Raw genomic sequence first — 55861 nt, 5'->3', positions numbered from 1 at the left:
GTGGTTTCCTCGATGTACCGCGCCCGCTGGTCTGCGAATCCAAGTCGCGCCAGCGCCGGTTCTGCGGGGCCGGCATCAGCAAGAGCGCCACGCTGGTCAAGCAGCTGTCCGGCAGCCCCTGCGAGGAAGGCCGCGACTGGGGCTGGGATGCCCGCGGGGTATGGGTGGACAACGGGTGCCGCGCCGAATTCCATGTGAATTGAGCGCCCGTTACAATGACGGGATGAACGCATCCCCCGACATCGATTACGCCCGCTACGACCACATCCGTCCGATCCTGTGGACCGGTGATTCCCTGCAGCTGCTCGACCAGCGCAAGCTGCCGTTCGTGGTCGAACACGTGGAATGCCGTGACAGCGACGCGGTGGCCGAGGCCATCCATGCGCTGACCGTGCGCGGCGCGCCGGCCATCGGCATCGCCGCGGCCTGGGGCGTGGTGCTGGCCGCACAGCAGGTGCAGGCCGATGATGGTGCGCAGGCGCTGGCCAAGCTGGAACCGGCGCTGCAACGCCTGAACGCGTCACGCCCGACCGCCGTCAACCTGGCCTGGGCGCTGGCACGCATGCGCCGCGCCGTGGCGCCCGCCGGTGCCGACTGGGCGCAGGTGCTGGCCCGCGAAGCGCAGGCCATCGCCGACGAAGACCTGGCCGCCAACCGCCACATGGGCGCGCTGGGCGCCGGCCTGATCGATGCCGGCAGCGGCGTGCTGACCCACTGCAACACCGGTTCGCTGGCCACGGCCGGCTTCGGTACCGCACTGGGCGTGATCCGCGCGGGCATGGCCCAGCACCGCATCGGCCGGGTGTTCGCCGGCGAGACCCGGCCGTGGCTGCAGGGCGCGCGCCTGACCGTGTGGGAGCTGCAGCAGGACGGCATCGACGCCACCCTGATCGCCGATTCGGCCGCTTCCCACCTGATGAAGACCGGGGCGGTGCAGTGGGTGATCGTCGGCGCCGACCGCATCTGCGCCAACGGCGACACCGCCAACAAGATCGGCACCTACCAGCTGGCCATCGCCGCCCGCCACCACGGGGTGAAGTTCATGGTGGTGGCACCGTCGTCCACGGTGGATATGGACACCGCCGACGGTGCGCAGATCGAGATCGAGCAGCGCGACCCGGGCGAGCTGTACGGCGTGGGCGGTACCCGCACCGTGGCCGAAGGCATTGCCGCCTGGAACCCGGTATTCGACGTCACCCCGGGCGAGCTGATCGACGCCATCGTGACCGAGAAGGGCGTGATCCTGAATCCCACCGTGGCCAACATGCAGGCTGCGTTCGGTTGACCGTGGGCCGGCCAACGGCCAACGGCCAACGGCCGGCGGTTGCGGTAGCGCCGACCGTTGGTCGGCCCCAGGCGGTGCCGATCGGCCCTCACATCGGCGGTCTTGCGCAATTGTCCCGAAGCCGCACCTAAGTCCCTGATTCCTGCAGATAAAAACACCGTAAACGGCGGCGGAAAGGGCCCCGTTGTGGTAGACTCCGTCAGTTAATCGAGATTCCGACGCCGCCGCCCCGCAAGGGCCGGCGCGACGGACTGGACCGCTACCAGACAACGGAACCCGAATGGCAGAAAACGCCAAGGAAATCATCCAGGTCAACCTGGAAGACGAGATGCGCAAGAGCTACCTCGATTACGCCATGAGCGTGATCGTGGGGCGCGCCCTCCCGGATGCGCGCGATGGCCTCAAGCCGGTGCATCGCCGCGTGCTGTACGCGATGAACGAGCTGAACGCGCACAGCAACAAGCCTTACTACAAGTCGGCGCGTATCGTCGGTGACGTCATCGGCAAGTACCACCCGCATGGCGACCAGTCGGTGTACGACACCCTGGTGCGCATGGCGCAGCCGTTCTCGCTGCGCTACATGCTGGTGGACGGCCAGGGTAACTTCGGTTCGGTCGACGGCGACTCCGCCGCGGCGATGCGTTACACCGAAGCGCGCATGTCGCGGCTCACCCATGAGCTGATGGCCGACATCGACAAGGAAACCGTCGATTTCCAGCCCAACTACGACGAAAAGGAACTGGAGCCGACGGTCATGCCGACCCGGTTCCCGAACCTGCTGGTCAACGGTTCGGCCGGTATCGCGGTGGGCATGGCGACCAACATCCCGCCGCACAACCTGACCGAGGCGATCAACGCCTGCATCGCGCTGATCGAGAACCCCGAGATCGACGTTGACGGCCTGATGGAGTACATCCCGGGCCCGGATTTCCCCACCGCCGGCATCATCAACGGTACCGCCGGCATCGTCGCCGGTTACCGCACCGGTCGTGGCCGGGTGCGCATCCGCGCCAAGGCCGATATCGAAGTGGCCGACAACGGCCGCGAATCGATCATCGTCACCGAGATCCCGTACCAGGTGAACAAGGCCCGGTTGATCGAAAAGATCGCCGAGCTGGTCAAGGAAAAGAAGCTCGAAGGCATCAGCGAGCTGCGCGATGAGTCCGACAAGGACGGCATGCGCATCTACATCGAAATCAAGCGCGGCGAGTCGGCGGAAGTTGTGTTGAACAACCTCTACCAGCAGACCCAGATGGAATCGGTGTTCGGCATCAACATGGTGGCGCTGGTCGATGGCCGCCCGCAGTTGATGAACCTCAAGCAGATGCTCGAGGCCTTCGTGCGCCACCGCCGCGAAGTGGTCACCCGCCGCACCGTGTTCGAGCTGCGCAAGGCGCGCGCCCGTGCCCACGTGCTGGAAGGCCTGACCGTTGCGCTGGCCAACATCGACGAGATGATCGAACTGATCAAGACCTCGCCCAATCCCAACGAAGCCCGCGAGCGCATGCTCGCGCGCCTGTGGGAACCGGGCCTGGTCGGTTCGATGCTGGGTGCGGCCGGTGCGGAAACCTCGCGTCCGGAAGACCTGCCGAAGGGCGTGGGCCTGATCGAGGGTGGCTACCAGCTGACCGAGATCCAGGCCACCCAGATCCTGGAAATGCGCCTGCACCGCCTGACCGGGCTGGAGCAGGACCGCCTGACCGAAGAGTACAAGCAGCTGCTGGAAACCATCGCCGGGTTGATCCACATCCTGGAAGATCCGGACCGCCTGCTGCAGGTCATCCGCGAAGAGCTGGTCAACGTGCGCACCGAGTTCGGCGACGAACGCCGCACCGAGATCCGCCACAGCGAAGAAGACCTGGACATCCTGGACCTGATCGCGCCGGAAGACGTGGTGGTCACCGTGTCGCACGCCGGTTACGTCAAGCGCCAGCCGGTCAGTGCCTACCGTGCCCAGCGTCGCGGCGGCCGTGGTCGCAGCGCGGCGTCGACCAAGGAAGAGGATTTCATCGAGCAGCTGTGGCTGGTCAACACCCATGACACCCTGCTGACCTTCACCAGCTCGGGCAAGGTGTTCTGGCTGCCGGTACACCAGCTGCCCGAAGCCGGTTCGAATGCGCGTGGGCGCCCGATCATCAACTGGATTCCGCTGGAATCCGGTGAGCGGGTGCAGGCCGTGCTGCCGGTACGCGAGTACGCCGAAGGCCAGTTCGTGTTCTTCGCCACCCGCAACGGCACCGTCAAGAAGACCCCGCTCAGCGAGTTCGCGTTCCGCCTGGCGCGCGGCAAGATCGCGATCAACCTCGACGAGGGTGACGCGCTGGTCGGCGTCGGCCTGACCGATGGCGACCGCGACATCCTGCTGTTCGCCTCCAACGGCAAGACCGTGCGCTTCGGCGAGGACCGGGTCCGCTCGATGGGCCGTACCGCCACCGGCGTGCGCGGCATCAAGATGGCCAAGGGCGAGGAAGTGGTCAGCCTGATCGTGGCCGAACGTGCCGGCGGCAGCGAGGACGAGAGCGAAGACGACGTGCAGGTGGAAGAGACCACGGTCGAGAACGGCGATGCCGTGATCGAGGGTGGCGACGACGACAGCATGCTGTACATCCTGACCGCCACCGAGAACGGCTACGGCAAGCGCACCCCGCTGCCGGATTACCCGCGCAAGGGTCGTGGCACCCAGGGCGTGATCGGCATCCAGACCACCGAGCGCAACGGCAAGCTGGTCAGCGCGGTGCTGATGGGCTCGCGCGACGAGGTCCTGCTGATCTCCGACGGTGGCACCCTGGTGCGTACCCGCGGCTCGGAAATCTCGCGCGTGGGCCGCAACACCCAGGGCGTGACCCTGATCCGCCTGTCCAAGGACGAGAAGCTGCAGGCGGTGGAGCGGATGGATGCGTCCATCGACGATGTCGAGGACGACGTGGAGACTGCCGCAACGCCGGTCGACACCGCCCCGGCACCGGTCGCAGGCGACGAAAACCCGCAGGGTTGATCCACCCGCAACGCACTACGAAGAACGCCGGCCAACGCCGGCGTTCTTCGTTTCCGGAACCTGGAGCCCGCCGGCGCGCTCAATGCCCGGTAGCGCCGGCCGTTGGCCGGCCCAGGCGGCCCATCCGAAAGCCCGAAGAAAATCCCACCCCATTCACACCCGAACAGGCATAAGCTTCAAAAAAACCGGCCAGCAGGGGAGGCCGGCAGCATCCAGGGTTCCGCCGTACCGGGGAGAACACCGATGTCCGCTGTGCCGACCTCAGAGCCGCCCGTGGTGCTGCCGCCGCGCCACCCCCTGATCACCGTGCTCGCGCTGGTCCTGCTGCTCCTCGGACTTGTACTGGGCGGCCTGGGCGCTTGGCTCGCGCAATTGGGCGGGTCCTGGTACTACGTCGTGGCCGGGGCAGGACTGCTTGCCGCAGGCGTGCTGCTGTGGGGCAATCGCCGCGCCGGCGCATGGGCCTACCTCCTGGTGTTCGTCGGTACGCTGCTCTGGACATGGTGGGAATCGGGCAGTGACTACTGGCGTTGGGTACCGCGCCTGGGCCTGGTCACCGCGCTGGGCTTCCTGCTGGCACTGCTGCTGCCAACCCTGCGCACGCCGGTGCCGCGTCGCATCTCCCGCACCCTGGCCGGGGTGCTGGGACTGGTGTTCGCGGTGGCATTCACCCTGGCCTTCGTCCCGCACGGGGCAGTGGCCGGTGCGCAGGCGTTCCCGGTCGATGCCGCCGGTACCGGACTCGCCCCGACCCGCGAGGCCAGCCCGCAACCGGCCGACCAGCCCGCCCCGGGCGACTGGACCGCCTGGGGCCGCAGCAACGCGGGCACGCGCTATTCACCGCTGCAGCAGATCACCCCGGCCAACGTTGGCGACCTTGAGCTGGCCTGGCAGTTCCGCACCGGCGACCTGCCGAAGAAGCGCTGGGGCGCTGAGACCACCCCGCTCAAGGTGGGCGACAGCCTGTACCTGTGCACCGCGCGCAACCAGCTCATCGCGCTGGACGCGGCCACCGGCAAGGAGCGCTGGCGCTTCAATCCCAAGGTGAAAGACGCATCCATTCCCTACACGGCCGCATGTCGCGGGGTGGCCTACTACGAAGTGCCCGGCGTGCCGCAGGTGGATCCGGTGCTGGCCGACGTCGCCGCCGACCTGGCGCTGCCCGAACCCCCACCCAGCATGGGCAACCGGCCGCTCGCCGCGGGCAACCGCGCGCTGTGCGCGGCGCGCATCATCGAGGGTACGCTGGATGGGCGCCTGATCGCCGTCGACGCCGCCACCGGCCGTCCGTGCCCGGGCTTCGGCAACAATGGTCAGGTCGACATCACCCTGGGCATGGGCGAGGTGCCACCGGGCTATGTATCCATTACCTCGCCGCCGGCGATCGTGCGCGGGGTGATCGTCACCGGCCACCAGGTGCTGGACGGACAGCGCCGCGATGCCCCGTCCGGGGTCATCCAGGCCTACGACGCACAGACCGGCAAGCTGCGTTGGGCGTGGGACATGGATGCACCCGACCGCAGTGGGCTGCCACCGCAGGGCCAGACGTATACGCGCGGCACCCCCAACATGTGGACCACTGCGACCGGCGATGAGCAGCTGGGACTGGTGTACCTGCCGATGGGCAATTCGGCGGGCGATTACTGGAGCGGTTCGCGCACTGAAAACCAGAACCGCTATGCGACCTCGCTGGTGGCGCTGGACGTGGCCACCGGCAAACCGGTGTGGAACTTCCAGGCCGTGCGCAAGGATGTCTGGGATTACGACCTCGGCTCACAGGCCACGCTGATCGATTACCCGACCGCCGCCGGCAAGGTGCCGGCGATCCTGCTGCCGACCAAACAGGGCGACCTGTACGTGCTGGACCGGCGCACCGGTGAACTGCTGACGCCGGCGGAAGAGCGCGCGGTGCCCGGCGGCGGAGTTGAGCCCGAACAACGCGCGCCGACCCAGCGTTTTTCGCTGTACCACACGCTGCGCAAGCCCGACCTGACCGAGCGCGACATGTGGGGCATCACGCCGATTGACCAGCTGGTCTGCCGCATCCAGTTCCGCAAGGCCAGTTACCAGGGCTTCTACACGCCGCCCACTGCAGACCGCCATTCCATCGAATACCCGGGTTACAACGGCGGTTCGGACTGGGGCAGCGTCGCGGTGGATCCGCGCCACGGCGTGATCGTGGCCAACTACAACGACATGCCCAACTACAACCGGCTGGTGCCGCGCGCCGAAGCGGACCGCAAGGGCTGGGTGCCACGCGAGCAGGTGCGTGCCGACCGCGGCGGCGCCGAAGGGGCAGGGGACCCGCAGACCGGCACCCCGTATGCCATCGACGTCAACGCCGGCTGGCGCCTGCCGTTCACCAGACTGCTGTGCAAGCAGCCGCCGTATGGGGGCATCCGTGCCATCGACCTGCGCACGGGCCAGCTGCTCTGGGACCGCCCGTTCGGCAGCGCGCGCGGCAACGGCCCGTTCGGCATCCGCTCCGGCCTGCCGATCGAGATCGGTACCCCGAACAACGGCGGCGCCGCGCTCACCGCCAGCGGCCTGATCTTCATCGCCGCCGCCACCGACGACCTGCTGCGCGCCATCGACCTGAAGACCGGCAAGGAGCTGTGGCACGCCAAGCTCCCTGCCGGTGGCCAGGCCAACCCCATGGTCTACGAATACGACGGCCGCCAGTACGTGGTGATCATGGCCGGCGGCCACCATTTCATGGAAACCCGGGCCGGCGATTACGTGATGGCATACGCGCTGCCAAAGGGAAGCAAAAACGGCCAGAGCCAGCGGTAGAGCCGACTGTTAGTCGGCTGCCTCACTTGCGTGGGTCATCATGCTTGACCACATCCACTGGCTGGCGCAGTTGCGGACCCGCACTCTGGGCTATTGCGTGCAGCGCTTCAAGGCGCGCAGCAGCTACCTGATGAATCGATGTCGGAAGCGTAGCGGCGCCGTCTGGCAGCCGGGCTACTACGACCATGCGATCCGGAGCGACGAATCACTGCGCGAACAGGCGATGTACATTCTTGCCAATCCAGTGCGTGCGAATCTTGCGGAACGGATAGGCGACTATCCACACGCATGGTGCAGATGGGAGCTGTAGAGGGAAGGAGCAAAGCCGACGGTAGAGCCGACGGTAGAGCCGACGGTAGAGCCGACTGTTAGTCGGCTGCTCTTCGCGAAACAAAAAAACACCCGACCAGCAAATCAACCCCCAAAAGCAAAAGCAGCCGACTAACAGTCGGCTCTACCGCAGGGGCAGAAGCAGCCGACCAACAGTCGCCCCCAACCCATGATGGATCCGGCGGCGCACGCGACCATCACACCACCCGCACCATCCTGCGCATCAGATGCTCCACCACGCCTTGCGGGTCCGCTGTCCGCCCCACGTGCGTGCTCGACATCTGCACCACTGAACTGCGCTTGGCAGTGAGGAAATGGAACCGCGCGCGCGCCGGCAGCTGCGCGATGGGGCCTGCGGTGGCATCCCCCCGGCAGATCGCCACGATCGCATCCAGCCAGGGCTGCAGCGCCTCCAGGTCCAGCGACGGCGCGAACGCCTGCATCCGCGCCGGGTCAATCTCAATCGCCGCCTGAAGATGCTTCGCCCCCGGGCAGGACACGATCACCCCGACGTTGATGAACTCTTCGCGTTCCACCCGCGGTACCACGCGGATGACCGCATAGTCATACGTGTGCAGCGTGGGCACGGACGGCCTCCTGTACAAAAGCGTCACGTGCCTGCAGCCGGCACTTCAGATAATCGATGTACGCCTGGCGGTAGGCCGCCGGGCTGTCGAAAGCCGGTTCGTCCACCAGCCAGCTGTCCGGCACCAGCGCGACGATGCGTTCAATCTCCGCGTCCGGCAGCCGCGCCGCCAGCTCACCATCCACCTCGGCGATGTTCGTGGCGAACGACAGCAGCACATGGTCGCGGATCAGCAGGAACGGCTTCACGCAGGCATCGCCCGCCGTGGCCCAATCGTGGTGGAAGTACATCGCTGCACCGTGGTCGATCAGGTACAGCTTGCGGTGCCACACCATCAGGTTCGGGTTGCGTGCGGTGCGGTCGACATTGCTGGTGAAGGCGTCGAACCACACGATCCGCGAGGCGAGGTCGGCATCCACCGGCATCGCCGCCACGTCGTAGTTGATCGCGCCGGGCAGGTAATCGCTGCCCAGGTTGAGGCCTTCGCTGGCGCGGATCAGGTCCTGGATTTCCGGATCGGGCTCGGTGCGCGCGAACTCGCGGTCAAGCTCGACGAACACGATTTCCGGAATCGGCAGGCCCAGCGTGCGTGCCAGCTCGCCAGCTACCAGCTCGGCGATCAGCGCCTTCGGCCCCTGGCCGGCGCCACGGAACTTGAGCACGACCATGCCGTCGTCGTCGGTCTCGACCACGGCCGGCAGGGAGCCGCCCTCGCGGAGCGGTGTGATGTAACGGAGCGCGTGGACGGTACGCAAGGGACATCCATTGACGGAGTGAGCAGCGCCATCTTACCGTGGCGCCGCCCCCTCCCGCATGCAAGGACGACACCTGATGTACACCGACGAACTGCGCATCCCTGATGGCGTCCTGAGCGATCCAGAGGCCTTCGAGATCATGCGCCTGTGGGCCGCCCACGAAGAGCTCCACGTGACCCTCAATTCCGATCTCAGTGGCGGCGCCGCCGATTTCGGCGAGTTGCTCTCGGACCTGTTCGAGCATGCCGCGCGGATGTTCGCCGAGCGCGATGGGCAATCCGTCGAGCACTGCCGCGAGGTGATGCTGCGCGACTTCATGGAGCGCATCGGCGCACCCAAGGACAGTATCGAAGGCGCAATCATCGACCGCGGCGAGCGCACGCCAGCGCATTGATCCAGGGGCCCGGCACGCGGCAGCCCGTAAGGGCGACGCCCCGTAGACCCGGGCCGTGCCCAGCCCCGCAACCCAGCCAGGAGCGCGTCATGCACAAAACCAAGGCCTGGCGCGCACCAATTCCTGCCGTCGCCACCTCCCGCATCTGGTTCAGTTCGCACAGCAACCGGAACTTCGCCATCGAGCTGCCGCCCCGGTTGCTCGGCCGAATGGCAGCGTTGGGCATTTCGCTTGTACACGACGTCTACCAGGGCGCCTGATTGACGGCAACCGAAGTGCAAGGCCGGCAATGCATCCAGTGCTTTCGGCCCATTCCGGCGCGATGACCCGGTGCTAGATTCCACGGCATGCCGGCGACATGTGCGCCGCCGGGACCCACACCTTCAAGGGGATCTGGATGCTCATCCGTCGTACCTGCCTTGCCACCGCCGTAGCCGTGGCCGCGCTCAGCCTTGCCGCACCGGCCTTCGCCGATTACGCCAAACCGCCGGAGCAGCTGCTCAAGGTGCTCAAGGCGCCGCCACCGCCGCAGCCCAACCTGGACCCGAGCGGGCAGCGGCTGCTGCTGACCACCCTGCAGACCTATCCGTCGATCGAGCGCGTTGCCCAGCCGTATCTCAAGCTGGCCGGCGTGCGGCTGGAACCGAAGAACCGCAGCCGCCACGATACCCAGGGCGGCTATGGCATTCCGGCGTGTGTCGCCGATTTCTCGCTGGTGGATGTCGGCACGGCCCGCACCACCAAGGTCGCGTTGCCGCAGGGCTGTGCCGGCGTGGCGCAGTGGTCGGCCGATGGCAGCCACTTCGCGTTCCAGAACGCAGTAGACACCTCGGTGCAGCTTTGGGTGGGTGATGCGCAGACCGGCCAGGTCAAGCAGATCCCGGGCGTCCAGCTCAATCCCATCTTCGGTTACACCGTGCAGTGGCTGGGCGGTGGCCAGCAGCTGCTGGTCAAGACCGTGCCGGCCAACCAGGGCCCGGCCCCGAGCAGCGGCAACGGCCCCGGTGGCCCCGACGTACAGGAATCGCTGGGCAGCAGTGGCGAGAGCAGCACCTACGAAGCCCGCGACACCCTGACCAGCGCGCATGACGAAGCCCTGTTCGCCTACTACGGTGCCTCGCAGCTGGCCGTGGTGGACGCCAGCGCCGGCAGCGTGCGCGCCATCGGCGCCCCGGCGCTGTACAACGAGGTCAATGCCGCCCCCGATGGCGTGCATGTGCTCACCGAAACGCTCAAGGCGCCGTTCTCGCACGCGGTGACCTACCAGCGTTTCGCCAATGACGTTGCCGTGCTTGACCTGGGCTCGGGGCGCAGCACGCCCATCGCCAGCCTGCCGCTGGCCGACCGCGTGCCGGTGCACGGCGTGCCCGAAGGCCCGCGCGATTTCGACTGGCGCTCCACGGATCCGGCCACGCTGGTCTATGCCGAAGCGCTGGACAAGGGCGATTGGAAAGTGACCGTGCCGCACCGCGACCGCGTGCTGGCGCTGAAGGCACCGTTCTCCGCCAAACCGCAGGAAATCGCGCGGACCGCGCAGCGCTTCGAAGGCATTGCCTGGAGCGCGGACCCGGCGGTGTCGTTCCTGTTCGAGAACGATGAGAACCGTCATTGGCGGCAGACCCGCATCGTCGATGTCGACCAGCCCAGGCAGGAAGGCCGCCTGCTCTGGGACCTGTCCAGCGACGAGCTCTACGCCGACCCGGGCAACCTGGTGTTCAAGCGCCTGCCCAACGGCGCGCCGGTGGTGCGCCAGGACGGCAGCTTCGTGTTCCTGCGCGGGCAGGGCAGTTCGCCGCAGGGCGACCGTCCGTTCCTGGACCGGTTGGATCTGGGCACGCTCAAGACCGAGCGCCTGTTCCGCAGTGGCGCCGACGCCTATGAGCAGGTGTTGGGGCTGACCGCCACCCCGGGCCGCTACCTGACCTGGCACCAGTCGGTGATGGACCCGCCGAATGCGTTCGTGCGCCAGCAGGGCGAACGCGCTGCCAGCGCTAAAGACGGCGAGGCGCAGTACACCTCCACCGCCACCGCGCTGACCACGCTCAGCGACCCGACCCCGGAAGTGCGCCAGATCAAAAAGCGCCTGGTCACCTACAAGCGCGCCGATGGGGTGGACCTGTCGTTCACCCTGTACACCCCGCCGGGCTACCAGGAAGGCCAGCGCGTGCCGGCCATCCTGTACGCATACCCGGCTGATTTCGCCAACGCGGCGCAGGCCGGGCAGGTCTCCGGTTCGCAGCAGACCTTCACGCGCCTGGCGCCGTACCGGCTGATGCTGCTGGCCGGCTACGCGATCATCGACAACGCCGCGTTCCCGATCGTCGGTGATCCGAAGAACGCCTACGACACCTATCTCGAGCAGCTCGAAGCCGATGCCAAGGCCGCGGTCGACAAGGCCGTGGACCTGGGCGTGGTGGACCGCAACCGGATCGGCGTCACCGGGCACAGCCATGGTGGGCTGATGACCGCCAACCTGATCGCGCACACCAACCTGTTCAAAGCCGGCGTGGCCACCAGCGGTTCGTACAACAAGACCTTCACCCCGTTCGGTTTCCAGAACGAGCGGCGTTCGGTGTGGCAGGCGCAGGACGTGTACCTGAAGGCCTCGCCGTTCTTCTATGCCGACAAGATCAAGCTGCCGCTGCTGCTGGTCCACGGCGAGGATGATGCCAACCCGGGTACCGAACCGTTCCAGTCGCGCAAGCTGTACCAGGCGATCCGCGGCAACGGCGGCATCACCCGGCTGGTGATGCTGCCCAACGAACCGCACTGGTACACGGCGCTGGAATCCAACGAGCAGCTGGTGTCGGAAATGCTCAACTGGTTCGACACCTACGTCAAAAACGCCAAGTAGCGCCACGCCCTGCGTCGCTGCGTCGATCTGGACGTGCGCTGGAGGGACGGGCACAGTGCGGGCATCGGCCAGAATACGATGCCAGGAGCTGACATGCAGGATGACCCCCGTCCGTCGCACAGGAAGGTGCGCCTGCTCCGTCGGTGGGCATCCCTTGCTGCGCTCCTGCTGCCGTTGGCAGCCGGGGCGCAGCAGGCAGCGACGGATACGCTCGCCGGCACGCACCCCCACCGCCCGCGCACCTGCCTGGTGCTCGGCGGTGGCGGCGCGCGTGGCGCAGCGCATATCGGCGTGCTCAAGGTGCTGGAGCGCGAGCGGGTTCCGGTGGACTGCATCGTCGGCACCTCGATGGGCGCGGTGGTCGGCGGGCTGTATGCCTCTGGATACTCGGCCGATGAAATCGAAACCGTGCTCGACCGCATCGACTGGGCCGACGTACTGCGCGACAAACCACCGCGCAACGAACGCAGCATGCGCCGCAAGGAAGACGACCTGCGCCTGCTCGGCGGGGTCGAAGTCGGCCTGAGCAACGGCAAGATCGCGTTCCCGCGCGGCCTGATCCAGGGCCAGAAACTGGAAATGCTGTTGCGGCGGCTGCTGCTGCCGACCTGGCAGGTGCGTGACTTCGACCAGCTGCCCATCCCGTTCCGGGCGGTGGCCACCGATATCGTCACCGGCGACAAGGTGGTGTTCGGCCAGGGCGACATGGCGCTGGCGATCCGCGCCAGCATGTCGGTCCCCGGCGTGTTCGCACCGGTGCGTTACCAGGACCACCTGCTGGTCGATGGCGGCGTGGTCGACAACCTGCCGATCGACGAAGCGCGCCGGCTCGGCGCGCAGCGCCTGATCGTGGTGCGGGTGGGCACGCCGTTGATGAGCGAAGAACGCCTGGATTCGCCGTTGGCGATCAGCCACCAGATGGCCGGCGTGCTGATGAAGCGGGTGGTCGATGCTCAGCTGGCCACGCTGGGTACGCAGGATCTGCTGATCACGCCGCCGCTGGGCGACATGGGCAGCCAGGACTTCAACCACTCGCCGGCGGCGGTAGCCGTGGGCGAGCAGGCCGCACAAGCCGAGGTGGCGGGCATCCAGCGCTATCAGGTCGATCCGGCGCAGTACGCGATCTTCCAGCAGCAGCACCGGCCGCCGGCCTATGAAACGCCGATCGTCGCGTTCATCGACGTGCTGCGCGAGGACACGCAGACCCCGCGCTTCATCGAACAGCGCCTGCAGCCGCAGCTGGGCCAGCCGCTGCAACCGGAACGGATCGAACGCCAGGTTGCACTGACCTACGGCGAAGGCCGCTACGAGCAGGTGCAATGGCGGCTGGACCAGCGCGATGACCAGTTCGGCCTGGTCATCGCCCCGCAGGACAAACGCTGGGGCCCGGATTTCCTGCATTTCGCGTTGCGCCTGTCCGATGACTTCGATGGCAGCAGCAATTACCAGCTGATCAGCGAGTTCACCCGCACCGGCCTGACCGACCAAGGCGCCGAACTGAAACTGCGCATCGGGCTGGGCGAGGTGGAAGAAGCCTTCGCCGAGTACTACCACCCGTTTGGCAGCAGCGGCCGGCACGCGCTCTCGACCTATGCACGCTACCGCGCCACCGACCTGGACCTGGCGCTGCTGCAGCGCGGTTCGCTGGCGCAGTACCGCTACAGCCAATGGCTGGGTGGCCTGCGCTGGGCCTGGTCGCCGCATCCGGACTGGGAACTGGCCAGCTTCCTCGAGCGCGGGCAGGAGCGCACCCGGCTGGATGTGGGCAATCCCAGCGAGCTGGGCAACTACCGCGCCGACATGGGCAGCATCGGCTGGCAGCTGCGCCACGATTCCATCGACAGTTCGGCCTTCCCCAGCCGCGGCCAGCGCCTGTGGTTGACCCGCCAGCATTACCTGGACGCGCTGGGCACGGATGATCCCGCCGCCGTCACTCGCCTGCAGTGGGATGGCGCCTGGGCGCGGGGAGAAAGTCGCTGGCTCGGTGGACTGCGCATTTCATCCGCCCACGGCGGCGACGACCTGCTGGCCACCTACGGTTTCCTGGGCGGGCTGGGCAACCTGTCGGGGTACCCGGAAGAGGCGATCTTCGCCCCGCAGACGGCGCTGGCGCGCATGGTGTACTACCGCCGCGTGGCCCATGCCGACTCATTGCTGACCATTCCGCTGTACGTCGGGGGCAGCCTGGAATGGGGCGGGTTCTGGCGCACGCGCGATGAAGTGAACATCGACGGCATGCAGAGTGCCGGCAGCGTGTTCGTCGGGGCCGATACGTTCCTTGGGCCGGTGTTCCTCGGCTACGGCCGCGCCCAGGGCGGGCACGATTCGTTCTATCTCACCTTCGGTTCGTTGCTGCGCACCCTCGACGGGTTCTGACGCCCCGCGACAGGGGTGCCTTTGGTCAGATTGCGGGCGGGGTTTAGATCGATACAATCGATCCAGCCACGCAGGCCGTGGCGCTACGTTGATGGCCCGTCCTTTCCGCTCTGGGAGTTCGTCGTGCACCGTTCGATGCTGGTTGCCGTTTCGCTTGTCCTGACCGCCGCGCCCTGCGCCCTGCAGGCCGCCGATCTCGCCGCCGAGGTCAATCCCTTCATCGGCACCACCAACGCGGGCAACGTGTATCCGGGTCCGTCGGTGCCGTTCGGCATGGTGGCCTTCAGCCCCGAGATGACCCCGCTGCCGGGCAAGCGCTTCGCCATTGCGGCACCCGGCGGGTACGAGTGGCGCGGCAACGGCGTGCGCGGCTTCAGCCTGACCCATGTGTCCGGTACCGGCTGCACCGGGGCCAGCGGCGACGTTCCGATCATGCCGGTCACCACCAAGGTGGAACTGTCGCCGTCGTCGGCCGAGGCCGGGCTGCGCTACGCCAGCGTGCTGGACCACAAGCGCGAGTCGGCCAGTCCCGGTGCGTACCGGCTCACGCTCGACAACGGCGTGGTGGTGGACCTGGGCGCCACTGCGCGCACGGCGGTGGGGCAGTTCCAGTTCCCGGTCGACAAGCCGGCCAATCTGCTGTTCCGCACCTCCGACAGTGAAGTGGGCAGCACCGACTCGAGCATCGTGATCGATCCGGACACGCGGACCGTGCGCGGCACGGTCACCGCCGGCAACTTCTGCGGCTACCTGGCCGAGGACCGCCGCGAAAGTTATTACACCCTGCATTTCGTGGCCGAGTTCGACCAGCCCTTCGAGGTCGGCGGCACCTGGCGCGACGAGACCGTGCAGGCCGGCGCGCGCGAAGGCGGTGGCGGCACCAGCTACGGTACCCAGGGCCACCCGCCGGTAGGCAAGGGTGCAGGCGGCTGGATCCAGTTCGATCCCAAGCGCAGCCCGAAGGTGACCGCGCGCATCGGCATTTCCTACGTGGACGAGGCCGGTGCACGCGCCAACCTGCGCCGCGAAAGCCCGGTTGGCACCACCGTGGAAGCGACCCAGGCCGCGACCCGCGCCGAGTGGAACAAGACCCTGGGCCAGGTGCGCGTGGCCGGTGGCACCCCCGACGAACGCACCGTGTTCTACACCGCGCTGTACCACACGCTGCTCGCGCCCAACCTGTTCAGTGACGGCGATGGCCGCTACCGCGGCATGGACGGCAAGGTGCATGCGCTGTCGAAAGGCCAGCGTGCGCAGTACGCCAACTATTCCGGCTGGGATGTGTACCGCTCGCAGCTGCAGCTGGTCACGCTGCTGCAGCCGCAGGTCGGCTCGGACATCGCGCAGTCGCTGCTCAACCAGGCCGACCAGAACGGCGGCGTGTGGGACCGCTGGACGCACCTGACCGGTGCCACCGGTGTGATGAACGGCGATCCGTCGCCGCCGTCGGTCGCTGCGATCCACGCGTTCGGTGGACGCAACTTCGATCTGAAACTCGCCTACGCCTCGCTCAAGCAGGCGGCCACGGTGCCGACCGAACGCGACCTCAGCCGGCGGGGCTGCCCGGTGCTGTGCGTCGGCCAGCGCCCGGGCCTGGACCAGTGGATGGCGCTGAAGTACATGCCGGTGGGCGCGCCGGGCTGGGGCACCGCGTCGGACACGCTGGAAATGGCGGCCGCTGATTTCGGCCTTGCCGAACTTGCCAACGCCGCAGGCGACAAACAGGGCGCGGCGCTGTTCCGCGAACGCTCCGGCTGGTGGCGCAACCTGTACAACCCCAAGGCGACGGCGCAGGCCGGCTACATCCAGCCGCGCAATGCCGATGGCAGCTGGCCGGTGTTCGATCCGGCCTCGGATGAGGAGTTCGTCGAAGGCAGCGGTGCGCAGTACCTGTGGATGGTGCCGTTCGATCCGGCCGGGCTGATCGCCACGCTTGGCGGCCGCGACGCGGCCATCCAGCGGCTGGATGCGTTCTTCCGCAAGGAAGATGGCGCATGGGCGGTGACCAAGTCCGGCCCGTTGCATGCCGAGCTGGACAACGAACCCTCGGTGGCGGCACCGTGGCTGTACAACTTCGTCGGCCAGCCGTGGAAAACACAGGAAACCGTGCGCCAAGCCATGCGCCAGATCTGGACCAATGCGCCCGAAGGCATGCCCGGCAACGATGACCTGGGCCAGATGTCGTCGTGGTACGTGTGGTCGGCGCTGGGCCTGTACCCGCTGTACCCGGGCCGTGCCGACCTGGTGATCGGCAGCCCGCTGTTCCGCGAAGCGGTCATCCAGCGCCCCGGCGCCACCTTGACCATCACGGCCAATGGCGCGGCGATGGACGCACCGTACGTGCAGTCGCTGCGCGTGGACGGCAAGCCCAGCGACGCCAGCTGGCTGCCGGCCAGCGTGGTGCAGAAGGGCGGCACGCTGGAGTTTGAACTGGGCAGGGCGAAGAACACGCAGTGGGGCACCGCCACGCTGCCACCGTCGTACGGGCCGAACTGACATGCAGCATCACATGGCATCCGTGATCGACCCTGACGGTCACCGGATGGGGGCCGTGGCCAACGCTATCGACGGGGCCATCCCGCGATGAACCTGACCCATCCGCTCCTGCAGCGCAGTGCCGGCATCCTGCCGTGGGTGGGGTTGGCCGCCAGTGTGGCCATGGCGTTCGTGGTGACCCTGTTCGGGGCACTGCTTCTGCCGCAGTTCGTGGAGATGTTCGGCAGCGCCGGCCAGGCACTGCCGTGGATCAGCCGCGTCTACAGCCAGGGTTATCTGCTGGCCTGGCTGGCGCCGGCGCTGGTGGGGGCGTGCTGGCACTTCGGCCCGCCCATCGCCGGCCGCATCCTGGCCGGGCTGCTGGGCCTTGGCGCAGGCCTGCTGGGCTCGGTGGGCATACTGTTTGCGATGTACCTGCCTTACTTCATGCTGGGTTCGCTGGTCTGAGTTCAACGGCGGCATCGAGACTGGGCCTGCACCAGGCGACGCAGCCGCTCCGTCACCGCGGGCGACCTGACCTGGATCAAGGCCAGCCGATCAGTGCGCCACTGGCAGCCCCAGCAGCTCGGACAGTCCCATCCAGCCGATCTCGACACCGATGCACAGGATCACGAACGCCAACAGGCGCAGCATCACCTGCATGCCCGTAGGCCCCAGCAAGGATTGCAGCCGCCCGGCGTAGCGCATGCACAGGTAGATCAGCACGCTCAACGCCAGCAGCGCGCAGCCTGCCGCGACGACATGCACCGATTCCGGCCCGTCTTTGGGCGAGGTGGTGCCTACGGCCGTCGCAACCGCGATCGCACCGGGACCCACGGTCAGCGGCAGGGTGAACGGATAGAAGGTCTGCGACTCCACCGTGGCATCCAGGTCGTGGCGCGCCTCCGCTTCGGCGGCGCCGGCCACCGAGCTGCGTTCGGCCTGCGCCGGTGCCTGCAGCAGGCGCCAGCCGGTGGCGGCAATCACCAGCCCGCCGGCCAGGCGCAACACCGGGATGGAGATGCCGAAGAAGGACAACACCCACGCCCCGACGCTGACCGACACAGCTAGCATCATCAGGCTGTTGAACGCCACCGCGCGAGCGACCCGGCCGCGCTGGGCGGGCGTGGCATCGGGCAGCAGGCCCAGCACCATCAGTGCCGCTCCCGGCGGATTGATAACCGGCAGCAGGCTGGTGAAAATCACCAGGAAAGCGTGGCTGAACTCATTCCACATGTGCGTCTGCCGTGAAGCACGGTTGCCTAGGGCCGCCAGAACCCAACCTGCAGCTCGGCCAGGGTCAGGTCGTTGTCGTGGTTGGTATCCAGTGATTGGAAGCGCATCTCCGCCACGCGGCGTACTTCCTCGTCGCTCAGCTCGCCATCGCCATTGAGATCGGCGACCCGGATGCGGTCTGCCGCCGTGAGCTGGCCATCGCGGTCCGGGCCGAGCAGTGCCTGCACTTCTTCGACCGTGACGCGGTAGTTGTGATCGGCATCGAGCGTGCGGAACAGCGCGCTGCCGTCGTACTCGTCTTCGCTGACCACGCCATCGCTGTTCTTGTCGAGCGTGGCGAAACGGGTCGCGGCGGTGTCGCCCACCGATTGGGCGTGGCCCGCGGCGGCAACGCCCAGGCAGAGCACGAGGGAACAGGCGAGACGCGTGGCGATCTGGCTCACGGGAAGCTCCGCAGCAGGGCAGGGAAGGCCTCCAGTCTCCGCCGTGCAGGCACGCGCGGCTACGGCAATCCCCGCGCCCGGCGCCAGTATTTCTACTGGCACCGGTTCGCTGGCCTCAATTGAAGCGCCAGCGGATGCCTGCATACACCCCGCGACCGTCGCCCGGTGTCGAGCGCGCCACGTCCCTGCCAGCGTCGTCATAGCCCGGCGTCACAGTAGCCGCGTAGTGGCGATCGCCCAGGTTGCGCAGTTCGGCCCAGGCCTGCCAGCGGCCGTTCGGTGCATCGAAGCCCACCCGCGTGCCGAAGATGAGGTGGCTGTCGGCGCGGAAGCTGTTGGCGTAGTCCACGAACATCGCCGAGGCGTACTCGGTGTTGACCGCGGCGTAGAACCCGGCCGGATGATCGAAGCGCAGTTCGCCCTGGTAGTAGTGGCGCGGCAGGCCCGGCAGGCGGTTGCTGCCGAAGCGGGCATCGTGGCGGTAGCGGAAGTCGCTGAAGGTATACGCCTGGCGCAGCGAGAGGCGACCGTCGGCGCCCTGCCACAGGGTGCTGTCCAGCCCGGCCTCGATGCCGCGATGCACGGTCGGGCTGGCGTTGTTCTCGGCCACGAACAGGTTCGGCACCGGAACGACTTCCACGCTCAGCAGTTCATGCAGCACGCGCGCGTAGTAGCCGGTCAGTTCCCAGCGGCCGAGTGCGCTGTCGCCGCGCGCGCCCAGTTCCAGCGTGGTGGCGGTCTGGTTGTCCAGCGCCACCGGCGCGCGTTGGCGTCCGCTGGACGCGCCGTTGCCGGGTGCGAAATACACGTTGGAGCCCCAGATCATCGACCACGGGTGCGCCGGTTCCACCGAGCGGCTCAGGTTGCCGAACCACTGCGTGGCGGGCGTCTGCTGCCAGGTGAAGCCCAGTCGCGGCGCGTAGTCCCAGTCGCTGCCCGACAGCCGTTCCGGCGTGCTCGGCCAGGTGACCTGCACGTCGTGGCGGGTGTTGATCAGCGCAAGGCCGGTCTGCAGGCGCAGTGTGTCGCTCAGCGCCAGGTCGTTGCCCACATGCAGCGTGCTGTTGGTGCCGTGGTGGGAGAAGTCGCGGGTGTGGGTGCCGGCGGGGTAGCCGTTGCTGGGGTAGCGCAGGGTTTCGCGCACGTCCGCATCCAGGTCGTGGGTGACGCGCAGGCCGAGCGTGGTCACGCTGTCGCGCCCGAACAGCAGGTGTTTCCGCCGGTAATCCAGCGTGGCGTTGAGGTTGGTGTAATCCAGCTGCTGCCGGTACAGGCTCTCGTTGAGATCCATCGGGTAGTGGTGGTAGACCAGCCCCGCCTGCAGCGAGGAATCGTCATCGATCTGCAGCGTGGTCATGTTGCCCAGCCAGGTGCTGCCCGGCTGCGGGCGCTGCGCATCGATGGCCAGGTTGGCCGGGTTGGCCGCGCGGGGATAGTTGCGGATCTGCGCGCGGGTGAGGCGCCCGGGCGTCTGGTGGTTGGTTTCGCGGTAGCGCAGGAAGAAGCGCGTTTCCAGCTGCGGAGTGATCTGCCAACCCACGTTCGCCATCGCACCCTTGCCGTCGCCGGCGGCGTGCTGCTGGTAACCGTCGTATTCGGTATCGGTGTAGGCCAGGTAGTAGTCCACGTCGCCCGCCACGCCGCCGTAGCCCACGCTGCGCTTCTGGTAGCCACGGCTGCCCGCTTCATACTGCAGTTCCACGCCGGTGGCGTCACGGCCGCTGCGGCTGACGTAGTTGATCGCACCCCCCAACGCCAGCGCGCCGGTTTCAAACCCGTTGGCCCCGCGCAGCACCTCGGCGCGGCTGAGCCACAACGGTTCCAGCAGCTCGTAGGGGGTGCCACCCGGGCCGGTGAGGGGCAGGCCATCCAGCGAGACCGAGATGCCGGAGGCATGCGCGCCGGGGCCGCGGTTGATGCCCGAGCCCCGAATGGAGACCTTGGCCCCTTCGTTGCCGGGCGACTGCGCGCTGATGCCGGGCTGGTAGGCCAGCACATCGGCGGTGCCGGCCAGGCGGCCATCGGTGCGGGCCAGGTCGATCACATTGCCGGCACCGGGCACGCGTTTGAGCGCGGCACGGGCCTGTTCGGTGGTGTCGGCGGCGGTGACGTTGACCGATTCCAGCGTTGTGGGCCTGTCGGCCGGAGCGGCGGAGGCGGTGGCAACCAGTACGGTCGAAAGGGCCAGGGTCAGCGTGGACAGGGTAGGGCGGTGCAACGACAGGAGAGGGGGCATGCGTCTGGAATCGGTACGAAATGGGCAGCGGCGGCCAGGCACGACACCTGTAAACCGTCGCGAGGTCGCGAAAGTTAACAGGTTGCGCCGCCGCCGTCACCCAACGAAGGAACGGGGGGGGGTAGGGTCGGTTCCCAAACGACTGCACGCACGGCAGGCGATCCCTTTAACGCATGGACGCCTGCAACCACGCTGCTTCGGGAGAGGCGATCCCGATCATTGCAATGCCGCCACGGGGCGCGGCGTGGCTATCGGCAGTCGATCGGGATGCGACCCTACCAAGGTGCGGAGCGTGCGGCCTGGGTGAGAAACAAGTTTCCCGGGCTCCCGGCACGGCCATGCTGACCTCAAGCCGGGCGGCATGCGTTCAAAGAATCCCAGGCAGATCCAACCCCTTCTCCTTCGCGCATTCAATCGCGATCTCATAGCCCGCATCGGCATGCCGCATCACGCCGGTGGCCGGGTCGTTCCAGAGCACGCGCGCGATGCGCTTGGCGGCCGCTTCGGTGCCGTCGCAGACGATTACCATGCCGGCGTGCTGCGAGAAGCCCATGCCCACACCGCCGCCATGGTGCAGTGACACCCAGGTCGCGCCGCTGGCGGTGTTGAGCAGGGCGTTGAGCAGCGGCCAGTCCGATACCGCGTCCGAGCCGTCGGCCATCGCTTCGGTTTCGCGGTTCGGCGAGGCCACGCTGCCGCTGTCCAGGTGGTCGCGGCCGATCACCACCGGTGCCTTCAGGTCGCCGTTGGCGACCATTTCGTTGAACGCCAGCCCGAGGCGATCACGATCCCCCAAGCCGACCCAGCAGATGCGCGCGGGCAGGCCCTGGAACTTGATCTTCTCGGCGGCCATGTCCAGCCAGCGGTGCAGGTGCGGGTTGTCCGGAATCAGTTCCTTCACCTTCGCATCCGTTTTGGCGATGTCCTCCGGGTCGCCGCTCAGTGCGGCCCAGCGGAACGGGCCGATGCCGCGGCAGAACAGCGGGCGGATGTAGGCGGGCACGAAGCCGGGGAAATCGAAGGCGTTTTCCACGCCTTCTTCCAACGCCATCTGGCGCAGGTTGTTGCCGTAATCAACGGTCGGCACGCCCAGCGCATGGAAGGCGAGCATGGCCTGGATGTGGTTGGCCATCGACGCGCGCGCGGCTTTCTCGACCACCTTCGGCGCGCTCACGCGCTGTTCGTCCCATTGCTCCACCGTCCAGTCCTGCGGCAGGTAGCCGTTGACCGGGTCATGCGCGGAGGTCTGGTCGGTCAGCAGGTCCGGTTTGACCCCGCGCACCAGCAGTTCGTCCAGCACGTCGGCGACGTTGCCGAGCAGGCCCACCGACAGCGGCTTCCTGGCCGTGCAGGATTCCTCGATCAGGCGCAGCGCTTCGTCCAGGTTGTCGGTCCAGGTATCCAGGTAGCCGGTGCGCAGGCGCATCTCGATGCTGCTCTTGCGGCACTCCACTGCCAGGCACGAGGCACCGGCCATCACCGCGGCCAGCGGCTGCGCGCCACCCATGCCGCCGAGGCCGCCGGTGAACAGCCACTTGCCGGCCAGGCTGCCGTTGTAGTGCTGGCGGCCCATTTCCACGAAGGTTTCGTAGGTGCCCTGCACGATGCCCTGCGCACCGATGTAGATCCAGCTGCCGGCGGTCATCTGGCCGTACATGGCCAGGCCCTTCTTATCCAGCTCGTTGAAGTGGTCCCAGTTGGCCCAGCGCGGCACCAGGTTCGAGTTGGCGATCAACACGCGCGGTGCATCGGCATGGGTGCGGAACACGCCCACCGGCTTGCCCGACTGCACCAGCAGGGTCTGGTCGTCTTCCAGGCGGGTGAGGGTCTCGATGATGGCGTCGTAGCTTTCCCAGTCGCGCGCGGCGCGGCCGATGCCGCCGTACACCACCAGTTCCTGCGGGCGCTCGGCCACGTCCGGGTGCAGGTTGTTCATCAGCATGCGCAGCGGCGCCTCGGTCAGCCAGCTCTTGGCGGTGAGCGTGCTGCCGGTGGGGGCGATGATGGTGCGGGTGGAATCGTGACGGCTCATGCAGCACTCCGGGAGTTCGCGAATTCAAGGCAGGCGGTAAGCACCTGCTGCAGCGTGTGGCGCAGCGGCGCAGCGTGGTCGGGGTCGATCGGGGTGGGCCAGCTGTGCACGTCCACCTGTTCGGGTTCGGGTTCGTGCATGTAGCCGCGGCAGGCCAGCTCCATCTGCAGGCTGTGCACGCCGCCGGCGATGTCGCTGTAGTGGCGGGTGATCCAGCCGCCCTTGAAGCGGCCGTTGCGCACGTGCGACAGGCCGCTGATCCGGCACAGGTTCTCCACCACGTCGCTGAGCGCGTTGTCGCAGGAGGTATCCGGCGCGCCGGAGGGACCGGCAGTGCCCAGGTTGAACTGCGGCAGGTCGCCGTCGAACAGGTGCGGGATGTGCGATCGGATCGAATGCGCGTCGTACACCACCACCGTGCCGTGGCGCTGGCGCAGGCGCGCGATCTGCGCGGCCAGCGCCGCGTGGTAGGGCGCGAAGTATGTGTCACGGCGCTGGGCGATGTCGGCGTCATCCGGCTCCCGGCCCGGGCGGTACAGCGGCTGGCTGTCGAAGGTGGTCAGCGGGCACAGCCCGGTGGTGTTCTGCCCGGGATACAGCGAGACGCCGCTGGGGTCGCGGTTGAGGTCGATCACCGAACGCGAGATCGCCGAACGCACCGTGGTGGCGCCCATGCGCTGCGCGAAGTCATACAGCTCATGCACCCACCAGTCGGCATCGCGGCGGGCCAGCCACGGCGACACGAAATCGCCGGCAAGCGCATCGGGCAGTTCGGTGCCGGTGTGCGGGAAGCTGACGATCAGCGGCGCATCGCCTTCATGCACCTGCAGCCAGTCCGGATGCGCGGTCATGCCAGCGGCTCCACCTGCGGCAGGATGTCGGCCAGCCCTTCGGCCAGCGCGCCGCTGCGCACCAGCGCGGTGGCGGCCAGCATGTCCGGGTGGAAGTAACGGTCGTCCTGCAGGGTCGGCACCTGTGCACGCAGCCGCTGTCGCACTGCTTCGAGCGCATCGCTGGAGCGCAGGCCATCGTGGAAGTCGCACCCCTGCGCGGCGGCCAGCAGTTCGATGCCTACCACGTTGGCCGCGTTCTCGGCCATCTGCAGCAGGCGGCGTGCGCCATGCGCTGCCATCGAGACGTGGTCTTCCTGGTTGGCCGAGGTGGGAATCGAATCCACGCTGGCCGGGTAGGCGCGCTGCTTGTTTTCCGAGACCAGCGCGGCGGCGGTCACCTGCGGAATCATGAAACCGGAATTCAGGCCCGGCTTCGGGGTGAGGAACGCGGGCAGGCCCGACAGCGCCGGGTCGACCAGCATCGCAGTGCGGCGTTCACTGATCGAACCGATCTCGCACACCGCCATCGCCAGCATGTCGGCGGCGAACGCCACCGGTTCGGCGTGGAAGTTGCCGCCGGACAGCGCTTCGTTGGTATCGGTGAACACCAGCGGGTTGTCGGACACGCCATTGGCCTCGATCGACAGCGTGGTGGCGGCCTGGCGCATCACATCAAACGCCGCGCCCATCACCTGCGGCTGGCAGCGAAGGCAGTACGGGTCCTGCACGCGCACGTCGTTGTCGCGATGCGATTCACGGATCGCCGAGCCCTGCATCAACCTGCGCAGTGCCGCAGCGGTGGCGATCTGGCCACGCTGGCCGCGGATCTGGTGGATACGCGGATCGAACGGGGTGTCCGAGCCCTTGGCCGCTTCCACCGACAGCGCACCGGTGACCAGCGCGGCCTGGAACACGGTGGTGATCTCGAACAGCCCGGCCAGCGCATAGGCGGTGGAGTACTGGGTGCCGTTGAGCAGGGCCAGGCCTTCCTTGGCGCCCAGTACCAGCGGCGCCAGGCCGAAGCGCGCCAACGCATCGGCGGCCGGCAGGCGCTCGCCGCCGACGAATGCCTCGCCTACGCCGATCATCACGCTGGCCAGGTGCGACAACGGCGCCAGGTCGCCCGAGGCGCCCACCGAACCCTGGCACGGAATCACCGGCACCAGGTCGTGCTGCAGGAAGGCTTCCAGCAAGGCGAGCGTTTCCGGGCGGATGCCCGAGGCGCCCTGGGCCAGGCTGGTCAGCTTCAGCGCCATCATCAGGCGCACCACCGGCGCGGGCATCGGCTCACCGACGCCGGCGGCGTGCGACAGCACGATATTGCGCTGCAGGGTTTCCAGGTCGTCGCGTTCGATGCGCACGCTGGCCAGCTTGCCGAAGCCGGTGTTGATGCCGTACACCGGCTCGCCCTTGGCCACGATGTCGGCCACGGTCTGCGCGCTGCGGCGCACCGCCTCGGCCGACGCGGGGTCCAGGCGCACGCGGGCACCGTCGAAGATCGCGCGCCAGTGCGCCAGCGTCACCGCGCCGGGCTGCAGGGTCAGGGTCGTACTCATGGAATCTCCAGGCATCTCTATGTTCAGACGGATACGCCGCGCATCACGCGCGCGTGCAGGGGGTTGAAGCCGATGCGGTAGACAAGGTCGGCAGGCGCCTCGATGTCCCACACGGCCAGGTTGCAGTCCAGCCCGACCGCCAGCCGGCCGATCCGCGCCTGCCGGCCCAGCGCACGCGCCGCTTCACGGGTGAAGCCGGCAATGCACTCGTCCACGGTCATGCGAAACAGTGTCGCGGCCATGTTCATGGCCAGCAGCGGGCTGGTCAGCGGCGAGGTGCCGGGGTTGCTGTCGGTGGCCAGTGCCAGCGGTACGCCGGCGGCGCGCAGCGCGTCGATCGGGGGCAGGGTGGTGTCGCGGGTGAAATAGAACGCGCCCGGCAGCAGCACCGCCACGGTGCCGGCGGCACGCATCGCGGCAATGCCGTCTGCATCGAGGTGTTCGATGTGGTCGGCCGACAGCGCGCCATGCCGCGCGGCCAACGCAGCGCCGTGCTGGTTGCTGAGCTGTTCGGCGTGGATCTTCACCTCCAGTCCGTGCGCCTGCGCGGCCACGAACACCTGCTCGGCCTGCGCGGTGCTGAAGGCGATGTTCTCGCAGAACACATCGACCGCTTCGGCCAGGTCCTGCGCGGCCACCGCCGGAATCATCATGTTGCACACCTCATCGATGTACTCCTGCGCCTGCCGCCCCGGCGGCACCGCGTGTGCACCGAGGAAGGTGGGCACCACCTCGACCGCGCGCTGCCGCGACAGCTCGCGGGCCACGCGCAGCTGCTTGGTTTCATCGTCAAGCGAGAGGCCGTAGCCGGATTTGATTTCCACCGTGGTGAGGCCTTCGGCCAGCATCGCGTCCAGCCGCGGCAGGCTGGCCGCCAGCAGCTCCGCTTCGCTGGCGGCACGGGTGGCGCGTACGGTAGAGACGATGCCGCCGCCGGCGCGGGCGATGTCGGCATAACTCACCCCCTGCAGGCGCTGTTCGAATTCATTGGCGCGGTTGCCGGCGTACACCAGGTGGGTGTGGCAGTCGACCAGCCCCGGACTGATCCAGCGTCCGCCGCAGTCCACGCGGCGGTTCGGCTGCAGGTGCGCTTCGGACCCGGCCGGGCCGACGTGCACGATGCGGCCGTCGTGGGCGGCGATCACCCCGTCGCGGATCACGCCCAGGCCAGGGCCGTCGACGGTGATCAGGTGGGCGTTGGTCCAGAGAGTGTCACAGTGCATGGCAGCAACCACGGCGGCTTATATGTCTATACAATATAGGCGCCACTTCCGGGATGTCCAGTGATGCCAGCCAACCCCGCTTCCGTCCTCGCTTTCCACGCCGACCATGCCCTGCTGCCGCAGGGGTGGGCGCGCGATGTGCGCATCGTCTGCGCTGGCGGCACCCTGCAGTCGGTCACCCCGGGCGTGCCCGCGCAGGCCGGCGACACCGCGCTGGCCATCGCGCTGCCCGGGCTGGGCAACCTGCACAGCCACGCCTTCCAGCGCGGCATGGCCGGGTTGACTGAAATCGGCGGGCGCAGCGGCGACAGCTTCTGGAGCTGGCGCGACCTGATGTACCGGTTCCTGGCCCACCTGCAGCCTGATGCAGTGCAGGCCATCGCCGAACAGGCCTACGTGGAGATGCTCGAATCCGGCTTCACCCGCGTGGGCGAGTTCCACTACCTGCACCATGCCCCGGACGGCACGCCGTATGCCGACCGCGCCGAGATGGCCGCGCGCATCGCCGCGGCAGCGCAGGGCAGTGGCATCGGCCTCACCCTGCTGCCGGTGTTCTACGCGCACGCCGATTTCGGCGGCGCAGCGCCGAACCCGGCCCAGCGCCGGCTGCTGCATGACGTGGACGGGTTCGCCGCGCTGCTCGACGGCTGCCGCCAGGCGCTGCGCGGACAGGACGATGCGGTGCTGGGCATCGCGCCGCACAGCCTGCGCGCGGTGACCGGCGAGGAGCTGGCGGCGCTGCTGCCGCTCAACCGCGGCCCGGTGCACATTCATATCGCCGAACAGACCCGCGAGGTCGATGCCTGCGTGGCCTGGAGCGGGCTGCGCCCGGTGCGCTGGCTGTACGAACATGCCGCCGTCGATGAACGCTGGTGCCTGGTGCATGCCACCCACGTCGATGCCGACGAAGTGCAGCGCATGCTGGCCAGCCGTGCCGTGGTCGGGCTGTGCCCGATCACCGAGGCCAACCTGGGCGATGGGCTGTTCCCGATGCAGGCCTTCGCGCGTGGCGGCGGCCGGTTCGGGGTGGGCTCGGATTCCAACGTGCTGATCGATGCGGCCGAAGAGCTGCGCCTGCTCGAATACGGGCAGCGCCTGCAGCTGCGTGGACGCAACGTGCTCGCGCCGCAGGAAGGCGTTTCCAGCGGCCGCTGGCTGTTTGAACAGTCGCTGCAGGGCGCAGCGCAGGCTTTGGGCGTAACCACTGGCCTGCAGCCCGGTGCGCCGGCCGACGTGGTGGAACTGGACCCGCAGCACCCGGCGCTGATCGCGCGCGACGGCGATGCCTGGCTTGACAGCTGGGTGTTCGCCGCCCGTAATGGCGCCGTCCGATCGGTCTGGCGCGGGGGGCGCGAGCTGGTACGGCATGGCCGCCACCTGCAGCGCGACGCCGTAGCGGCGCGCTTTGCCCACGCCCTTCGCGGCGTGCTTGCCGCGCACTGAACGTGGCCGCCACCCCCTACCAGGATTCCCGCGTGACCGGCAAGAAAGCCGAAACCCTCAACCAGCGCATCCGTGCCGACCTCGAGAGCCGCATCCTGAGCGGGGAGTGGGCGCCGGGGTTCCGCATTCCGTACGAGCACGAGTTGATGGAGCAGTACGGCTGCTCGCGGATGACCGTCAACAAGGTGCTCACCGCGCTGGCCGAGAGCGGCATGATCGAGCGCCGGCGTCGTGCCGGCTCGTTCGTGGCGCGCCAGCCGCCGCACCTGGAACAGGTGGCGCTGGAGATTCCCGACATCGCCATGGCGGTCGGTGCGCGCGGCCATGTGTACGGCTACCAGCTGCTGGACCGCGCCTACCGGGCGCCGGACACGCAGGTGGAGGAAGAAATGGCGTTGTCCGCTGGCGAGAAACTGCTGGCCATCCGCTGCCTGCACCGTGCCGACGGCAGGCCGTTCGCGCTCGAATACCGGCTGATCAGCCCGGTCGGGGTGCCCGAAGTGCTGGACGTGGATTTCAACACGACCGCGCCGGGCAGCTGGCTGCTGCAGAACGTGTCGTGGACCCGCGCCCAGCACCGGATCAGTGCGTGGGGCGCCGATGCCGCAGCAGCGGCCCTGCTTGAAGTGCCGATGGGCACCGCGTGCCTGGTGATCGACCGTCTCACCTGGCGCGGCGACCAGCCCATCACCTGCGTGCGGCAGATGTTCCTGGGCGACGCCTGGGACCTGGTGGCGCGGTTCGCGCCCGGCGCGCGCTGATCCTTACGACGTGGCGCACTGGCGCCAGCGCACCGGCTCGTCGGTGTTGATGCGGGGATTGAGCTGGATGCGCACCGTGCGCAGTGCCGGATAGCGCTTCACCTGGGTGCAGATGCGGGGCCAGACCTCGTCGATCTCGGCCGAGCGGTTGACTGCCAGCGTCTGCCGGGTCTGCCAGAACGCGCTGAGCACGCCCTCCTGCTGGGCCAGCAGTGTTGCCAGTTCGCGCTGGTACACCGCCAGCGTGGCCGCATCCGGGTCGGCCACGGTGCCGAGGATCTGGTTTGGCGCGGCGGCCGTATGGGCCGGGTTGGCCGGCGCAGCAGGTGCAGGGGCGACTGGAGCGGGCGGGGTGGGCGCCGGCGGGGGCGCTGCCTGCACGGGGGCCGACGCCGGCGCGGGCGCCTGGGCTGCCTGGTCCAGGCGGGATGTCAGGTATCCCATGCCCACCAGCAGGCCCAGCGTCAGCGAGCCCAGCCCGGCGATCGAGATGCGCCGCACCGCTTCGCGGCGTGCCGCGTGCTTGACGCGGGTTTCCACGTCACCGGGCAGGTAAGGCTGCAGCATCGGCCACAGCAGCGCTCCATCCAGCACTTCCACGTTCTGCTTGTCGGCGGTGGAACGGCCATCGCGCTCGACCATGCCTTCGGTGATGAGGATGCCGCCGCGGGCACCGGCCAGGCGCGCCGCGGCGCCCAGCTCGTTTACCGCCGCCCGGCCGATCCGGTAGGCGCGGCCATGCTTGCACGACACCAGGTAGCGCTGGTGCTGGGCGTCCTGCATCAGGAAGTCGCTGCTGGGCTCACGGCTGTCGTCGGCCTCGCCGGTCACGTCCTGCAGGCCGCGCTGTTCGTGCAGGGCGCGCCGGACGATTTCCGAGAAGTCCCGCCAGTGCATGCCGGCCAAGGCGTTGAGCCCCAGCCGGGTCTCCTTGCGGCGGCGTTTCACCAGCCAGAAGTAGGCAGCGGCCAGGGACCAGACAACGAGGGCCAGCAGGAGAGCCAGAATCCAGGAGAACATGGGACCTAGAGATGAACACGGAGGCGCAGACGACAGTTTATATGCGCCCGCCCCTGTCTGCGGGATGTCGTTTTGAGATCGCGCACACAGAAAACCCGCCAATCCTTAGCCGTGAGGGGAGGGAACAAACGGCGCAGAAGCAATTGGCGGGTCGATTTCGATTGTCAACAAAGTGGTGCTGCTTTGCAACAATCGCCGTACGGAACAGTGTGGTCCGCGCTCAGGGGTCCGAACCGGGCGACTGGTGCGTGCCGGGCCGCGGGTCTGCGTTGGGGGAGGCGTTACGGGCCTCGGCGCGGTTGAGCCGGGCGGTCAGGGCATCGATCCGCACATTGAGCGCCGCCACGTCTTCTGCCGTGGGGATATGCAGGCGCTTGAGCACGCCCTGGACCCGGTCGTCGAAGGCCTTCTCGACCTTGTCCCAAGTGCCGGCGGCCTTTTCGCGCGCCTCGCCCAGGTGTTCCTCGACGTTGTCGCGCCAGCGCGGGGTGTCGCCGGCCTGCTCGCGGTTGCGCGCGTCCACCGACTCGCCTTCCTTGACCAGGTCGTCGAAAACGCGGCTGCCTTCGGCCTGGGCGCGTGCGAACACGCCGAGCCCGGCCAGCCAGATCTGCTGCGCCGAACCGGTCAGCCTGCGCGAGAAGCGCTCGGCCTGGTCCTGCAGCGAGGGCTTTTCGCCCGTGCGGTCATCGTAGTCGTCGTGAGTATTCATGGGGCGATCCTGTGAGTGGCCACCCGTTGATCCTACCCAGCGCTTCGATTGCGTGGCGTGATGGCGTGCCCGCCGCCACGCCAGCGGTTCAGGCCAGCTTTTCCTGCAGGACGCGCTGGATTTCGCCTTCGACCATGCCCTTCATCATCGACACCGGGAAGCCCAGGTCGGCGACCACGCGCACCTGGTGAGCCAGCAGCTCGATCTGGCCATTCACGCCGGAGCCGTTGAACGCGAGCGCATCGCCGTCCCACTGGGTCTTGAGGGAAAACTTGTCGGTGAGCTTGGCCGCCATCGCCTCGATCGCGTCGCGGGCCGCTTCGGTGGACAGCGTGTGGTCGTGGCGGATATCGATGCGGGACATGCGGACTCCTGACAGGTGGTAGCGGGAAACGGGCGTGCATTGTGCGCATCCGCAGACAGAACTCCAAGCAGTGCGTCACACTTCTCTATCTTCCCTGACATCCAACCTGCTAGGCTGCGCCGCGTGCAGAACCTGCTTGTTCACTTCACTCATCGCCAACACCCCGACCAGCCGTTGCGGCCCGGGGTACAGCGCATCGTGCGCCATGCCTCGGGCAGCGTCCGCCTGGGCGGCGACGCGGCCGGCACGCTGTTGCTGGCCCAGTTCTGCCTGGACGACCGCGGCCTGTGGCTGCAGGTAGCCGCCGGCATGCGCGGCATCCACGTCAATGGTCGCCCGGTGCGGCGCATGGCGCTGCTGCGGCCCGGCGACGCGGTCTACGCCGACGGCGTGGAAATGCTGATCCAGGGCGAATGCGAGGCCCTCAACCACGCCCCGTCGCGCAGCGATGAGAGTGGGGAGGACCAGCGCCTGCTGCGCGGGGTGGGTGGCCAGCACCACGGGCGCAGCTTCACCCTCGACCGCCCGCGGGTGATCGGGCGCGGCGCCGAATCCGACATCGTGATCGACGATCCCGCGTTCGCCGAACAGCACGCGCGCCTGGAACGCCACGGCGACCGCCTGCTGTTGCGGGATCTGGGGGCGGGCGAATCGACCCGGGTCAACGGCGTCAGCGTCAGGCACTGCTGGCTGCAGCCCGGTGACCAGCTGGTCTTCGATGCGCAGCACCGGTTCGTGCTGGAAGTGCCGCACGACGGCCGCAAGCGGGTGGTCAGCGATGAGGAGGACGAGCTGCTCGACCTGCCATCGCCGGTGGAAGCCCAGGCCAAGCCGAAGCGGGTAAGCCGCTGGCCGTGGCTGCTCGGCAGCGCGCTGCTGCTGGCCGGCCTGATCAGCCTGCTGCTGTGGTTCGGCGCGCGCTGAACCGATAGATTCGGATGCAACCAATTTCGCCTTGTCCTGCAAGGCCTAAAGGCTGGTGCGCTGCGGCATACTAGGGGTCTTGCCCCATAGGTGTGACATGACGCGCGCGTTCAATTTCAGTGCCGGCCCTGCAACCCTGCCGGAATCGGTCCTGCGCCAGGCGCAGGAAGAGATGTTGGAATGGAACGGCGCTGGCGCCTCCATTGTCGAAATGAGCCACCGCGGCCCGGAGTTCATGGCCGTTGCCGCCCAGGCCGAAGCCGATCTGCGCCGCCTGCTCGGCGTGCCGGACGATTACGCGGTGATGTTCCTGGCCGGCGGGGCGACCACCCAGCAGGCCCTGCTCGCGCTGAACTTCGCCGCCCCCGGGCAGACCGTGGATTACGTGCTCACCGGGCATTGGGGCAAGACCGCGATCAAGCAGGTCAGCCCCTACGTGCGGGTCAACGTGGCCGCCAGCAGCGAAGCCGGTGGTTTCCATGACATCCCGCCGCGCAGCCAGTGGCAGTTGTCCGACGATGCCGCCTACGTGCACATCACCGCCAACGAAACCATCCACGGCGTCGAGTTCCGTGACACCCCGGACGTCGGCAGCGCGCCGCTGTTCGCCGATTTCAGCTCCTCCATCGCCAGCGAACCGCTGGATGTCTCGCGCTACGGCCTGATCTACGCCGGTGCACAGAAGAACCTGGGCCCGGTCGGCGTGTCGGTGGTGATCGTGCGCCGCGACCTGCTCGAGCGCAGTGGCCAGCCGCGCGCGGACATCTTCGATTATCGCTCGCACGTCGCCCGCGATTCCATGCTCAACACCCCGCCCACCTGGAACTGGTACCTGGCCGGGCTGGTATTCCAGTGGATGCTCGCCGAGGGCGGGGTGGAAGAATTCGCGCGCCGCAACGCGGTCAAGTCGACGCTGATCTACGGCGCCATCGATGCCTCCGGCGGCTTCTACCGCAATGAGGTGGTGCCTGCCGCGCGTTCACGCATGAACATTCCGTTCTTCCTGCCTGACGAAACCCTCACCGCCCGTTTCGTGAGCGAATCCAAGGCTGCCGGGCTGCTGGCGCTGAAGGGCCACAAGGCCGTCGGCGGCATCCGCGCCTCGCTGTACAACGCACTGCCGGTGGAAGGCGCACAGGCGCTGGCCGCCTTCATGCGCGATTTCCAGCAACGCAACGGCTGACGTTCCCGAATCTGTAACTGGATACCCTGATGGCCACCAAACCCGCCAAGCCCAAGGCACCCGCCGCCAAGCCCACCAAAGCCAAGGCCGACGCCGTACCTGCTGTCGCCGCCCCGGTGCTGTCGGACGTGCGCGCCAAGATCGACCACATCGACCGCAGCATCCAGGCGCTGATCGCCGAGCGCGCCCAGTTCGCCCACCAGGTCGGCAAGGCCAAGGGCAAGCTTGCTGCTGCCGTGGATTATTACCGCCCCGAACGCGAAGCCCAGGTGCTGCGCATGGTGGTGGACCGCAACGAAGGCCCGCTCAGCGATGAAGTGCTGGTGCATGTGTTCCGCGAAATCATGTCGGCCTGCCTGGCCCAGCAGGAGCCGCTGAAGATCGGTTACCTCGGCCCGGAAGGCACCTTCAGCCAGCAGGCCGTGCTCAAGCACTTCGGCCGTTCGGCGCTGGGCCTGCCGTTGGCCAGCATTGAAGAAGTGTTCCAGGAAGTGGAAGCGGGCAACGCCGATTTCGGCGTGGTGCCGGTGGAAAACTCGGGGCAGGGCACCATCCAGATCACCCTGGACATGTTCCTCACCTCCAACCTGAAGATCTGCGGCGAAGTCGAACTGCGCGTGCAGCAGTACCTGATGTCCCGCAGCGGCCGGCTGGAAGATGTCGAACGCGTGTATGGCCACCCGCAATCGTTCATGCAGACCTCCTCCTGGCTGCGCGCCAACCTGCCCAAGGCCGAGAAGATCCCTGTGTCGAGCAATGCCGAAGGTGCGCGCCGCGCCCGCAATGCCGATGACGCCGCCGCCATTGGTGGCGAAAGTGCAGGGCACGTGTATGGCCTGAAGAAGGTCGTGACCAAGCCGATCCAGAACGACGCCGACAACACCACCCGCTTCCTGGTGGTGGGCCGCCAGTTCTTCCCGACCTCCGGCCACGACCGCACCTCGGTGCTGGTGTTCATCCACGACAAGCCCGGTGCGCTGTTCGACGTGCTCAGCCCGTTCGCGCGGCACGGCATCAGCATGAACCGCATCGAATCGCGCCCGTCGCACAACGCCAAGTGGGAATACGGCTTCTTCATCGACCTGGCCGGCCACATCGACGACGAGGCCATGCAGGCCGCGTTGGCCGAACTGAAGGCGCACTCGGCGCAGATCAAGGTGTTGGGCTCCTACCCGGTGGCCGTGCCCTGATACCTCGGCGCCGCCGCACTGCGCGCGGCGCCGCTTACCGTCATTCCGCACCATCGCTGCCTTCGCGGGCGGCTTTCTACAGGATTCACCGATGACCGCTTCCGCTTCCTGGACCGCCCGCAAGGGCCAGCCCCTGCAGGGCAGCCTGACCATTCCCGGCGACAAGTCGGTCTCGCATCGTGCGGTGATGTTCGCTGCACTGGCCGATGGCGTTTCGCACATCGACGGTTTCCTGGAAGGCGAGGACACCCGCGCCACCGCCGCGATCTTCTCGCAGATGGGCGTGCGCATTGAAACCCCGTCGCCGTCGCAGCGCATCGTCCACGGCGTGGGCGTGGATGGTCTGCAGGCACCGGCCGGCCCGCTGGACTGCGGCAACGCTGGCACCGGCATGCGCCTGCTGGCGGGCCTGCTGGCCGCGCAGCCGTTCGATGCAGTGATGGTGGGCGATGAATCGCTGTCGCGCCGTCCCATGCGTCGGGTGACCGGCCCGTTGGCGCAGATGGGCGCGAAGATCGATACCGAGGCCGACGGTACCCCGCCGCTGCGCGTGCATGGCGGCCAGCCGCTGCACGGCATCGACTTCGCCTCGCCGGTGGCCAGCGCGCAGGTCAAATCGGCCGTGCTGCTGGCCGGCCTGTACGCGCGGGGCGACACCGCCGTGACCGAACCGCACCCGACCCGCGACTACAGCGAACGCATGCTGCGCGCCTTCGGCGTGGAGATCGACTTCTCGCCCGGCAAGGCCCGCCTGCGTGGCGGCCAGCGCCTGCGCGCCACCGACATCGCGGTGCCGGCTGACTTCTCCTCGGCGGCGTTCTTCCTGGTGGCGGCCAGCATCATTCCCGGTTCGGCGCTCACCCTGCGCCAGGTCGGCCTCAACCCGCGCCGCACCGGCTTGCTGGCCGCACTGCGACTGATGGGCGCGGATATCCGCGAAGAGAACCATGCAGAGCAGGGCGGGGAAGCCGTAGCAGACCTGGTGGTCCGCCATGCACCGCTGCACGGCGTCGAGATCCCCGAAGCGCTGGTGCCGGACATGATCGACGAGTTCCCGGCCCTGTTCGTCGCCGCTGCCGCTGCACAGGGCAACACCATCGTGCGTGGCGCGGCCGAACTGCGGGTCAAGGAATCCGATCGCCTCGCCGCAATGGCCACCGGCCTGCGCAGCCTGGGCGTGCAGGTCGATGAAACCGAAGACGGCGCCACGATCCACGGCGGAACGGAAATGGGCAGCGGCACCATCGAAAGCCACGGCGATCACCGCATCGCCATGGCCTTCGCCATCGCCGGCCAGCTCAGCAGCGGCGAGGTGCGCATCAACGACATCGCCAACGTCGCCACCTCGTTCCCCAACTTCGACGGCATCGCCCGCACCGCCGGCTTCAACCTCGCATAAGGCACCGTCGGCCGCGTCCAATCCGTTGGCCCGTGCAACTGGCGGCGTAGGGACACGCCATGTGTGTCCGCTTTACGCGCAAAAAAAAGGAGCCGACCAGATGGTCGGCTCCTGCTCCCCCGCCGTTTTACAGATGAGGGTTACCGCTGCTCGGTGCGGAAATCCACCGGCACGCGTACCACGCTCGCCACGGCGCGGCCGTTGTGCATCGCCGGTTCGAACTTCCAGTCACGCACGGTGCTCAGCACCGCACGGTCCAGGTCACGGTCACGACCGCCACTGCGCTGCACGATATTGGCGTCGGTCACCTGGCCGCGCGGGTCAACGTTGAGGCTGGCAATCACGCTGCCTTCCACGCCACTACGCAGCGCGGTCCGCGGATACACCGGCTTGGCGTTGCTGCTCAGCGGGCGCGCATCGCGATCGCGAACGACGGGAGCAGCACGACGCTGCGTGGTGGCAGGCGTAGCTTCACGGTTGGCCGGGACCGGTGTCACCGCTACCGGCGTCTCGGTAGCAGGCAGCATGCGTTCCCCGACCGGCGCGCTGGCACCTTCATCGGGATTGGCATAGCGCAGCCACACCAGCGCGGCGGCAAACATCGCGACGATCAGCGCGATCCACAGCAGCGGAGAGGTACGACGGCGGCCCGGCTCGTCAATGATGTCGCGCTGCTGCTGCGGCGACGTAGGCATCTCGTGTGCATGGGTAACACTCATGGCGGACTCCTGGTGTCGAGTTGACGACGCCAGTCTTGCCTGAGCCAGGTTGCGGGTGTGTCACCGATGCGTCAACGCCACGCGTGCATTCCCGTTGAGGTTCAGCATCATGAGCCGAACCTTTACGCGGAGTTCGCGCGGTCTTCAAGCGTGTGCCCACTAACAGTGGGCACCTACCAGTGGGCACGTACCGGTGGCACCTGTGGGCACCTACCCGCGCAATATCATTGCGCCTTGAAATCGAATGGGACTTCGATGCTGCCCGGCACCGCAACGCCGTTGCTTTGCGCCGGCTGGAAACGCCAACGGCGCACGGCATCGCTGGCAGCGCGATCCAGGTCACGCGAGCCGCTGCGCTGGATGATGGTGACGTTCATCGGGTAGCCGGTCGCGTCCACATCCACGCGCACCACCACGCTGCCTTCCACGCCATTACGCAGGGCGGCAGGCGGGTAGGTCGGTGGCGGCGACTGGTCGGCAATCGGCTGCGGGCGGTCGCCGGCGGCCATCGCCACCGGGGCGGTTTCCGGCGCGGCAGCGGCCGGGGCGGCCGGTGCCGGCGGCGGAGCGGTTTCCACCAGCTGCGGCTTTTCGTCTTCCACCGGCAGCGGCTTGGCGTCGGGCATGTCGCTGGATCCGGCCGCGGCGGGCAGGGGTTCTGGCAAGGGCTCGACCTGGGCCACGTCCTGCGGGGTCTGCGCGGGGCCGGCCTTGTAGAAGTCGTTGTTGCGGTTGCCCAGCCACACGGCCAGGAACAGCAGCACACCGACGCCAAAGGCGATCCCGGCGATCGTGAGGCTGCGGCGGGGCAGCTGGAAGGTGATGTTCTTGCCAGACGAGGAACGGGAAGCGGACATGAGCCATACCATGGTGAACTCCCCGATTCTGCCACGCCGGGAATGAACCGGGCGGCAGAAAAGCCGATTACAGGCGATAATCCCCCTCCAGACCCGTCCTTACCGCCCAAACGCCATGCTCGATCCAGCCCTGCTCCGCCAACAACCCGCCGAACTCGCCGAACGCCTGCGCTCCTCGCGCGGTTTCGAGCTGGACGTCTCCGGGCTGGAGTCGCTGGAAGCCGACCGCAAGCGCATCCAGATCCGTACCCAGGAGCTGCAGAGCCTGCGCAACAGCCGCTCCAAGGCTATCGGCCAGGCCAAGGCCAAGGGCGAGGACGTCTCGGCGATCATGGCCGAAGTGGCCGCCTTCGCCGACGAACTCAAAGCCTCGGAAGTAACCCTGGACGAGCTGCGCGAGAAGATTGAAGCCATCGCGATGGGCATCCCCAACGTACCGGCAGACGATGTCCCGTACGGCAAGGACGAATCGGAGAATGTCGAGCAGAAGCGCTGGGGCACCCCGCGCAGCTTCGATTTCCCGGTGCTCGACCATGTCGAACTGGGCGCCCGCAACCAGGGGTTGGATGGTGAAGCCGGCGCCAAGCTGTCGGGTTCGCGCTTCACCGTGCTGCGCGGCCCGGTCGCGCGCCTGCACCGCGCCTTGGCCCAGTTCATGCTCGACCTGCACACTGGCGAGCACGGGTATGAGGAAACCAACGTCCCGGTGCTGGTGAACCCGGAATCGCTGCGCGGCACCAGCCAGCTGCCCAAATTCGAAGACGACCTGTTCAAGACCGCCGTGGGCGAGTCGACCCGCTACCTGATTCCGACCTCGGAAGTGTCGCTGACCAATATCGTGCGCGACGAAATCGTCGATGCCGAGCGCCTGCCGCTGAGCATGACCGCCCATTCGCTGTGCTTCCGCGCCGAAGCCGGCAGCGGCGGCCGCGACGTCCGCGGCATGATCCGCCAGCACCAGTTTGAAAAGGTCGAGCTGGTCACCGTGTGCGCCCCGGCCGAGAGCGAAGCCGAGCACCAGCGCATGACCCGCTGTGCCGAAGTGGTGCTGGAAAAGCTGGGCCTGCCGTACCGCAAGGTGCTGCTGTGCACCGGCGACATGGGCTTCTCGGCCATCAAGACCTACGACCTGGAAGTGTGGCTGCCCTCGCAGGACACCTACCGCGAGATTTCCTCGTGCTCCAACTGCGGCGACTTCCAGGCGCGCCGCATGCAGGCGCGCTGGCGCAACCCGGAAACCGGCAAGCCGGAACTGGTGCACACCCTCAACGGCTCGGGCGTGGCCGTGGGCCGCGCAATGATCGCGGTGATGGAGAACTACCAGAACGCCGACGGCAGCATCACCGTACCGGATGCGCTCAAGCCCTACATGGGCGGCCTGGAAAAGATCGCGTAACGAAAGAACCCGCCGAACGGCGGGTTTTTTTTGTGGCTGCTATCAAATAGAAACGGCCCCTCAAAGCGGGGCCGCAGGGTGGGCCGGATGGGGGAGGAGGAATCCGGCCCGGGCAGGGCGTCCGACGAGGACTCAACGCCTGCCCTGGAACACTCAGGCTTCGGCCAGTTCTTCGAACTCGGCGGCCGGCAGGCTGGCCAGCGCCGCAGCAATGGCTTCCTCGCGATGGGTCGGCGAATACGCAAGGCCTTCGGCACGCACGAATTCGACATTGGTGATGCCCATGAAGGCGAACACCTGGCGCAGGAACGGCTCCTGGAAGTCGGCCGGCGAATCGGTATAGATGCCGCCGCGCGAACTGGCGATGATCACGCGCTTGCCACCGGCCAGGCCGACCGGTCCATTCTCGGTGTACTTGAAGGTGCGCCCGGCAACCGCCACGCGGTCGATCCAGGCCTTCAGGGTCGACGGAATGCTGAAGTTGTACATCGGCGCGCCGATGACAATCACGTCTGCGGCAAGGAACTGCTGCATCACCGCTTCGGCATCGGTGGCTTCGGCCGCATCCACTTGGGCCAGCGAACCACTACTCAAATGGGGAATGGGATTACGATCGAGATCGCGGTAGGTTACATCGAGGTTCTCAACGGTCTCATTGAACCGTGCGACCACGGCCGCGGACAGCTGGCGGGAAACCGAGTTGTCGCCCAGCACGCTGGCATCAATGTGAAGAAGCTTCATGGCAATCACCTGTATCCGGGGAAGGGCGGTCAAGGCGCCGCCGACGGAAAGCAGGTTAGGTTGTTGCGTCGCTGGGATAAAGGTGGTTGAATACCACGTATTGTTCTATATCTGGAACTTCGGTATGCACGACCTCAACGACCTGTACTACTTTGCCATGGTGGTGGACCACGGCGGTTTCGCCGCGGCCGAACGCGCCCTGGGCATCCCAAAATCCCGTCTGAGCCGCCGTATCAGCCAGCTGGAAACCGACCTGGGCGTGCGCCTGCTGCAGCGCTCCACGCGTCGCTTCGCGGTGACCGACGTCGGCACCAGCGTGCATCGCCACGCGCAGACCATGCTGGCCGAAGCCCAGGCCGCCCGCGAAGTGGTGGACCGCCTCAGTGCCGAGCCACGCGGCCTCGTGCGCGCCAGCGTTCCGGTCTCATTGGCGCAGATGCAGCTGCCCAAGCTGCTGCCGAAGTTCCTGGCCCAGTACCCGAAAGTGCGCCTGCAGCTGAACATCAGCAACCGCCGCGTGGACATCATCAACGAAGGCTATGACGTGGCCCTGCGCGTACGCTCACGCCTGGACGATGACGGGAGCCTGGTGATGCGCAGCTTCGGCCAGGTGCAGGAACTGCTGGTGGCCAGCCCGAAATATCTGGATCGCGCCGGCCGCCCGAAAGATCCCGATGAACTGGCCAACCACGTCACCCTGAGCATCAGCGAAGACGAGGCCCGCCAGCGCTGGGAGCTGCACGGCCCGGAGGGCGCGGTGCGCCGCGTCGACCTGCAGCCGCGCGTGGCGGGGTTCGACTTCCCGCTGCTGCAGAGCATGGTCAAGGACGGCTTCGGCATTACCATGCTGCCCGAGACCGTCTGCGCCGACGCCGTGCGCAGCGGCGAACTGGAAGTGGTGCTGCCGGAATGGTCGCTGCCGCAGGGCATCTGCCACGCCGTATTCGCCTCCCGCCGCGGCCTGCTGCCGGCGGTGCGGGTGTTCATCGACTTCCTGGCCGAGCACCTGCCGCCGCAGCTGGAAGCGTCGCGCCTGGACTGCGGTGGGGCGTGCGAGCGGGCCAAGGAAAAGATCCGCGCCAGCGCCTTGGGTGCGCTGGCGGTAGACGCCGGCTGACGCTGCCGGGGTCGGCCTTGGGTAAACCCGGCCGACCATGCGAGAATACGCGCCCGGCCTCGGCCGGCGCAGGACATCCGGAGAGATGGCCGAGCGGTTTAAGGCACCGGTCTTGAAAACCGGCGAAGGGTCATTCCTTCCGTGGGTTCGAATCCCACTCTCTCCGCCAATCACGCATAAGTCATTGATTTATATGATTATTTGCATGATTTGATTGATTGTTAAATGGGAGCTTGTTCGGGGCTCCATTCGAAGAAGCGGTCGCAGGCATTGCGCAGGGCATCTGGGGTCTTTGCTTCACCCACGATGAAAACCGTGGCGCCGCGTTCTCTTAGTCTGCGGCTGAGGTATGCAAAGTCCGAGTCGCTCGTTACCAGGCAAAAGACCTCTGCGCGCTTGTCGAACAGTGCTTCTTGAGCATCAAGAGCAAGCGCAATGTCAGCCGTATTTTTCCTGGAAGCGTATTGGTATTGAAGGCAGGGCGTGAACGCCTGTCGGACCAGCGCTTGTTCCCAGGGATTGCTGAGCGTAGCTTTGTTGCCATAGCCCCGGCGAAGGATCACTCGTCCGGCTCGAGCCGTCATGAGAAGTGCAAAGTCGATGAATGCTGGGGCCACGTTGTCGCAGTCGATCATGACCGCGACGGTTGAATCTTGCTGTTGCTGTTGCTGTTGCTGTGCCATGCCTGCTCTTCCTTGTCTGGGTCCAGGCATCATGCCGATGCCGCACCGGCACTATCTCACGCGAATGAGCAGCTTCTAATCTGTGGTGTAAGCCGGCGAGAGCATGTCCCTCTTAACTGACCAAGCGGGCTTTTCGAGCGTCTTGCCCTTGGGTATCCAAGCCGTGGAAGCAAAGCCCATAGAGCCCCGGCCAAACTTCTGGTTAGTCCGGTCCATGACATCCATAATGGCCTTGCTGCGTTGATCGACCCCGGCGAACAGATTCCCCTGCTGGATGTCCATATGGCTCAGATCAAGCAAGCTGACACCTGCTTTCTTGTAGCCGTAACCCTGACGGAACATGTCCTTGGCCAGCCCCTGAGCAACCATCAAAATTTCCCTGGTGTCAGCAGAGGGCATCAGCAGACGAAACGACTTTGATGGGTTGTATTGCGGCAGGTTTTGCTTGAAAGGGTTCGTCCGGATGAAGACCCAGACACCCGCTGCTTGCAGCTGCCTTGCACGAAGCTTCTCGCAAGCCCGTTGGGCAAAAATGGCAATGGCTCGCATCAGCTCGGTCTGTGACGTGATGTCTTTGCGGAAGGTGCGAGAGACCATAATGTCTTTGCGTTGTGGCTCGTGTTCTTCGAGTTCTGCACACGAAATGCCCGGCAATTCGCGCTGCGTGCGTGCCAGCACGACACCATATCGAGAGCGCAGTGCGTCTACGTCAGCCGCAGCCAGATCACCTGCGGTCAGGATGCCGTCCGCGCCCAATCTTGCAGTGAGCTTCCTTCCCACGCCCCACACGTCTTCTACGGGGTAAATGAGCAGGACAGGGTTGTCAGGCATCGTCGTAACGACACCTTCCGCAGTGGACTTCGCTGTCTTATTGCTAAGCTTCGCGAGCGTCTTCGTCGGTCCAATGCCAACGCATGAGGGGATGCCGGTCCACTTCAAAATCCGAGCACGGGCTTCTGCTGCGAGCCGCTCGTGATCCTTTGAGGGGATGCCTGCCAGATCAATGAAATTCTCATCGATGCTGTATTGCTCGATGGCAGGAAAGAGGTCTCTCAAGATCGAGGCGATCCGGCCGCTGATGTCTCCGTAGAGCGCGAAATTTGCAGGCCGAAAAGTGATCTGGCGGCGAATCTCGGGTGGGATCTGATGGATAGGGGCACCCATCGGCACACCGAGCTTTTTGCTCAATGCGTCCCTGGCAATAACACAGCCATCTCCGCTACTTGCCACACACACGGGCTTTCCGCGAAGCTTCGGATCGAAGCTTACTTCAACAGAGTAGTAGAAATTGTTCCCGTCTTGTAGTGCCAACATGGAGAGGTCAATAGGTATGAGTGAGAGGAAGAAGGCGAAGACGAAGACGAAGACGAAGAAGAGTGCCGCTCAGCTTGAAATCGGAACTGACATCTGGAAGGAGGCGCGCCGAAACGACCCCAACCTGAGCGCCAGGGAACGTGCGGAAGTCAAAGCGGACGAGCTTGATGAAAAACTGCCGCCACTTGTCGAAGTTCCGGAAGCTCAGGGTCCTACACGTTTCTGATCACCTTCGAAGCTCCTTTTTAAAAGACCAAGTGACCACACCCCAGACATCGAGCTCGATGTCTGGGGACACTAGGATCGGAGGGTGTTCCGGGTGTCCGGAGTGGAGCGCCAGGCGATTCCGGCTCATCGCAAGCCGTTTCACCATAGAGCCTCCTTCCCATAGGACCAAAACAACGTCCCCGTGCTTGGGTTCCAAGCTGCGGTCGATGACCAGGGTGTCGCCTTGGTCGATCCCGAGGCCAGCCATGTTGTCCCCTTCGGCCGTGGCGAAGAACGTAGCGACCGGATTGCTGATGCAGTGCTGATTGAGGCAGAGCGTGTCCTCCGCCCCGAAGAAGTCCTCTGCTGGGCTTGGGAAGCCGCAGGAGACGCGCATCCTGAGCAGGGGTAGGGCATGGGTAGGTGCGGTGACGCTGAAAGCTCCCAAGAGGCTTGGAGGGGCGATGGGGTGCATAGTGGGAGAGTCCGGGAAAGCTGAATCACGGGCTGAGACTGAGGGGCCTCAGCATGCTGCTACGCTGCTAGATTAGGACTGAGTTAGTTAAATTACTAACACATTCCATAAGTCATTGATAAAGAACGACCGGCTCGATGTCTGCGAACCTGAATACGCTGGAAGCTCAGCTCAACGCGCTAGAGACCGACCTTCACTTGCTGATGCAAGCGCACTCGAGCTCGGGCGACTTCTGGGCAGCATTCGCAGGCTTGGCAGACGTCATCGAGGACAACGCGGGAGCTCACCAGAAGTTGGTCGCTCAACGGATCAGTGCCATGCTTACGAGAAACGGCATAGCCTGCGAAGATGAGCCGGGCTAAGCGGTCTAGGGAAGAGGGGCGGACGTATGGACATGGAAGAATCGAAGACTGTGGTGGTCTATCGCCTGATCACGTCCAGGCTCGTAGATACACGGCAGTCCTACGCGATTAGTAAAGCACTCAATCTTGCATTGGGCGAAGATAGTCCGAGGCGACTGACCGACCGGCTCAGCGGTCGGGAGGACGTCACGCTACCCATTCTTTGGTCATGCCAGCTCGCTACGTTCGTGGGATTGGTGGCGGTGCTGGAAGACAGCAAGGGAAGTGCTTCGATCCCCGAGCTCGCTCGCTTGATCCGAGCGGATGGCACAGAAGTGCCGGCTGAGCTGGAAGCAGAAGCTGCGGCGATCTGCGACAAATATCGTGTCTTTCGCAACAAGCTCTTCTCTCATAATTCGACCCAACGCGAGCAGCATCGAGAGCTCTTTGACGAAGCTAAGATCAGCTGGGAGCAGCTTGATGCCGACTTCGACGCGGTGACGCGGATACTTTTCCAAATTGCGGACAAGAACCAGGAGCTTTCGCTCGATCTCGCGCCGCTCATGGCGTTCAATCATGTCAAAGCGACTGAGACTTGCATGAAAAAAATTCTGTCAGAACTCGGGGCATAGGCCATGTGCTACTCAGCAGAAGTTTGGACGGACTACCACCGCTATGTCGATCAGTTCAATGCTGACGTCGACATCAAAGAGTTCGCCAAGCTCTACCTTGCTCGCCGGAGTTCCCCGAAAATCACAATACCGAAGGGCATGGATCGCGCCTTCGACAAGCCGAAGACCGATCTGGAAAAGCAGATCCGACAGCTTGTGCAGGACTACAAAAGGAGCTTGATCAGCGACCGCGAACAAGAGATGTTCAAGCAAGCAAAGCGCTTGGCGGATGCCGAAAGAAAGCTTGCGGACAAGGAGACGAAGACGGCACTCAACGAGCAGCGCATTGCGAAGAACAAGATCAAGCAAATGAAGCGATGGATCGCCGACGCTAAGCGCGTTGAGCTCGATCCGGTCAAGGACAATCGCACGTGGCCGGACTGGTATGTGGCCGTGCTGATTTCTGATAAGGGAAAGCTTGTCGTTCGGCTGATGCGTTATCACTGCCGACCCGCTGGAAAACCCGCCAGCGTTGACCGCACAAAGGATGGCAAGGTCTCGGGCACCTACAACGCTCGCCCGGACAACTTGACCCGCTTTTGGCGCAAACATTTTGGATACACCCACGGCCTCATCGTTGCCAGCCAATTCTATGAGATGGTCGAACGAGACATCATGGACGACAAGCAACATCCATTTTACGAACATAGGCTTGCTGCGTGAACAAAATAATCTCCATGTTCCGCAGGATGTTTTCAAAGCCTCCTGCTCAAAAAATCACAGACCAACAGCTTCGAGATGAGCTCGAAAAGCGTCTCGAAGTTCACTCCAGGACGCTTTCCAATGATGGTAGGAACCCTTGGAAATCGGGTCTAAAAACCACTTCCGATATTTTTGTCTCAGTTGGACTGGCAGACATCGGATACATGAAAGAAATTACTCATGATGAATCTCAATCGCGACTCTGTGTTGGACACTTCCGGACTACTGAGGATCAGGCAGGGAAGGGATTCGGGACCGCAATGCTCAACGGACTGGGCCGAGTCGCTAAAAAGCGTCTGAAATGCACTGAGATCGTCATTCGCAGCAAGGGCAAGCATAGAGACGAGGTGGATAAATTTATGTCAGATAAGGGCGCACAGCTACTGCTTCCGGTTGGCAAAAATGGCAAGGAATGGCTCTGGAAAATCCCGTAGCCTCACTAAAGGATTGCCTAACGCGATCCGGGTCGCTAACTATGGATGATCTTACTCCTAATGATGTGGGCAGACACAGGGTCGTAATTCCGTGACAAGAAGCCATCAGAGGTCCATTGAGGTCAACCAGGCCTTGATTCGTGCGGCAGAGATCAGGGCGGGATTGCAACTGGCCGGAGACGCGACACTTGCGCACCGCATCGCAGTGGCGCTCCTGGCCGCCGCATACGATGATGCAAGAGCAGCGACACTCCTGATCGGCAACTACGCGCCGGATCTCGTTGGAAGTGCCTTTAGCCTTGTTAGGCCCATGAACGAGAAGTTCCGGCGCGGTTGTTGGTTCTTCTTGGGGGCGACAGAGGAGCAGGCTGATGCTTTCATGGAGCGAGACGAGCTGCCCAGCACGAAGACGATGGTGGCTGCAATCGAAGCCGATGGGCCGTTTAGCCAATTCCCGATTTTTAGCGGACAGTTCCAGGCTGGGATCAACCATCTCCACAGCTTCACGCACGGCGGCAACCAGATAGCCATCCCCTACCTTGCAACAAACGAAGTAGGGGCTTCCTACTTGGATGACGATATCTTCTATGCGCTGGAAAGCATCGAAGCGATTGGGATGACAGCTGTTCTCATCACGATCCTGGTCGCTGGGGAGAGCAATCCCGAAGGAGCACAACTGGCGCTAGACGCTTTTGGAGCGGAGTTCGCGTTTGGCGAACCCTCGCCGTAGTGTATTGACAAGAAAAATATTTTAGAAAAGATCGTCTCAAGGCTATTTTTTCAAATCAGGGGTGGTGGATAGGATGAAGCTTGAATCAATCAAGGTGGAGAAGTTCAAACGGATCGATGCAATCGAGCTGCCAATCGCAGATCTCAACATCTTGGTGGGATCCAACGGCAGCGGCAAGTCGTCCATCCTGCAGGCACTTCATCTTGCTTCTTGCCTCATGCGCCAAGCAGATCGAATTCGTGGATCGACAGCAACGGTCAGTATCAACGACTTAGACTATTTGCCAAGTGATCAGTATTGGAAGTTAGGTCATGGTGCCGACTGGGGTAATAAATGGGATAGCCCGTCTTCTAAGGTCGAGTTCCGCTTTCTAGATGACGCTGGCGGAGCCGGGCCTCCCAATATTGTTACAGCGAAGCTTGCGATGCGGTCTGCTCGGAACGCAGGGATATCCGTGACGGGCGACTTGCCCGATTCAGTTCGCCCGTTGTTCCGTGGTCAGGACGTGTTTTTTAGTGGATTCATTCCTGGGATTTCGGGCATCCCGAATGTTGAGCACAAGAATTCTAAGCGCGTCGTGCTCAAAGCGTGCTCGTTCGGCGATTCCAACGTCTATCTGCGAAATGCGCTGAACCTGCTGCCGGCTGCTGATATCGTCAAGATCGAAGAGTGGTTGGAGCCGCTATTGGGCCCGATCAAGCTCAAGATCGTGTTCGATGAGTCTAAGGACTTCGACATCCATGCGCATGCAGAGCTAAACGGTCGTTCGACGCCGTTGGAGCTGCTTGGGACGGGCTTCCTGCAACTGATCCAGATCTTCTGCTACATCCTGCTCTTCAAGCCCAAAATTTTGCTTATTGACGAACCTGATATTCATCTCCATCCGACAATTCAAGAGAAGCTGGCAAGCAGTTTGTTGGAGATAGCAAGAGCGCAGGAGATCAAGATCGTCATGTCAACGCACTCTCCCTTCATCGTAAGAGGAGCGCCGGTTGACGCTAATGTGGTCTGGCTTGCAGACGGTGAGATCAAATCCGACGACCGATCCGTGGTCGAACTGGCGCTGGGTTGGGGGGCGTTCGGTAAGCAGGTGATCATCGTCAGCGAAGACGCGAAGAACGAGCTATTGAAGAAGCTCATTCGACAGTGGCCCGAGATCGAGCGGTCTGTGACTGTTCTCCCAGGCCGGGGCTACAAGCATCTGCTGACTAAGGCTGAGGCTATAGAGCTCAGGGCGTCATTGGGTGGCAAGTTCAAAGTCTTGGTTCACCGAGACCGCGATTCGTTGACTGACGACGAGGCGGCGCAATTGGTGGATAGTTATGCAGCAGAGGGCATTGCCCTGTGGCTTACAGACCAATCCGACATCGAGTCTGAGTTCTGCAACCCAAGCTTCCTGGAATCGTTGACAGGTCGGTCGCTTGCCGTGTGCGACGACTGGATCGCTCAGATAGCCGCCGCCAACGCGATACCTATCAGCGACCAGTTCGCAAAACAGCGAGCTGCCCACAATGAAGAGCTGCATGCCGCTGGCGGTAGTCCGACGAATGCCGATGTGTGGGCGGAGCTCCAACATCGTCCGTTGCGCGGAGCGAAGGGAAAATTCGTGATGGGACAGTTGAAGAATAAGGTGCCTGGGAAGGTCTACTCGGAAGCAAGTGTCGAAGGGCACGCCGGTTTCCCAGAACTAGCGCCAAGTCTCAAGAACGCCATCCAGTTGCTGATCGACCAGTGAGCGGCCCGTATCGTTGGTCGCGGGGCCACACAACGCAGCAGTGCACTTGCAACCACGAAGTTCAGGGGAACTCATTTAGAAGCAACGGCAGTGGCGATTTAAACTATGATCAGCATGCAAAGGAAAGCTTGAGATGGAAACCAGAAATCCCGTTAGAACTGATCTTTTTCACTTGACGGTCCCGCTCTTGACAATATTCAAGCAAGTAGTTGTGAATAAAAAATTTGATGCTTTGGACTGGGAAAAGCTCGAGCAAATCGTCAGCGGTGCCGTGAAGGAGGGTTGTGCACGCCTGGCGGATGTTGATGAAGTGTCAGGCACGGCAAAGGGTGGAAGGGACTTCAATGCGGATAGGTTGGGTAATATCTATAAGTGCTTGGATGGAAAGATTTATGGGACGCGAGGGCGCGTCCCGCCTCAGGTAGGGAAGATTAAAAGCCGAAAAATGTGAGTGGTGCCTGTCAATCGCTGCTCAAATGTATGATCGCCAACCGCCTGAGAGGTGGTTGGGTAGTGTGAGCACCTTGCACTACTGGTTGAAGTGGGCGTCACTGTTTCGCTCCGATGCTTGGTGCACGACCATACCTATACTTGGTCATCAAGTGCTGTGCATCGCTGTTACCGCGCTCCACGGCGGCTTTCATCGGCGTGTTTCCGAAGTCGTCCACGATGTCTTGCTTCGCCCCAAAGCGGAGCAGGGCATCGATTACCCCAGGGTCATCAGCCAGGTGCAACGCAGTCTATCCGAACGCATTGGTCGCGTTGACGTCTACATGAGAGTGGATAAGGCCTCTGGCTTCGTTCCAGCGCCCGTTCTCGACAGCGTCCAGTAGGGCGGTGCCGGGGAGCGTGTCATCCGCCTCTGAGGCGTATACAAGCTGTTCATTGTCACCCCGGATACGGGCAAGGAGTAATGCGTGGTCAATGAGGTGATCGAACCGCGATCCGGCGCGAATTGCATCATAGATTGCCTGGGATTCTGGGCTTAGGTTGCCAAAATCGAAGAGCTTGGGGCGAGGTTCCTGCCTTGGCTGTGTATAGCACTGCCGGCTCTCTTTGCGGTTTGAATTATGGATTTGTGGCAGTCGTTCAGTCATAGCGCTACCGCCAGTTCTTTGGCTTTGCGCCGGGACTTCATGTCTTTGATCTGATCGTCGAGCAGTTCGGGTGCAAGAGGATCGACAGGTTTCACCCTCGCACTACGCACTGGGCTCTGTTGAACGGGTTCTTGGCCCGTTAGCTCTTGGCCCTGCACATGGCTCTGTTGAAGTTCCAGGTAGTGCGCGATCTTCAAGAAATTGCAGATCTTCTCTGCATCCGCGCACGCGCGGAGGATCTCTTTGGGATCATCTTTGAGGACCTTGATCCAGGATTTGATGTAGGCCATGTGCTGACCAGGGTCATGTCCAATACCCAAGCGTTCGCCGCACATGAAAGAGAAGATCTCGGCTCGAAGCTCTTCAATAGCGTAGCTCTCACTAGCAAATTTGCCCGATAGATCGCGTCCCAATCGGTCTTTGTGGCCTGTGCTGTGTCCGAGCTCATGAAGGGCTGTTGCATAGAAGCCGTCCTGGCTATCGAACGCAGCTTTCGACGGCATGAAGATCTGATCGACATCGGGGCGGTAGTAAGCCCTATCACCGCCGTTGAAGTTGAACGGCACGTCCGCGTCAGTCATCATTTGCTCGCACTTCTCATGTCGCCATTGCTCAGGAACCTGGAGCTGAGCTTTCGGCTCAGGCAAGCCATCGCATTGATCGCGGTTAAAGACTGTGAAGTAGAAGACTTGCATGCGCTTCATTGCTGTTGGATCCTCAGCCATTTGCTCTGCACTTGGCTCTGTCGTCTTCCAGAACTGGATCGACGTGCCTTTCTGGCCCCTACGCACTGTGCCACCCTCTTCCGCGATCTGCTTGAACGTCAACCACTCAGCAGACTGATAGCCGCGTTCGTGCTGTGTCATGAGCAAGTTCATGTAATTGCCGCCACGGTAACTTCGGTTAGTTACCCCATTGTGTGGACCTGCTGGCACTTCGCCTGGTTTCCAAGGCTTCGTCCATGGCGCTGTGTGGCTCTCCAGGCTGCGGATCACTAGGTTAGCAAATTGGCGCGCGTAGTCGTCTGTCTTGCTCATGCGCCAATCCAAATGCTGCGGTGTTGCATGAGAGCGAGATCGACAAGATCGATGATCTCGAAGTCATTGAAATGGCCTTCGGCCTCTGTCTGATCAGTGGCCACGCTAAAGAGCAGGCCGTCCCCGTGTCGTTCTGCGACGAATCGCTTGAAGGGCGGGTAGATATCCTCCGGTGTTACCGCCGTTTCTTCGAAATGCAGTTCTTCATCAGTCATAAGTGCCTCCTCTTCACCAAGCTAAGCCAACTGACTTGTTTGGCAATGGCTTTTGCCACAACTAATTTGGTCTATTTCGCAGATAGCTAGCGACAACAATCGGTCGCTCAACGAGATGTTTGGCATCAGCATCGACGAAGCAGGCTTCTCAGAAGCCGAGTTCAAACAGCGTTATGGCGATCTTTCAGCTCTCGAGGCCGCTCACCAAATTGGTCGCGACTACGACCTAGATCGCATAGATACCGGCTGGAACTGAGCAACAAAAAAGCCCCGGATTACCGGGGCTTTCTTCGTCTGCAGCACGGCATGCTCTACCAGAATTTCTGCAGGACAGTCTTACCTTCCAAGTCCGTTCTAACGGCCTTGTGCGTGACTTTGAAGCCCTTGATTGCCATATCTTCTGTGTATTCGACCTTGCCGACGACATCGCCATGAGCGTCAAGAATAGAGTAGTTGGTGATGTCAATGTTGGCCAACGGTCCAGTTTCCCGCGAGCTATCTAGGCGAAGCGTTTCGCCGTCTTTCAGTTCAAGTTGTTCAGTCAAAGACATCAAAATTTCCCCATGGATCCTCGACCGGCCATCACAGGCTAAGTCGCTGTGCGATTGAGATCAGGTCGGCGTTGAATGAACCGCCTTCGGCGTGACTATGAACATAGTGCTCGACCACTTTTGGCCATCGTCCGATGCGATCTTGCGAGCAAGATCGTTGAATGGGCATCTTTGACATTGTCCCAGCGAGAGCCCATGTAGACTTCAAGCGCCCTCTCGTGACACTTCCAGTTGTCAGAGCGAGTTTCAAACAAGTCCAGGACACTGGACTTTTGCAGCGATATCTTCAGCATTACCCCTCCTTGGTGATCAGAACTGCCGCTAACGCGACGGCGATCAACGAGTGTCGTAGAGAGCTTCGAGCACTGTCAAGGACAGCTCAGCACTTCTTCCATCCCCCCCTGCGCCGGACGCCCCCCAGGGAGCTGGCTGTGGAACGGGCTACCGCCCATCAGGCCTAGCCAAGCGGCCCTCATAGCTTAAGCGGGCAAAGCCGCAGCGCAGCTGCCGGGTGAAGCGATAGCCCCGGCTTACCCGCCGCCCCCTGGTAGGGGGCACAGGCGGAAGGGGTGACAAGAGATTACTGCTTTGCTTTTGGCTTTTGATTTTTCCCTGAGCGATAGCGAAAAAAGCGCGAAGCGCCCTTTAACCTTCATGCCTTAAAGCCTTAAGCGAGCGCAGACCTTATGTGCCAAGCCTTTCGGAGGCATTGGGTCCGCGTAACTGCGCATTTGGTCCGCACAAGTGCGCATCGGGTCCGGGTAAGTGCGCAGTGTTGCGCATTGGATCTCCGGTTTTATTTGAGTGTTAATCACAAATTAGCCGGGGCCACGCAATGTCAAGGATTCTTTGGCCTGATTATTTCCGGCCGCTTGTTGATCTAAGCCATCCATCGCCAGAATCACAGTTTCTAGCTTCAATCAATGATCTGTGGTTATAACGCGGCCTTGACGGCGCGATTCGCTGACGTGAGAATTGGCATGGCCTAGCTTGGCCGTCATCAGGGAACATGCGTGGATTACGGAAATCTCCCCCAGCAATTTCGTTTTAGTCATAACTTCTCTTTCTTTCTGCACGATCAGCTCGTATCGACGTTGATAGAGGGGGCGAAGGCAGACATCTTTTCCGTCCACGTCGTTCCAAATGCTCCCATTCAAGAGGGTCTGGGCGGTGATGAGCTATTCAAGTGGATGACGGAAAACGGCCATCGTGACGAAATTAAGGAGATGTATTACAAGCAGCTCACGGCGGCACTGCTCGGGGACTTCCTAAACTTTCTCTATGAGGCTTTAAGGTGCTCTGCCAAAGGCAAGCTCACGGTTGCATACGCACTTTTGCGGAAGCCATTAAAAGAAAACCTCCTTTACCTCGAATGGCTCCTCGCTGATCCCGAAGACATGCTTACAGTGTTCGAGGGTGAAGAGCATAAGGCGAAGTCGATCAGCAGGATGAATGAGCAGAGGAAGTTGGAGCTCATCACACTTGCGATGGAAAAAACGTCGCTAGGGGGTTGGATGCAGCCTGGGCTTATGTATGACATTCGCTACAACAAGCAATTCGCTTATGGCTATGAAGACCTTTTTCAAAAAGCAAATCATCTCGTAACAACTTTTCAAGGTCTAGAGACAGAGGCGGCTAACTTCAATTTTATATTTTCAACAGAAGAGGCATGGCTAACTCAATGGGAGGGCTTCTATAGTCACCTTCCGCTTTTGATCATGCACACGATTGACGTTGTTGAGGCCCTTGTGTCCAGCTTTGCCAAGAGACGAGACGATGTATTGGATTTAACCTTCGTCAGAACGCGGATCGGATTTGCGCACTGGGTTGATGCCCGCTCCAATGGTCTGGGTTCTACCGAACTCATGACAGAGATCAGATCTATGCTTAATGAGCTGGATTTGGACTGCCCGAATTGCACTAAGCCCGTGCTGTCAGACAACGAGTCCTTGTTCAAGCTTTACGAACAAAATTCGATTGTTTGCTCTGGGTGCGGATGGAGCTTTGACGTCAATTCAGGCGTTGAAGCAGCGGCGGCCGATTAAATTGACGCCCTAACCAAGGCCAGCCGGCATCGCTGTGCTTGAGTCAATGGCACTTCGGCAGTAAAATCGAAGGACACTCACCAGGACACATTCCGGCTAGAGTTACTCTTTAATATCAATGGGGTAGTGCTGGGATCGTTTAGTCCCACTCTCTCCGCCACTAGATCCTGAAAAAGTGATCTGGATTGAGATCTTGATTTGAGTCGATTGGAAGGCAGGAAGCATGCAGAGGAACCACTCGCATGCGCATCGCTCGTCGTCTGAGCCGGCCCGCCACCGGCCGCTGGTCCTTCGTCGAGCGAGTCCCCGTCGATCTTCACGTCGTGCTCGACTGCCGACTTATCGAGCGTAGCTTCGGGACCAAAGATCTGGCCCAGGCCCACGTGCGTGCGGTCGTCTTTTCATCGGCTGTGCTCGACTCTTCGAACAGTTGAAGGCTCCCCAGACGCCACGGTCAACGAGCAGTGGCAGATCGAGAGCCCTGCCGCTGTGGAATCCATCCACGCTCAAAAAGTGCTCGCAGCCTCGCCATATTTCCAATCAAGGCAGTCTGACAGTGGCCTGTTGGGATACGCCTCAATTACGAATGATTCGGGATAGCATTTGTGGGCCGCAAGCTTCCATCGCGGTCATGGACGAGTCCCAGCCCAAGCAAGACGGAAAAAGATGAATAGACGTACTTACATCGAACTTGTTCTTGAGTTGTTTGCGTTTATCGCCTTGTCTCTGGCGATGATGGCAAGCGGCAAAGCAGTGGTGATCTTCTCGCTGATCACTATCGCTTTAGTCATCTGGATTCCATTCCAAGCCAATGCGGGCAACCGTTTGACCCGGGCCCTAAGCATCGCGCTCCCCATTGCTGCTATAGCAAGGACTGTCGTTCACTTCCTACCAAACCCTTCGCTTTAGGAGCTGAACTACATGAATGTGCTTGGATGTTGCGCGGCGGCGGCCTTGGCGATCTGTGCCTCAAGCCTCATGCAGGCGGCGACGCAGTGCCCCCACCGCTGCCGCGATAGCCATCGCAGGCACCGCCAGCACCGTTGCGTATGCCAGTCCGGCCAGCAACATCGGGCCAAAGCCCGACGCCATGGCCGCCACTGGCACCTGCAGCGCCATGAACAGCAGGCCCCACAGCCACGCATGCCGGGGAAAACACGCGCCTAGAGCCGCGGCGATCCCCAGAGCGATGGGATAGACGACGGTCCAGAACGCGGGCGCGTCCCAAGGCTCGCGCCCCGGAGTCCGCCAGGCCACCAGGACCCAGAACAAAGCGCCTACCTTCAGCGTGACAGCACTTGCTGCGAGAAAACTGCCCGATATCCGCATTGTTATTCTCCCGCACGAACATTCAGCATGCCCCTGTCGCGTTGACGGTGTACGACCAGCACCGGCAGGCGTTTTGCGTATCTGGCGAAGAGCGCCGGATGTCGAAGCAGAAAACCGCAAAAAGAAAACGCCCCAGGAAGGGGCGTCTTTCATGAGGTTGACGCAATGCCACGCCATGCGTGGCACCGGCATCAATGGCGCGCGTTATCGCGGGCCTTGCCCACGTCGCTCTGCACCTTGCCGACTTCCTTCTGGACCTTGCCTTCCAGTTCCTGCGACTTGTCGCCGGTCACCTTGCCAGCTACTTCCTTCACGGTGCCCTTGACCTGGTTCTTCGCGCCTTCAGTACGATTCTTGTCCATGTTCAATTACCTCGTGGTTGAACCCGTTGTGGGTGAATCGATCCTGCTTGGAACCCGGTAGCGAAGCAGTGAATCCCGGCCTCACGCGGCGCGAACACTAGGCAACTGTTCATTTGACGCTGCGTGCCGCAAGCACGTGAGCGGTACTTCACGGGGCAACCGTATGCTGCCGAGATACATCTACACAGGTATCGCCCGCGCATGAGCCATACAGCGCAAGACCATTTCGACGTCATCATCATCGGCGGCAGCTACGCAGGCATGTCGGCCGCCCTGCAGCTCGTCCGGGCCCGGCGCAGCGTGCTGGTGATCGACAGTGGCCTGCCGCGCAACCGCAATTCCCTCGAAGCGCACGGATTCATCGGCCGGGAAGGCATGCATCCGGCGGAAATCGCCGCGCAGGCGCGCAACGAACTGCTTACCTATCCCACCGTGACCTGGGTGGAGGGCAAGGCCGCGAGCGCCCGCGTCGTGGAGGAAGGCGTTTCGTTCGAGGTGGACTGCGACGACGGCCGCACGTTCGCCGCCGACCGGCTGGTGCTGGCATATGGCGTAACCGATACATTACCGCCCGTCGATGGCCTGGCCGAGCGCTGGGGACGCAGTGTCTACCATTGCCCCTACTGCCATGGCTATGAGTTGTACGAAGGCAACATCGGCGTGCTCGGCTGCGCCAAGGATGGTGGCGTCGGGCAGGCGCTGCTGCTGTGCGACTGGGGAAAGATCACCCTGTTCTGCCCGGACCCGGGCAGCATCGATCCGGAAAAGCGCGAGCGGCTCGATGCATGCGGCGTGGTGATCGAATCCACCCGCGTCCAACGTGTCGAAGACACGGCCACCGTGGTGCTGGCCGACGACCGCCGTGTGGTGCTCGATGCGCTGTTCCTGCTGCCGACGTCGACGTTGTCCTGCGACTTGGCCGAACAGCTTGGCTGCGAGCTGATGGATGCCGGCTGCATCACGGCCGATTCGGCCAAGCAGACCACGGTGCCGGGCGTGTTTGCCTGTGGCGATGCGGGGCGGATGGCCGGCAGCATCGCGTTGGCGGTGGGCGAGGGTGCATTGGTCGGGGTTGCGGTGCACCGGTCGCTGCTGGGATTGCTTGATTGATTGATGCGTCAGCCACGCAGGGCGTGGCGCTACCGTGGTGCAGTTGCCGTTGCCGCCGCCGTCTGTCGCGGTTTGTACTGGCAGCGCGGGTAGCCCGAGCATGAGGCGAACTCGCCATAGGGCCCGGTGCGCTGCACGATCACCCCGCCATCGCACGCCGGGCAGGCCTGCTCGCGGATCGGCTCGCCGTTGGCGGCCGTGATCTCCACGGCGCCATCGTGGACCAGCTCGTCGAGGAACGGCGAGCGTTTGCCCTGCACGGTAAACATGACCACCGAGCGTCGCGCGCGGGTCAATGCGACATAGAACAGGCGGCGCTCCTCGCTGAGCGGATACGCATCGGCATGCGGCATTGCCAGCGCCAGCACCGGATCATCGGCGCGGGCACTCGGGAAGCTGCGGTCGAGCATGGCCGGCAGGATCACGATATCGGCCTCGGCGCCCTTCGCGCGGTGCGCGGTGAGGAAGCTCAGCTGCAGGTGCGCGCCGAAGCGCGCCGCCCAATGCGAGGGAAGAAACGCGCGCTCGGCGTTGTACCGTCCTACGATGAACACCGACAACCGGCCATCGCGGCCGGGCGCCATGGCCCCGCTCT

56 protein-coding genes and 1 tRNA gene (2 of these 57 only partly in view) are annotated in these 55861 nt (G+C 64.3%); 33 read left to right on the top strand and 24 right to left on the bottom strand.

The features are described from left to right. From V9K91_RS10145 to V9K91_RS10125, 5 genes are all read left to right on the top strand, one after another. Positions 1-203, top strand: the end of a protein-coding gene (locus V9K91_RS10145) for a DUF3011 domain-containing protein (RefSeq protein WP_184127086.1). The gene continues 499 nt to the left of window position 1, outside the view; only the last 203 of its 702 coding nucleotides appear in the window; its start codon lies off the left edge, out of view; it ends in the stop codon at positions 201-203. A gap of 20 nt (positions 204-223) precedes the next feature. Continuing rightward, positions 224-1285: an S-methyl-5-thioribose-1-phosphate isomerase gene (mtnA, locus tag V9K91_RS10140; RefSeq protein ID WP_336443184.1), complete on the top strand. Its 1062-nt coding sequence runs from the start codon at positions 224-226 to the stop codon at positions 1283-1285. A gap of 280 nt (positions 1286-1565) precedes the next feature. Continuing rightward, the gene (gyrA, locus tag V9K91_RS10135; RefSeq protein WP_210130572.1) at positions 1566-4280 is read left to right on the top strand and encodes a DNA gyrase subunit A; all 2715 of its coding nucleotides are present in this window, start codon (positions 1566-1568) and stop codon (positions 4278-4280) included. 243 nt (positions 4281-4523) lie between these two features. Continuing rightward, positions 4524-7073, top strand: a complete 2550-nt coding sequence (locus tag V9K91_RS10130) for a membrane-bound PQQ-dependent dehydrogenase, glucose/quinate/shikimate family (protein WP_336443183.1) — start codon at positions 4524-4526, stop codon at positions 7071-7073. Positions 7074-7110: 37 nt separating this feature from the next. Beyond that, complete coding sequence (locus V9K91_RS10125) at positions 7111-7383, top strand: transposase (protein ID WP_336443202.1); 273 nt, start codon at positions 7111-7113, stop codon at positions 7381-7383. A 217-nt stretch (positions 7384-7600) separates the two neighbouring features. On the opposite strand, the gene V9K91_RS10120 is transcribed toward V9K91_RS10125, so the two are convergent. Both V9K91_RS10120 and V9K91_RS10115 read right to left on the bottom strand, forming a co-directional pair. After that, positions 7601-7990 (bottom strand): DUF3037 domain-containing protein, encoded by a 390-nt coding sequence (locus tag V9K91_RS10120; protein WP_336443182.1) that lies wholly within the window; start codon positions 7988-7990, stop codon positions 7601-7603. Further along, on the bottom strand, positions 7968-8744 hold the full coding sequence (locus V9K91_RS10115; RefSeq protein ID WP_336443181.1) for a HipA family kinase: 777 nt from the start codon (positions 8742-8744) through the stop codon (positions 7968-7970). The genes V9K91_RS10120 and V9K91_RS10115 overlap by 23 nt, the downstream gene beginning before the upstream one ends. A gap of 76 nt (positions 8745-8820) precedes the next feature. On the opposite strand from V9K91_RS10115, the gene V9K91_RS10110 reads away from it, so the two are divergent. The 6 genes from V9K91_RS10110 to V9K91_RS10085 all read left to right on the top strand — a co-directional run bounded on the left by V9K91_RS10110 (position 8821) and on the right by V9K91_RS10085 (position 17311). After that, complete coding sequence (locus V9K91_RS10110; RefSeq protein WP_083214175.1) at positions 8821-9138, top strand: DUF5076 domain-containing protein; 318 nt, start codon at positions 8821-8823, stop codon at positions 9136-9138. A gap of 89 nt (positions 9139-9227) precedes the next feature. Further along, positions 9228-9398 carry a hypothetical protein gene (locus V9K91_RS10105; protein WP_157771747.1) on the top strand — a complete coding sequence of 57 codons (171 nt, stop codon included), beginning with the start codon at positions 9228-9230 and terminating at the stop codon, positions 9396-9398. A gap of 137 nt (positions 9399-9535) precedes the next feature. Then, positions 9536-11992, top strand: coding sequence for a prolyl oligopeptidase family serine peptidase (locus V9K91_RS10100; RefSeq protein ID WP_336443180.1), 2457 nt, complete (start codon positions 9536-9538; stop codon positions 11990-11992). A gap of 93 nt (positions 11993-12085) precedes the next feature. Beyond that, positions 12086-14368: a patatin-like phospholipase family protein gene (locus V9K91_RS10095; protein WP_336443179.1), complete on the top strand. Its 2283-nt coding sequence runs from the start codon at positions 12086-12088 to the stop codon at positions 14366-14368. 123 nt (positions 14369-14491) lie between these two features. Continuing rightward, entirely contained in the window at positions 14492-16864 is a 2373-nt protein-coding gene (locus V9K91_RS10090) for a GH92 family glycosyl hydrolase (RefSeq protein ID WP_336443178.1), read from the top strand. 87 nt (positions 16865-16951) lie between these two features. Next, positions 16952-17311 carry a hypothetical protein gene (locus V9K91_RS10085; RefSeq protein WP_306988236.1) on the top strand — a complete coding sequence of 120 codons (360 nt, stop codon included), beginning with the start codon at positions 16952-16954 and terminating at the stop codon, positions 17309-17311. A gap of 90 nt (positions 17312-17401) precedes the next feature. Here V9K91_RS10085 and V9K91_RS10080 read toward each other — a convergent pair whose 3' ends face one another. The 7 genes from V9K91_RS10080 to hutI form a co-directional block, all read right to left on the bottom strand. Further along, a complete protein-coding gene (locus V9K91_RS10080; RefSeq protein ID WP_306988237.1) occupies positions 17402-18079 on the bottom strand; it encodes a MarC family protein in 678 nt (225 codons plus the stop codon). Between the two features lie 26 nt (positions 18080-18105). Beyond that, positions 18106-18522, bottom strand: coding sequence for a hypothetical protein (locus V9K91_RS10075; RefSeq protein ID WP_320457215.1), 417 nt, complete (start codon positions 18520-18522; stop codon positions 18106-18108). A 115-nt stretch (positions 18523-18637) separates the two neighbouring features. Further along, the gene (locus V9K91_RS10070; RefSeq protein ID WP_336443177.1) at positions 18638-20758 is read right to left on the bottom strand and encodes a TonB-dependent receptor; all 2121 of its coding nucleotides are present in this window, start codon (positions 20756-20758) and stop codon (positions 18638-18640) included. Between the two features lie 367 nt (positions 20759-21125). Further along, positions 21126-22790, bottom strand: a complete 1665-nt coding sequence (gene hutU, locus V9K91_RS10065; protein ID WP_336443176.1) for a urocanate hydratase — start codon at positions 22788-22790, stop codon at positions 21126-21128. Beyond that, positions 22787-23641: an N-formylglutamate deformylase gene (hutG, locus tag V9K91_RS10060; RefSeq protein ID WP_336443175.1), complete on the bottom strand. Its 855-nt coding sequence runs from the start codon at positions 23639-23641 to the stop codon at positions 22787-22789. Before hutG ends, hutU begins: the two co-directional genes overlap by 4 nt. Continuing rightward, positions 23638-25179, bottom strand: coding sequence for a histidine ammonia-lyase (hutH, locus tag V9K91_RS10055; RefSeq protein WP_095362716.1), 1542 nt, complete (start codon positions 25177-25179; stop codon positions 23638-23640). Before hutH ends, hutG begins: the two co-directional genes overlap by 4 nt. 23 nt (positions 25180-25202) lie before the next feature. Further along, complete coding sequence (hutI, locus tag V9K91_RS10050; protein ID WP_095362715.1) at positions 25203-26402, bottom strand: imidazolonepropionase; 1200 nt, start codon at positions 26400-26402, stop codon at positions 25203-25205. A gap of 63 nt (positions 26403-26465) precedes the next feature. Between hutI and V9K91_RS10045 the strand changes: the two genes are divergently transcribed. Continuing rightward, positions 26466-27845, top strand: coding sequence for a formimidoylglutamate deiminase (locus tag V9K91_RS10045; RefSeq protein ID WP_095362714.1), 1380 nt, complete (start codon positions 26466-26468; stop codon positions 27843-27845). Positions 27846-27877: 32 nt separating this feature from the next. Then, on the top strand, positions 27878-28606 hold the full coding sequence (hutC, locus tag V9K91_RS10040) for a histidine utilization repressor (protein WP_249832737.1): 729 nt from the start codon (positions 27878-27880) through the stop codon (positions 28604-28606). 3 nt (positions 28607-28609) lie between these two features. Here hutC and V9K91_RS10035 read toward each other — a convergent pair whose 3' ends face one another. From V9K91_RS10035 to V9K91_RS10025, 3 genes are all read right to left on the bottom strand, one after another. After that, positions 28610-29626, bottom strand: a complete 1017-nt coding sequence (locus V9K91_RS10035) for a restriction endonuclease (RefSeq protein ID WP_095362713.1) — start codon at positions 29624-29626, stop codon at positions 28610-28612. Between the two features lie 220 nt (positions 29627-29846). Next, entirely contained in the window at positions 29847-30338 is a 492-nt protein-coding gene (locus V9K91_RS10030; protein WP_095362712.1) for a phasin family protein, read from the bottom strand. Between the two features lie 88 nt (positions 30339-30426). Continuing rightward, a complete protein-coding gene (locus V9K91_RS10025) occupies positions 30427-30702 on the bottom strand; it encodes a polyhydroxyalkanoic acid system family protein (RefSeq protein ID WP_217537534.1) in 276 nt (91 codons plus the stop codon). A gap of 123 nt (positions 30703-30825) precedes the next feature. Between V9K91_RS10025 and V9K91_RS10020 the strand changes: the two genes are divergently transcribed. The 4 genes from V9K91_RS10020 (at position 30826) to aroA (ending at position 35398) form a co-directional block, all read left to right on the top strand. Continuing rightward, the gene (locus V9K91_RS10020) at positions 30826-31626 is read left to right on the top strand and encodes an FHA domain-containing protein (protein ID WP_093536024.1); all 801 of its coding nucleotides are present in this window, start codon (positions 30826-30828) and stop codon (positions 31624-31626) included. 97 nt (positions 31627-31723) lie between these two features. Beyond that, positions 31724-32809 (top strand): phosphoserine transaminase, encoded by a 1086-nt coding sequence (serC, locus tag V9K91_RS10015; RefSeq protein WP_095362710.1) that lies wholly within the window; start codon positions 31724-31726, stop codon positions 32807-32809. A gap of 29 nt (positions 32810-32838) precedes the next feature. Then, a complete protein-coding gene (gene pheA / locus V9K91_RS10010; RefSeq protein ID WP_095362709.1) occupies positions 32839-33999 on the top strand; it encodes a prephenate dehydratase in 1161 nt (386 codons plus the stop codon). Positions 34000-34090: 91 nt separating this feature from the next. Then, entirely contained in the window at positions 34091-35398 is a 1308-nt protein-coding gene (gene aroA / locus V9K91_RS10005) for a 3-phosphoshikimate 1-carboxyvinyltransferase (RefSeq protein ID WP_336443174.1), read from the top strand. 140 nt (positions 35399-35538) lie between these two features. Here the strand turns inward: aroA and V9K91_RS10000 are convergent, their stop codons facing one another. Next, the gene (locus V9K91_RS10000; RefSeq protein WP_336443173.1) at positions 35539-36117 is read right to left on the bottom strand and encodes an energy transducer TonB; all 579 of its coding nucleotides are present in this window, start codon (positions 36115-36117) and stop codon (positions 35539-35541) included. Positions 36118-36341: 224 nt separating this feature from the next. Beyond that, the gene (locus V9K91_RS09995) at positions 36342-36974 is read right to left on the bottom strand and encodes an energy transducer TonB (protein WP_336443172.1); all 633 of its coding nucleotides are present in this window, start codon (positions 36972-36974) and stop codon (positions 36342-36344) included. Between the two features lie 115 nt (positions 36975-37089). Between V9K91_RS09995 and serS the strand changes: the two genes are divergently transcribed. Continuing rightward, the gene (gene serS, locus V9K91_RS09990; RefSeq protein WP_093536014.1) at positions 37090-38370 is read left to right on the top strand and encodes a serine--tRNA ligase; all 1281 of its coding nucleotides are present in this window, start codon (positions 37090-37092) and stop codon (positions 38368-38370) included. A 153-nt stretch (positions 38371-38523) separates the two neighbouring features. Here the strand turns inward: serS and V9K91_RS09985 are convergent, their stop codons facing one another. After that, a complete protein-coding gene (locus V9K91_RS09985; protein WP_336443171.1) occupies positions 38524-39111 on the bottom strand; it encodes an NAD(P)H-dependent oxidoreductase in 588 nt (195 codons plus the stop codon). A 124-nt stretch (positions 39112-39235) separates the two neighbouring features. Between V9K91_RS09985 and V9K91_RS09980 the strand changes: the two genes are divergently transcribed. Both V9K91_RS09980 and V9K91_RS09975 read left to right on the top strand, forming a co-directional pair. After that, complete coding sequence (locus tag V9K91_RS09980; protein WP_068854691.1) at positions 39236-40228, top strand: LysR family transcriptional regulator; 993 nt, start codon at positions 39236-39238, stop codon at positions 40226-40228. Between the two features lie 79 nt (positions 40229-40307). Further along, positions 40308-40397: transfer RNA gene (locus tag V9K91_RS09975), tRNA-Ser, on the top strand. Between the two features lie 52 nt (positions 40398-40449). On the opposite strand, the gene V9K91_RS09970 is transcribed toward V9K91_RS09975, so the two are convergent. Together V9K91_RS09970 and V9K91_RS09965 are read right to left on the bottom strand one after the other, a co-directional pair. After that, a complete protein-coding gene (locus V9K91_RS09970) occupies positions 40450-40911 on the bottom strand; it encodes an NYN domain-containing protein (protein ID WP_336443170.1) in 462 nt (153 codons plus the stop codon). A gap of 75 nt (positions 40912-40986) precedes the next feature. Then, a complete protein-coding gene (locus V9K91_RS09965; RefSeq protein WP_336443169.1) occupies positions 40987-42225 on the bottom strand; it encodes a Y-family DNA polymerase in 1239 nt (412 codons plus the stop codon). Positions 42226-42241: 16 nt separating this feature from the next. On the opposite strand from V9K91_RS09965, the gene V9K91_RS09960 reads away from it, so the two are divergent. Next, positions 42242-42451, top strand: coding sequence for a hypothetical protein (locus V9K91_RS09960; RefSeq protein ID WP_336443168.1), 210 nt, complete (start codon positions 42242-42244; stop codon positions 42449-42451). Here V9K91_RS09960 and umuD read toward each other — a convergent pair whose 3' ends face one another. After that, on the bottom strand, positions 42452-42829 hold the full coding sequence (gene umuD / locus V9K91_RS09955; protein WP_336443201.1) for a translesion error-prone DNA polymerase V autoproteolytic subunit: 378 nt from the start codon (positions 42827-42829) through the stop codon (positions 42452-42454). A 215-nt stretch (positions 42830-43044) separates the two neighbouring features. On the opposite strand from umuD, the gene V9K91_RS09950 reads away from it, so the two are divergent. The 7 genes from V9K91_RS09950 (at position 43045) to V9K91_RS09920 (ending at position 47971) form a co-directional block, all read left to right on the top strand. Beyond that, complete coding sequence (locus V9K91_RS09950; protein WP_337308186.1) at positions 43045-43269, top strand: hypothetical protein; 225 nt, start codon at positions 43045-43047, stop codon at positions 43267-43269. 32 nt (positions 43270-43301) lie between these two features. After that, complete coding sequence (locus V9K91_RS09945; protein WP_337308185.1) at positions 43302-43880, top strand: hypothetical protein; 579 nt, start codon at positions 43302-43304, stop codon at positions 43878-43880. A gap of 3 nt (positions 43881-43883) precedes the next feature. After that, positions 43884-44582 carry a hypothetical protein gene (locus V9K91_RS09940; RefSeq protein WP_336443166.1) on the top strand — a complete coding sequence of 233 codons (699 nt, stop codon included), beginning with the start codon at positions 43884-43886 and terminating at the stop codon, positions 44580-44582. Beyond that, positions 44579-45055, top strand: a complete 477-nt coding sequence (locus V9K91_RS09935) for a hypothetical protein (protein ID WP_336443165.1) — start codon at positions 44579-44581, stop codon at positions 45053-45055. Before V9K91_RS09940 ends, V9K91_RS09935 begins: the two co-directional genes overlap by 4 nt. 310 nt (positions 45056-45365) lie before the next feature. After that, positions 45366-45785: a hypothetical protein gene (locus V9K91_RS09930; protein WP_336443164.1), complete on the top strand. Its 420-nt coding sequence runs from the start codon at positions 45366-45368 to the stop codon at positions 45783-45785. A 73-nt stretch (positions 45786-45858) separates the two neighbouring features. Beyond that, positions 45859-47520 carry an AAA family ATPase gene (locus tag V9K91_RS09925; RefSeq protein WP_336443163.1) on the top strand — a complete coding sequence of 554 codons (1662 nt, stop codon included), beginning with the start codon at positions 45859-45861 and terminating at the stop codon, positions 47518-47520. Positions 47521-47653: 133 nt separating this feature from the next. After that, positions 47654-47971, top strand: coding sequence for a hypothetical protein (locus tag V9K91_RS09920; RefSeq protein ID WP_336443162.1), 318 nt, complete (start codon positions 47654-47656; stop codon positions 47969-47971). 642 nt (positions 47972-48613) lie between these two features. Here V9K91_RS09920 and V9K91_RS09915 read toward each other — a convergent pair. Together V9K91_RS09915 and V9K91_RS09910 are read right to left on the bottom strand one after the other, a co-directional pair. Further along, complete coding sequence (locus V9K91_RS09915) at positions 48614-49654, bottom strand: zincin-like metallopeptidase domain-containing protein (RefSeq protein WP_336443161.1); 1041 nt, start codon at positions 49652-49654, stop codon at positions 48614-48616. Further along, a complete protein-coding gene (locus V9K91_RS09910; protein WP_336443160.1) occupies positions 49651-49869 on the bottom strand; it encodes a hypothetical protein in 219 nt (72 codons plus the stop codon). Before V9K91_RS09910 ends, V9K91_RS09915 begins: the two co-directional genes overlap by 4 nt. A gap of 115 nt (positions 49870-49984) precedes the next feature. On the opposite strand from V9K91_RS09910, the gene V9K91_RS09905 reads away from it, so the two are divergent. Further along, complete coding sequence (locus V9K91_RS09905) at positions 49985-50125, top strand: hypothetical protein (RefSeq protein ID WP_336443159.1); 141 nt, start codon at positions 49985-49987, stop codon at positions 50123-50125. Between the two features lie 55 nt (positions 50126-50180). Here V9K91_RS09905 and V9K91_RS09900 read toward each other — a convergent pair whose 3' ends face one another. Next, positions 50181-50420 (bottom strand): hypothetical protein, encoded by a 240-nt coding sequence (locus V9K91_RS09900; protein ID WP_336443158.1) that lies wholly within the window; start codon positions 50418-50420, stop codon positions 50181-50183. A 1013-nt stretch (positions 50421-51433) separates the two neighbouring features. Between V9K91_RS09900 and V9K91_RS09895 the strand changes: the two genes are divergently transcribed. From V9K91_RS09895 to V9K91_RS09885, 3 genes are all read left to right on the top strand, one after another. After that, the gene (locus V9K91_RS09895; RefSeq protein ID WP_336443157.1) at positions 51434-52465 is read left to right on the top strand and encodes a hypothetical protein; all 1032 of its coding nucleotides are present in this window, start codon (positions 51434-51436) and stop codon (positions 52463-52465) included. Positions 52466-52707: 242 nt separating this feature from the next. Then, complete coding sequence (locus tag V9K91_RS09890; protein ID WP_336443156.1) at positions 52708-52899, top strand: DUF6538 domain-containing protein; 192 nt, start codon at positions 52708-52710, stop codon at positions 52897-52899. Positions 52900-53131: 232 nt separating this feature from the next. Further along, positions 53132-53374 carry a hypothetical protein gene (locus tag V9K91_RS09885; RefSeq protein WP_320457168.1) on the top strand — a complete coding sequence of 81 codons (243 nt, stop codon included), beginning with the start codon at positions 53132-53134 and terminating at the stop codon, positions 53372-53374. A gap of 60 nt (positions 53375-53434) precedes the next feature. On the opposite strand, the gene V9K91_RS09880 is transcribed toward V9K91_RS09885, so the two are convergent. Together V9K91_RS09880 and V9K91_RS09875 are read right to left on the bottom strand one after the other, a co-directional pair. Next, the gene (locus V9K91_RS09880; RefSeq protein WP_336443155.1) at positions 53435-53794 is read right to left on the bottom strand and encodes a hypothetical protein; all 360 of its coding nucleotides are present in this window, start codon (positions 53792-53794) and stop codon (positions 53435-53437) included. Positions 53795-53985: 191 nt separating this feature from the next. Beyond that, entirely contained in the window at positions 53986-54156 is a 171-nt protein-coding gene (locus V9K91_RS09875) for a CsbD family protein (protein ID WP_068852760.1), read from the bottom strand. A 201-nt stretch (positions 54157-54357) separates the two neighbouring features. Between V9K91_RS09875 and V9K91_RS09870 the strand changes: the two genes are divergently transcribed. Continuing rightward, a complete protein-coding gene (locus V9K91_RS09870; protein WP_336443154.1) occupies positions 54358-55266 on the top strand; it encodes an NAD(P)/FAD-dependent oxidoreductase in 909 nt (302 codons plus the stop codon). 29 nt (positions 55267-55295) lie between these two features. Here V9K91_RS09870 and V9K91_RS09865 read toward each other — a convergent pair whose 3' ends face one another. After that, a protein-coding gene (locus tag V9K91_RS09865) for a UvrD-helicase domain-containing protein (protein WP_336443200.1) crosses the window boundary here: on the bottom strand, positions 55296-55861 show its 3' portion. The gene runs 2155 nt beyond the window's last position; 566 of the gene's 2721 nt are visible here — the last part of the coding sequence; its start codon lies off the right edge, out of view — the gene reads right to left on this strand; it ends in the stop codon at positions 55296-55298.

This window comes from Stenotrophomonas sp. CCNWLW57, from assembly GCF_037203925.1.
Taxonomy (GTDB): domain Bacteria; phylum Pseudomonadota; class Gammaproteobacteria; order Xanthomonadales; family Xanthomonadaceae; genus Stenotrophomonas; species Stenotrophomonas rhizophila_A.
This window is presented reverse-complemented; position numbering and strand designations above follow the sequence as displayed.

Bases quoted from the DNA above. Each gene is read 5' to 3' on its own strand.
- mtnA (WP_336443184.1), top strand. From the start codon at position 224: ATGAACGCATCCCCCGACATCGATTACGCCCGCTACGACCACATCCGT.
- gyrA (WP_210130572.1), top strand. From the start codon at position 1,566: ATGGCAGAAAACGCCAAGGAAATCATCCAGGTCAACCTGGAAGACGAG.
- V9K91_RS10130 (WP_336443183.1), top strand. From the start codon at position 4,524: ATGTCCGCTGTGCCGACCTCAGAGCCGCCCGTGGTGCTGCCGCCGCGC.
- V9K91_RS10110 (WP_083214175.1), top strand. From the start codon at position 8,821: ATGTACACCGACGAACTGCGCATCCCTGATGGCGTCCTGAGCGATCCA.
- V9K91_RS10105 (WP_157771747.1), top strand. From the start codon at position 9,228: ATGCACAAAACCAAGGCCTGGCGCGCACCAATTCCTGCCGTCGCCACC.
- V9K91_RS10100 (WP_336443180.1), top strand. From the start codon at position 9,536: ATGCTCATCCGTCGTACCTGCCTTGCCACCGCCGTAGCCGTGGCCGCG.
- V9K91_RS10095 (WP_336443179.1), top strand. From the start codon at position 12,086: ATGCAGGATGACCCCCGTCCGTCGCACAGGAAGGTGCGCCTGCTCCGT.
- V9K91_RS10085 (WP_306988236.1), top strand. From the start codon at position 16,952: ATGAACCTGACCCATCCGCTCCTGCAGCGCAGTGCCGGCATCCTGCCG.
- V9K91_RS10080 (WP_306988237.1), bottom strand. From the start codon at position 18,079: ATGTGGAATGAGTTCAGCCACGCTTTCCTGGTGATTTTCACCAGCCTG.
- V9K91_RS10070 (WP_336443177.1), bottom strand. From the start codon at position 20,758: ATGCCCCCTCTCCTGTCGTTGCACCGCCCTACCCTGTCCACGCTGACC.
- hutU (WP_336443176.1), bottom strand. From the start codon at position 22,790: ATGAGCCGTCACGATTCCACCCGCACCATCATCGCCCCCACCGGCAGC.
- hutG (WP_336443175.1), bottom strand. From the start codon at position 23,641: ATGACCGCGCATCCGGACTGGCTGCAGGTGCATGAAGGCGATGCGCCG.
- hutH (WP_095362716.1), bottom strand. From the start codon at position 25,179: ATGAGTACGACCCTGACCCTGCAGCCCGGCGCGGTGACGCTGGCGCAC.
- hutI (WP_095362715.1), bottom strand. From the start codon at position 26,402: ATGCACTGTGACACTCTCTGGACCAACGCCCACCTGATCACCGTCGAC.
- V9K91_RS10045 (WP_095362714.1), top strand. From the start codon at position 26,466: ATGCCAGCCAACCCCGCTTCCGTCCTCGCTTTCCACGCCGACCATGCC.
- V9K91_RS10035 (WP_095362713.1), bottom strand. From the start codon at position 29,626: ATGTTCTCCTGGATTCTGGCTCTCCTGCTGGCCCTCGTTGTCTGGTCC.
- V9K91_RS10030 (WP_095362712.1), bottom strand. From the start codon at position 30,338: ATGAATACTCACGACGACTACGATGACCGCACGGGCGAAAAGCCCTCG.
- V9K91_RS10025 (WP_217537534.1), bottom strand. From the start codon at position 30,702: ATGTCCCGCATCGATATCCGCCACGACCACACGCTGTCCACCGAAGCG.
- serC (WP_095362710.1), top strand. From the start codon at position 31,724: ATGACGCGCGCGTTCAATTTCAGTGCCGGCCCTGCAACCCTGCCGGAA.
- pheA (WP_095362709.1), top strand. From the start codon at position 32,839: ATGGCCACCAAACCCGCCAAGCCCAAGGCACCCGCCGCCAAGCCCACC.
- aroA (WP_336443174.1), top strand. From the start codon at position 34,091: ATGACCGCTTCCGCTTCCTGGACCGCCCGCAAGGGCCAGCCCCTGCAG.
- V9K91_RS10000 (WP_336443173.1), bottom strand. From the start codon at position 36,117: ATGAGTGTTACCCATGCACACGAGATGCCTACGTCGCCGCAGCAGCAG.
- V9K91_RS09995 (WP_336443172.1), bottom strand. From the start codon at position 36,974: ATGTCCGCTTCCCGTTCCTCGTCTGGCAAGAACATCACCTTCCAGCTG.
- serS (WP_093536014.1), top strand. From the start codon at position 37,090: ATGCTCGATCCAGCCCTGCTCCGCCAACAACCCGCCGAACTCGCCGAA.
- V9K91_RS09985 (WP_336443171.1), bottom strand. From the start codon at position 39,111: ATGAAGCTTCTTCACATTGATGCCAGCGTGCTGGGCGACAACTCGGTT.
- V9K91_RS09980 (WP_068854691.1), top strand. From the start codon at position 39,236: ATGCACGACCTCAACGACCTGTACTACTTTGCCATGGTGGTGGACCAC.
- V9K91_RS09970 (WP_336443170.1), bottom strand. From the start codon at position 40,911: ATGGCACAGCAACAGCAACAGCAACAGCAAGATTCAACCGTCGCGGTC.
- V9K91_RS09965 (WP_336443169.1), bottom strand. From the start codon at position 42,225: ATGTTGGCACTACAAGACGGGAACAATTTCTACTACTCTGTTGAAGTA.
- V9K91_RS09960 (WP_336443168.1), top strand. From the start codon at position 42,242: ATGAGTGAGAGGAAGAAGGCGAAGACGAAGACGAAGACGAAGAAGAGT.
- umuD (WP_336443201.1), bottom strand. From the start codon at position 42,829: ATGCGCGTCTCCTGCGGCTTCCCAAGCCCAGCAGAGGACTTCTTCGGG.
- V9K91_RS09950 (WP_337308186.1), top strand. From the start codon at position 43,045: ATGTCTGCGAACCTGAATACGCTGGAAGCTCAGCTCAACGCGCTAGAG.
- V9K91_RS09945 (WP_337308185.1), top strand. From the start codon at position 43,302: ATGGAAGAATCGAAGACTGTGGTGGTCTATCGCCTGATCACGTCCAGG.
- V9K91_RS09940 (WP_336443166.1), top strand. From the start codon at position 43,884: ATGTGCTACTCAGCAGAAGTTTGGACGGACTACCACCGCTATGTCGAT.
- V9K91_RS09930 (WP_336443164.1), top strand. From the start codon at position 45,366: ATGAACGAGAAGTTCCGGCGCGGTTGTTGGTTCTTCTTGGGGGCGACA.
- V9K91_RS09925 (WP_336443163.1), top strand. From the start codon at position 45,859: ATGAAGCTTGAATCAATCAAGGTGGAGAAGTTCAAACGGATCGATGCA.
- V9K91_RS09920 (WP_336443162.1), top strand. From the start codon at position 47,654: ATGGAAACCAGAAATCCCGTTAGAACTGATCTTTTTCACTTGACGGTC.
- V9K91_RS09915 (WP_336443161.1), bottom strand. From the start codon at position 49,654: ATGAGCAAGACAGACGACTACGCGCGCCAATTTGCTAACCTAGTGATC.
- V9K91_RS09910 (WP_336443160.1), bottom strand. From the start codon at position 49,869: ATGACTGATGAAGAACTGCATTTCGAAGAAACGGCGGTAACACCGGAG.
- V9K91_RS09905 (WP_336443159.1), top strand. From the start codon at position 49,985: ATGTTTGGCATCAGCATCGACGAAGCAGGCTTCTCAGAAGCCGAGTTC.
- V9K91_RS09900 (WP_336443158.1), bottom strand. From the start codon at position 50,420: ATGTCTTTGACTGAACAACTTGAACTGAAAGACGGCGAAACGCTTCGC.
- V9K91_RS09890 (WP_336443156.1), top strand. From the start codon at position 52,708: ATGCGCATCGCTCGTCGTCTGAGCCGGCCCGCCACCGGCCGCTGGTCC.
- V9K91_RS09885 (WP_320457168.1), top strand. From the start codon at position 53,132: ATGAATAGACGTACTTACATCGAACTTGTTCTTGAGTTGTTTGCGTTT.
- V9K91_RS09880 (WP_336443155.1), bottom strand. From the start codon at position 53,794: ATGCGGATATCGGGCAGTTTTCTCGCAGCAAGTGCTGTCACGCTGAAG.
- V9K91_RS09875 (WP_068852760.1), bottom strand. From the start codon at position 54,156: ATGGACAAGAATCGTACTGAAGGCGCGAAGAACCAGGTCAAGGGCACC.
- V9K91_RS09870 (WP_336443154.1), top strand. From the start codon at position 54,358: ATGAGCCATACAGCGCAAGACCATTTCGACGTCATCATCATCGGCGGC.